The following is a 52,915-nucleotide window of genomic DNA, read 5'->3' as shown; positions in this document are numbered from 1 at the left end:
GGGGAGGACGTTCCCGAACCGCGAGATCGCGCACTTCCTGTCGCGGCTCGCCGTGCTCGCGACGAGCTGCCGGCAGCGCCGCGAGGACGACTTCGAGTCGACGTCGTGGTGGGAGTTCATCGACGCCGCGGAGATGTCGCCCGCGTACCGCAAGCACCTCGCGCGCTCCACGCAGTCGCTGGTGGCGCTGCGGCCGGAGGACGGGAGCGCTCGCACCGTCGGCTCCATCTACCTCCAGTTGCTGTTCGGGCAACTCGATCCGGACAGGCCCGCCGAGCGCGTGCTCGACGGCCCGACGAGTGACGTCTGGCTGGACCCGTGGGCGGCGTACCTGCGCGACCAGGGCGTCACGATTCACACCGACGCGCCCGTCACGGCCATCGAGAGCGACGGCGAGCGCGTGACCGCCGTGGTGGTCGACGGCGAGCGCGCGACCGCGGACTACTACGTCGCGGCGGTCCCCGTCGAGGTGATGGCGGACCTGGTGACGCCCGAACTGGAGCGCGCCGCGCCCTCGCTGTCGGGGACGCGGCGCGTGGACACCGCGTGGATGAACGGCGTCCAGTTCTACCTGGACCGCGACGTCGAACTCGCCACCGGGCACGCCGTCTTCCTCGACTCGCCGTGGGCGCTGACGGCAATCAGCCAGCGGCAGTTCTGGGCCGACCACGACCCCAGCGAGCGCTCGAACGGGGGCGTCGAGGGCGTGCTATCGGTCATCGCCTCGGACTGGGACACCCCCGGCATCGTCTACGACAAGCCCGGCCGCGAGTGCACCCGCGAGGAGGCCGTCGCGGAGATCTGGGCGCAACTCCAGGCCCACGTCGGGACCGACGTCCTGCCGGACGAGGCGCGCGTCACGCACCTCCTGGACCCCGAACTGCAGCAGGGCGAGGACGGCCTCCGGAACGGGTCGCCGCTGGTCATCAACACCGTGGGGAGCCTCCATCACCGCCCCGAAGCCGGCACGGCGGCCGACAACCTCGTGCTCGCAGCAGACTACGTCCGCGTGGAGACTGACCTCGCGACGATGGAGGCGGCCAACGAGGCCGGCCGCCACGCCGCCAACGCCGTCCTGAGCCGCTCGTCTGTTCGCGCGCGTCCCGTCCAGACGTGGGGGCTGGAGGAACCCAGCGTCTTCGACCCGCTGAAGCGCCAGGACGAACTCCGGTACAACCTCGGCCTTCCCCATCCTGGGGAAGCCAGCCACGACGCGTGGCGGCTCGCGCGCAGCATCGCACCCTGACTCGGCGCGACTCGCCCGCAGCGCCAGGCCCACCCGGCGCGATCTGCACGTACTCTCGGCTCCGGCCGTACCTGGGGTGAGCGACACGCTTTTGCCTGCGCGCGAGTATTACACCACCATGGTCGCAGAGACGATAGATCGCGTTCCGCTCTTGTACTGAGTCACACCGTCGTCTCGCGGCCCGGGGTGGTTCGTCGTGCTGAAAAGCGACAGCCACGCCGCGGTCGCGGGCGTCGACGCAGTCGCACTGAAACCCAGCGAACACGACCTCGAGTGCATCCCGGACCTCGAGGACGCCGTCGAGACGGTGGTCGTCGACTACGAGGGCCGCGAGCACCTCCCGGAGTTCGACGCGCTCACCGCGCTCGCAGGCGACCGCACCGTCCGGGTGACGGCGCCCGTTCGCGCCGACGGCTTCGACCCGCTCGGCGACGACTCGCTGGCCGACGCCATCCCGCCCGAACTCGGGCGGGTGTTCGTCGCCGGCCACAGCCAGGGCGGGATGGCCGCGCCCCGCATCGCCGACCGGCACGGCGGCGTCGCGGGCATCGTCTCCATCGACGGCCCCGCCGACCCCGGCATGGACGCGGACGACCTCGGGTTCCTCCGGTACAGCATCGAACCTGACGGCGACCTCACCGAGGAACAGGAGGCGGAACTGGAAGCCAAACGCGAGACGTTCCGCCGCGTCGCAGACGGCGACTACGACCTCGACGAGGAGATTCTCGGGAAACCCGGGCGGTGGCACGACAGCGTGGACGAAGTGACGACCGCGGAGACGGCAGCGGAACTGGACGCGGCCGTGTTCGTCGCGAAGGCAGGCCGCGCGGACCCCGAGACCCAGCCGGAAATCGCGGAGATGCACGAGCAACACTACGAAGAGTGGTGCGAACACGACCTCGGCGAGGACAGCACCGTCGAGTTCTACGAGGACGTCGACCACTACATGCAGGAGGGGTACGACCCGTCCGGGATGGCGGCGCTGTACTTCCCCGGGAACGCTGCCGAGTACGTCGTGACGGACGTCGCTGAGTGGGTTCACGACGTCGCCGACGACTGAGTGGTCTGCGAGCCGCCACCTGGCGCCGGCTGGCAATCTACCGAACCGTACCGGGCACCGGTCGGAATCTGTCGCACCGCCGAACTTATGTGCCGGTCCCCACAACTCTCGACCACGATGCCGAGTCAGAACCTGACGACTCCGGCCGCCGAGGATAGCGTAAGCCGCGGTGACGCGGCTGGTCGAGAAATTCTCCGACTCGCCTAGCCCCTCAGCGCACCGACGCGGCGACCGGGTCGCGGTCTCCGTCGGCGGCGACGAACTGCTTCTCTCCCGCGAGGACGCCGACCAGCTCCGGGAGTGTCTCGAGGACGCGCTCACTGCTCGTGAGACGTTCCTGAACACGGAGGGTGTCCACCGCGCTGACGGCAGTTACGTGGTCGAACGCCGCGGCGCCGACTCCGCGGGCAACCGGAAGGTCTTCGACTCGTTCGGCGCGCTCCGACGGCTGTTCGACCGTCTGCCCGCGGAGTTCACCGCCGAGGACCTCTCCGCGACCGGACTGACCGCCGGCCGCCGCCACATGGTCCTGTGGCACTTCGTCGAACACCCGGGGTTCGCGTGCGAACTCGCGTCCCGGCAACCGCTCACCGCGCGGAAAGCACCCGCGAACGCGGAGGTGGACCAGTAGCCGACAGCAGCCCGGGGTGACGCGAGCGAAGACGGCAACGGCCGTGGGCGAGGCGTAGGCTTTAGTCCGCGCGTCGTCACGGCTCCGCGTATGACGTTCTCCATCGTCGCGCGCGACCCGGACACCGACGCCGTCGGCGTCGCCGTGCAGTCGAAGTTCGTCGGCGTCGGGGCCGTGGTGCCGTTCGCGAGCGCCGACGCGGGTGCCGTCGCCACGCAGAGCTTCGCGAACGTCGCGTACGGCCCCGACGGACTCGACTTGCTCCGCGACGGCTACGACGCAGACGAGGTCGTCGAGCGACTCACCAGCGAGGACGACGATGCGCCCCAGCGACAGGTCGGAGTCGTCGGACAGGACGGCTCCGTCGCGGCGTTCACGGGCGAGGAGTGCTTCGACCACGCCAGCGACCGGCAGGGCGACACCTACACCGTCCAGGGGAACATCCTGGAGAACCGCGAGACCATCGACGCGATGGCCGACACCTTCGAGGAGACGCAGGGTGGGCTGCCGGAGAAACTCATCGCCGCGCTCCACGCCGGCAACGAGGCGGGCGGCGACCAGCGCGGCGAGCAGTCCGCCGCGCTCTACGTCGCAAAACCCGAGGGTGGCTACGACGGCGGGAACGACCGATGGATCGACGTGCGGGTCGACGACCACGACGCCCCGATCGACGAACTTGAGCGCGTGTTCCGCATCTACGACATCACGCTCCTGGAGCGCGAGGACCCAGACGAGTACGCCGAACTCGAGGGCGAGACCGCCGAAGCCGTCCTGGGGACGCTCGCGGACCTCGGCTTCTACGATGGCACGCCCAGCGGCGACTTCGACGAGGACGCCCGGGACGCCCTCGAGGCGTTCCGCGGCATGAACAACTTCGAGAACCACGACCTGGACGCGCTCGAAGACGCGCTCGCCCGCGGCTGGGCGCAGGCGGACGGGGACGGCGAGGAACAGGTCGTCAACGCAATCTGGCACGGCCTCTCGCGCCTCGACCGGAAGTAACGCCGCCCGGTCGATGCGCCGCGCGGCGGGGGCGGCGTGGTGCTGCTCCGGCGGTCGGTTTCGAGTTGTTCTGCATCGGGTACTTCGTCCCGCACCGCGTAGACCTCGGTATGCCCACCGCGGAGACCAACGGCGTGGAGACGTACTACGAGCGCCACGGGTCCGGTCAGGCGCTCGTGTTCGTTCACGGAGCCTTGCTGGACCACTCCCAGTGGGCGCCACAGGTTACCCAGTTGGCCGCGGACTACGACGTCATCACGTACGACGCGCGCGGGCACGGCCGGACCGGGGGATCGGCGGTGGACACGTACTCCATCGAACTGTTCGCGGACGACCTACGTGCGCTCGTCGAGGCGCTGGACCTCGAGGCGTTCGTGCTCTGCGGGCACTCGCTGGGCGGGTGTATCGCGCAGGTGTACGCCGCGTCCCACCCGGAGGCCGTCGCGGGCGTCGTGCTCGCGGACACCTTCGGGCCGACGTTACACAGCCGCAGCGAGTGGCTGCAGCGGTCGCTGTTACTCCGGATGGCGGTCTACCCGGTTCGCGTCCTCGGGTACGAGCGCGTCGAGCGCGCGCTCGTCTGGCTGCAGGTGCGTCTCCACGGTTCGGGCGTCAGCGGTGACTACGGCGCGGTACGGGCGGTCCGCGGCGACGGTCCACGGGTGACGACTGCGGAGTTCACGAAAGTCGCGCGTGCGGTCGCGTCGTTCCACGAAACGAGCGTCGACCTCACGAGGATTACGGCACCAGTGCTGGTGCTGTACGGCGAGCGCGAGCCCTCGGTGCTGCGGGCGCACGCGGACACGTTCGAGGACGAGATTCCGGACGTCCTCCGCCGGGAGGTGCCCGACGCGGGCCACGCCGCAAATCTCGACAACCCCGAATTCTTCGTCGACGTCGTCCGGTCGTTCGCAGCGACCGTTCCGGGGCAGCAGCACTGACAGCGGGCGTTCGGTTCTCTGTGTCGACCGCATCCCAAGCGGCCCAGCCGGCGGGGGCTACCGCTCGTCGACGGGCGTCCACTCGCGGTCTTCGGCGCCGACGTAGCTGGCTCGCGGCCGGATGAGGCGGTTGTCCTCGAGCTGTTCGAGGCAGTGGGCGGTCCAGCCGCCAGCGCGCGCGACGGCGAACGTCGGCGTGAACATGTCGCGGGGGACGCCGACGCCGTTCAGGAGGACGGCGGTGTAGAACTCCACGTTCGTCTCCAGACGGAGGTCGGGCTTGTGTTCGGCGAGGATGTCCACGGCGACGTCCTCGAACTCTCGGGCGGCGTCGAAGAACGCCGTCTCGTCGCGGCCCTCGTAGAACGACTCGGCGGCGTCCTGGAGGACGGCGGCACGGGGGTCGCGGACGTTGTAGACGCGGTGCCCGAACCCCATGACGCGCTCGCCGGCGTCGAGCGTCTCGCGGACGACGTCGCCGGGGTCGTCCGCGGTCGCGGCGTCCTCGAGCATGTCGAGGACGGGACCGGGGGCGCCGCCGTGCAGCGGGCCCTTGAGCGCGCCGACTGCGCCGGTGACGCCGGAGATGACGTCGGACTCCGTGGAGACGACGGTGCGGGCGGTGAACGTCGACGCGTTCAGCCCGTGGTCGACGACGGAGTTGAGGTACGTCTCCAGGCCGCGGACGCGCTCCGCGCTGGGTTCCTCGCCGTCGAGCATGTAGAGGTAGTTGGCGGCGTGGCTGAGGTCCTCCCTTGGTTCGACCGGGTCGTCGCCGTCGCGAGCGCGTTCGTATGCGGCGGCGACGGTGGGGAGCTGGGCGACGGCGAGGGCTGCGTCTGTCCGGGGGTCCTCGTCGCCGTCCCGGGTGAGCGACGCTGCTGCGGTTCCCATTCGGACGGCGTCCATGGGTGGCAGCCCGCGGTCGGCTGCCGCGACGACAGTGTCGATGGCTTCCTGGGACGCGTGGCGCTTTTCGGCGAGCTCTGTCTGGAACGCGTCGAGCTCGTCGGCGTCGGGGAGACGGTCCTCGTAGAGCGCGAACAGCGTCTCCTCGAAGGTGGCGTTGGGCGCGAGTTCGTCGAGCGGGAACCCGGCGATCGTGAGTTCGCCCGCGTCGCCGTCGACGCGCGAGAGCCGCGTTTCGGCGACAGCGACGCCTTCGAGGCCGCGTTGCAGGTCGGCAGTCATGTGGTCACGGTTTCGACGGTCAGTGCTTGAAACTACGCCTGACGGCGAGGGAGTCCGGGAGTCGAGTCGCAGACGCGAGCGGGGCGAGCTGGCTGGGCGGCGCGGCGTCAGGTCTGGCGACGGGCGGCTACGTGGTCGGTGCGGTCCACGAGCAAGCCCGGCTCTGCCGCGGGACGTGGCGGTGATTGATACGGCTGGGGTGGCAACACTGGGGCATGCGCAGCGAGGAGGAGATACGCGAGCAGTACGAGTTCCTCGTCGAGGAGCTGGACTCCGAGGACATGAACCACGAGGGCGTCCGCCAGATGTTCACCTACTACCGGCGTGCACTCGGTTGGGTGTTAGAAGAAGAACACATGTAGCGGCATGCCTTTCGCCCGGGGATAGATTTATTATCGTGCCGCGTTTTGATTCAGGTGACGCTTCGCTTTGGAGGGCCGAAGCGTCAGCGGGGACCAATTCAGGGCGGCTGCGGGGCCGGATTTTCCGGCCTCGCATCCTTTTCCGTTGCGCTACTCAGTAAAGCGACAGCGCTGCGTTCGTGCGAGACGCTGTCGGCGTCGTGCCAACGTGCTGTAGCCACTCGTATTTGTGAATGAACACTTTGAGCGAGGTGCGGTCAGCGGGCGGCGAGCCGAGCGACCTGTCATCTCCAGAGGACACGCTTTACCGGTTCGTCGAGGAGCCCCGTGGCACCGGATACGTCCCGGGCTGGATTGCCGCTCCGTGGCAGCCGCTGGCGCCGCTTTGGCCTGCGATTCTCTGGCGACCCGGTCGCGAGTGTGGGGGCCGGACTGCGCTACCAGCGGAGTTGCGGCCAGACGTTCTGGAACAGCCGGCAGATGAACAGCCTCGCCACCGGCGTCATCCGGAGACTGGGAACGACGCCCGCGGACGCTTCGGCGAGTCCGAGCATTGCCGCGTGGACGCTCCCGACCGACTCCAGCACGGGAACGATGACGGACGCGGCCGCGATGTTCGGCCCCTCCAACCGCGCGGCGCAGACGCACTGCCATCGAGGAAGTGTCCTCGAGGTCGTGGGCGCCCATGGCGGCCCTAGAGCGGGGATTTCCACCGGCGTTCGTATCTGTTCGCGGGACTCGTCGGGTTCACAGGGTGCTTCAGGAGACGTCGAGTTCGCCGTCCACGTCGTCTTCGCCCCACTCGAGTTCGACTTCGATGCTGAGTTCGTCAGCGCCGCTGGACGTCTCACGCCCGGCTATCACCTCGAAGTCCACGGTCTCCGGGGGACCGAGCGTGACTGACTTGTCGGCGGCCGACAGCGTGACGTCGTCGCCGGCGTCGAGTTTGTCCGCGATTGCGCGGGGGTAGTCCGCTGCCTCCGACCGGGAGCGACGCTGCTCGTGTTCGAAGCGGATCTCTTCGCGCATGCGAGGTAGTCGTGAGGCAATGGCGTAACGCCGCTGTCCGTTTCAATTTCAGTCCGACGACCGGACATGTCACCTTCGTAAACGAGGGCAGGCAATCCCGCAGCGGCACCTCAATCCCCCATACTTATGCTTTCAGAGACAGAAGTCGTAACGAGTGCAGGACATATGTACGACCTGACAGGCTTTCAACGCGACCTCCTCTACGTCGTCGCCGGATTAGACGAGCCACACGGCCTCGCGATCAAGGAAGAACTCGAAGAGTACTACGAGTCGGAAATCCATCACGGACGACTGTACCCCAACCTCGACACGCTCGTGGACAAGGGCCTCGTGGACAAGGGCCAGCTCGACCAGCGAACCAACTACTACACGCTCACGCGCCGCGGCCGCCGCGAAATCGCGGCCCGCCGCGAGTGGGAACGACAGTACGTCGACCTCGACTGACCGTGGTCTCATCGCGAGTCGCCACCGCCGCCGCCGGCGTACTCGCCAGCCTCCTCGTCAGCGTGGTCGTGTGGAAGGTGTTCGGCGTCGGACTGTTCTTCCTCGCCGTCCCGTTCGTCCCCCTGCTGTTCCGTGAGCGCTCGTCTGACTCCGAACCGACCGTCCACGAGTGTCCGGAGTGTGGATTCCGGACCAGAACACCCGATTTCGAGTACTGCCCCCGCGACGGTACACGGCTCCGGCGACGCTAGCTGGCGACGGTCTCTTAGTTCGTGTTGGTGGTGTCGGCGTCTTCGCTCGCGCCGTCAGTCCGGAAGTCCGAAACTCTCGTCTGCACAGTCCCGTGTCGCCCGTCCGTCCAGACGTCTCGCCCCAGTGGCTCCGGTTCGATCTGCTCGCCCGCGAGTAGTTCGGGGAGCACCAGGCGGACGAAGTGCACGACGAGCACGAGCACCATCGGTCCGAGGAAGAGGCCGTACCATCCCCACAGCAGCGGCCCGAAGACGTACGCGAGGATGACGAGTCCGAGGTGGAGGTTGCGCCCGGAGACGTACGGCCGCAACAGGAGGTCGGGAACGAAGTCCACGATGACTGCAGCGACGGCGACGAACACCGCCACGAAGCCGTAGCCGGCGTCCTGCTGGACGGCGACGACCCCGAGCCACCCCGCCAACGGCACCCAGACGAGTTTGATGCCGATGATCGGAATCAGGCTCGCGACGCCGGTGACAAGCCCGAGCAACACCGGGTACGGGATGGCGATGGACGCCGGCGAGAACGCGTTGAGCGTCCAGTAGGAGACCGCTGCGATGATGCCCGTGGCGAACGCGAACAGGATGTTCCCGAAGAAGATGTTCGAGAAGTCGTTGTCGACCGCTCGCCCATACGCGGTACTGACACCGGCGCCGTCGGTGAACCGCCTGCGGAACCACGCCGCGAGCTGGTGGTCGTCGCGCAGCAGATAGAACGCGATGATGATCACCGCGAAGATGTGGACGATGAACGACGTCAGGAACCCGATGTAGTCGAGGGCGTTGTCCGCCGTCTTCTGGAGGGCGTCCTGCACGGATGGCTGGTTCAGGAACGCCTCCGGGTCCTGGACGACGCTGGAGACGTCCAGGTACGGTTCCAGGAGCGCGCCCAGCGCACCGAGGTCCACGTCCTGTGTGGTGAGGAGTTGATCGAGCTCCTGGAGACCGACGGCTGTCGTGTACGCGGCCAGGAGCATCGCGGGGAGCGCGAGCGTCACGAGCGCGACGATGGCCGCGACCGTCGGCGGCCGAACCCACCGCTGCAGGCGCCGGTAGACGGGGCGCGTGGCGTAGTAGATGAAGACGCCGAGGACGAACGTCCCGATGAACGAGTACACGGTGAACGCGAACACGCCGGCGAGTACTACTGCCAGCGTCCACCAGACGGCGCGGGCGCGGTCGAACTCGGGAGCGTCCATTACGTGAATGGGCGACAGCAATCGACTAAAAAGGTTCCCTGGTGTCGTCCACGGGCAAGCGAACAGCGAGGGACGGGGAGCCGACGCCACACGGTACCCTGGCGCACAGAAGCCCCCACGTTTTTACACGGGGGTGGAGAATCCAGAGGGGTGCCCGGTACACTGGAACTGCTGGCGGACGCGCCCGTGGATAGCGACGTCGTCCGCATCGCGCTCTCCGTCGCGCTCGGCCTGTTCCTGGGGCTGGAGCGCGAGTGGTCCCAGAAGGCGGCGGGAATCCGGACGTTCGCGCTGGTCAGCGTCCTCGGGACGATTTTCACGCTCGTCGACACGGCGCGATGCGAAGGCGCCGCCGACGTCGTCTGCCCGCCGTACCTCTCAGGCGTCGGCGCGGCGTTCGTCATCGTCGTCGCCGGCGTCCTGATGGTCTCGGGGATGCGGAACGAAGACGAAGGCCTCCACCTGACGACCGCAGTGAGCATGCTCGTTGCGTACGGCGTCGGCGTGCTCGTGGCGGTCGGCGCGGTGCTGCCCGCGACGGTCGTCGCCGTCACGAGCAGCCTCCTGCTCGTGTTCAAGCGCGAACTGCACGGGTTCGCGTGGGGGCTCTCCCGCGAGGAACTCAGGTCGACGTTCGAGTTCGCGATTCTCGCGTTCGTCGTCTACCCGCTGCTGCCCGCGGGGAACGTCGGGTTCGGGAGCGGCGAGTACGCCGTCGAGGTCGAACCGCGCGTGGTGTGGCTGATGGTCGTGTTCGTCGCCGGCATCGGCATCCTGAACTACGTCATCGTGAAGACGTACGGCGGCCGCGGCATCGCCGTCACAGGCTTCTTCGGGGGGCTGGCGTCCTCGACGGCCGTCGTCGGGACGATGCTCGACCACGTCAGCCAGCACGCGGAAGCGTCGTCGTATGCCGTCGCGGGCGTCCTGCTGGCGAACGCCGCGATGGCGCTCCGGAACCTTCTCATCGTCGTCGTGTTCACGCTCTCGGCGGGCGTGCTCGTGGAAGCGACGATCCCACTTGCGGTCATCGTCGTGGGGTGTGTCGCGGTCGCCGCGGTGACCGCGGACTGGCGGACCCGCGTCGAGATGGAACTGGAGAGTCCGTTCTCCATGCGGAACGCGCTCGGGTTCGGTGCGATGTTCCTCGTCGTCGTGGTCGCGGGCGGCCTCGCACAGACCCAGTGGGGGTCGGCGGGCCTCTACGTCACCGCCGTGCTCTCGGGGCTGGTGTCCAGCGCCGGCGCGACGACGTCCGCTATCGTGCTCTACCGCACGGGCGCCATCTCGTCGACGTCCGCGACCATCGCCGTCCTCCTCGCGACGGCCAGTTCCATCGGCGTGAAGGTGGCGCTCACCGCGACGAGTTCGAACCGCCCGTTCGCGTACCGCGTGGCCGGCTACAGCGTCGTCCTCCTCACCGCAGGCGGTATCGCGACGGCGTTCGTCGCCGCCTGAGACCGGCAGCCACGTCTGCGAGATTTGCGGGAACCGTAACGAATCGCTTTTACCGGGCGGCCGGGCAAGTCTTTCCATGGACAGGGAGACCGCCGAGCCGAGCGTCCGGTCGATGCCGGGCGACAAGGCCGAGCAGTGGGTGTCGTATCACCACGAGCACGCTGCGCCGAGCACGTACGTCTACGAGTTCGTCTGGGACATTACCGAGGAGGCCGCAGGGCCGTTCTGCACGGACGTCGACGGCAACGTCCTCATGGACTTCACGAGCCACGTCGCCGCGGCTCCGTTCGGGTACAACAACCCGAAGATCGTGGACCGCCTCGCGGAGTTCGACCTCGTCGACCCGTCGAAGATCGCGGGCCAGGACTTCTACGCCAGCGGCGGCTGGCCGCCCGAAGACCCCGACGTGCCGACCTCCACGCAGCTGCTCGACCGGCTCACCGACCTCACCGAGTCGTACGGCCTCGACACGGTGTTCCTCTCGAACACGGGCGCGGAAGCCGTCGAGAACGCCATCAAGATCTGTTACGCGAACGGCGGCCACCGCGCGTTCACGTTCGACGGCGCGTTCCACGGGCGCACGCTCGGGGCGCTCTCGTTGAACCGCTCGAAGACGGTCCAGCGGCGTGGCTTCCCCGAGATAGGCGGCATCGTCTCCGTACCGTACTGTGCCTGCGAGGGCGACTGCGAGTGCGGGTGGAAGACCAACGGCCCGGGCGGGAACGTCGTCGCGGACAAGCTCCACCCGGACCGCGGCGTCATCGACCCCGAGGAAGTCGCGTACGTCATCCTCGAACCCCAGCAGGGCGAGGGCGGCTACCGCGTCCCGAACGAGGACTTCGTGAGCGACGTCGTCGACATCCAGCAGACTCACGACATCCCCGTTGTCGCCGACGAGATCCAGTCCGGCCTCGGCCGCACCGGCGAACTCTGGGGCGTCGACCACACGAGCCTCGACCCGGACGTCATCACGTCAGCGAAGGGCCTGCGGGTCGGCGCGACTATCGCCAGCGAGGACCTCTTCCCCGACGAGACGGGACGGTTGTCCTCGACGTGGGGCGCCGGCGACATCGTCGCCGCGGCGCAGGGCGTGGCCACCATCGACGCGATCACGAGCGACGGCCTCCTCGACAACGTGACCGAGCGCGGCCGCCAGGTGAACGAGATTCTCGCGGACGAGGCGCCCGAGTTCGTCACCGACGTGCGCGGGAACGGTCTCATGCTCGGCGTCGAGTTCGACACCAAGGACCGCCGCGAAGCCGTCGTGAAGGCCTGCCTGGAGCGCGGTCTGCTCGTGCTCGGCTGTGGCTACAAGACGGTTCGACTGCTCCCGCCGCTGGACGTCACCGAACGGGAGATCGACGTCGCGATGGACGTCTTCGGCGACGCGCTCGCGGATACGAAGGTCCGGCACGCGGCCCCGTCGACCGCGCACAGCGAAGACGTGGCCTGACTCCGGCCCGGACTCGGGCCAGACAGTTCGGTCGTCGCTCAGGCGTCCTCGACGACGACCGCGCCCTGCATCCCCTGGTTCTGGTGTGGGGTGCAGACGTACTCGTAGCGGCCCGGCGCCTCGAACGTGTACTCGAAGGAGAACCCCCGGTCCTCGATGGCCTCGTGGCCGTCCCAGTTGGCGTCGTCGGGCTGGCTCGTGACCGCGACGTTGTGCGTGCTCGACAGCCAGACGAAGCGAACCGTCGTCCCGGCGGCGGTGGTCAACTCCTCCGGGTCGAAGACGTACTCGCCGTCCGGACCGACCGCAACGACCTCCGTGCCCTCGGGGGCGTCCAGCGCGTCCACCTCGTCGTCGCTGCCACCGCCGATGCACCCGGCGAGCGCCGCTACACTGACACCTGCCGTCGAAGCGAGGACTGCTCGTCGCGTTCGGGCTTCCATGTTGCAGACTCGGGACCTGGTCCCCATAACTGGGTCGCATTCGACCCGCGAGACGAACGCAGGACCCCACGGACGGCTGACACACAGTGCGTCCGCTTCAGGTTCTCGGACCCAGGACTTGCCTTGCTGCTGCCGGCAGCGTCGTGCAACACATCGATACGGTGAGCGCGTACGGGGGACAGAGCAACGACGAGGCGCCCTACTCTCCCGTGCGGGGGAACCACCTGCTGTTCCTCGTGTTCGCGCCGGCCGCGTGGTACCTCATCCAGTCCGGCATCAACGCGACCGCCCGCGGACAGGCGTAATTCGGGCGGGCGGCCGCTTCCGCTGCCTCAGAACTGGTAGCGGCGGTCGTCGTCGCTCTGCTGGAACTCCGTTCCGCCGGCCATCTGGTCGTACGTCATCCCGGAGAGGTACTCGTCGTAGGTCACGCCGTAGGTCGACCGCAGGTGGAAGTCCAGGCGACCCGTCTCGGTCGTCGACTGGAACAGGACGTGGACGGCCCGCCGGAGCAACTCGTCGGTGTCGGCGTCCAGCGCCGCGCTCAGCATCGCCAGTTCCTGTCGGCTCTCCCGGTCGAGGAACTCGTAGTCGTCGAGGTCGTCGGAGGCCAATTCCACGTCGGTTTCGAGGTCGTCGAGGCTCATACCCGAGGCATGCCGTGGCGAGGGGATACGCCTTTCCGTTCCACAAACCCCCCGGCGACCGCGTCAGGCGATCGCGGGGACGCGCTCGGAGCCGCCGACCCTCGACGGCTGCTCGGTGGCGGCGTCGGGAATCGTAATGTCGACCGGTTCGCCGTAGTCGGAGAACGTCATCGTGACGGTCGTTTCCGCGGTCTGGCCGTTCACCGTCATCGTCAGGTCCGCTTCGACCTGCCGGACGAGGTTCGTCTCGTTGGCGACGTGCATCCGGTAGGTCGCGTTCTCGATTGTGACGCCGTCGAGCGCCTGCTGGCCCTGCTGTTGCTGCACGAGCGCTTTCATGTCCTCGGTGTCCGGGTCGACGCGGAGCACAGTCGTTGCAGTGCTGCCGACTGTTCCGCCGCCCGCGACGGAGACGTTCCCCGAGTCCAGAATCTGGCGCTGCCGGGCGAGACTCTCGCTGTCGCCCCAGACGCCCGACTCTGAGAGGTCCTGGGTCTGCCACTCGCCGTTCGACTGCAGGTACATCGTGGTGCCGTCGATGTACGTCGTCGCGTCCTGACCGAACAGGGAGACGTTCAGTCGGGCGCGCTCGGCCTCCCTGTCGAAGGCGCCGCGCTGGGTCATCGACAGCGTCTGTCCGTTCGCGGAGACGTTCATCTGCATTGTCAGCCGGTACCTCTCGACGTCGCTCATCGCAGCGACGACGTCCGCTTCGAGTTCGTCCGCTGATGGCGCTTCGTCGCCCGTCTCCCCGTCGCTCCCGGGGAGGCCTGCACACCCCGCGGTCACGACGAGGGCTGCGACTACTGCCGCCTGGAGGGCGCGTACTCGCATACGAGTCCGTTGGACGACCCTGAACTTAACGCCCTCGGGTCTTCGCCGCTGGTGCGAATCGGGGGGACCGACCAGTCCAAACCACCATTCCTATGCGCGGGACGCCCGAACTCGCGCCCATGACAGAGGGGGCAGGGGAGCAGACACTCCCCCGCGACACGGACGCTGTCCGGGAGGCGCTCGTCGCGTGGTACGAGGACGACCACCGGGATTTCCCGTGGCGGGAGACGGACGACCCCTACGAGATTCTCGTCTCCGAGGTGATGAGCCAGCAGACCCAGCTCTCCCGGGTCGAGGACGCGTTCCACGAGTTCCTCGACCGGTGGCCGACCACCGCCGCCCTCGCGGCCGCAGACCGCGCGGACGTCGTCGGATTCTGGTCCGCGAACAGCCTCGGCTACAACAACCGCGCGACGTACCTCCACGAGGCGGCCCAACAGGTGGAATCCGACTACGGCGGCGAGTTCCCGGAGGGCCCCGGTGAACTCTCCGAACTGATGGGGGTCGGGCCGTACACCGCCAACGCCGTCGCGTCGTTCGCGTTCAACAACGGCGATGCCGTGGTGGACACAAACGTGAAGCGCGTACTCTACCGCGCCTTCGACGTCCCGGACGACGACGCCGCCTTCGAGTCGGCCGCGAACGAACTCATGCCGGACGGCGAGTCGCGCGTCTGGAACAACGCGATCATGGAACTCGGCGGCGTGGCCTGTCAGAAGACCCCCTCGTGTGACGAGACCGGCTGTCCGTGGCGGGAGTGGTGTCACGCGTACCAGACCGGCGACTTCACCGCGCCGGACGTGCCCACGCAACCCGACTTCGAGGGGAGTCGGCGGCAGAAACGCGGACGGGTAGTAGCCGCACTCTCCGAGCACGACGAACTCACGCTCGACGAACTCGGGCCGCGGGTGCGAGTGGACTACGTGCCCGACGGCGAGGCCGGCCGGGACTGGCTCCGCGAGTTGGTCGACGATCTGGCTGCCGACGGCCTCGTCGACGTGGTCGAACGGGAGAGCGAGACGGTCGCACGCCTGCGGGAGTAGCCCGCTGCGGGTGGCCCGCTTCGATCTCCCAACCCCTGCAGCCGCCGCGTGCCCGACTCCCTCGATTCCGTCTGGCTCGTCTCAGGACGCGGGTTCGTACAGCGTGAACGTGTCGTCCCGACCGACGGAGCCGACCCACAACGCGCCGTCCGGGCCCGCTTCGACGACGATCGGGTTCCCGTTCGGTTCGATGACGCTCGGCTCGGGGCGGAGGAACTCCGACACGTACACGCTGTCCTCGTCGCGTCCGATGGGGACGAACGCTATCTTGCCGGCGAGACCCACGACGACGCCATCCGCCATGTCGAGTTTGTCCGTCGTCTCGACGCCCGTCGACTGGACGCCGTCAAGGATCCACAGCGGATCCGTGACGTCGTCCTCGGGGGGACTCGAGTCGAACGTGCCGTACTCCGGATAGCCGAAGTCTGCGCCGTCGGTGATGTGGAGGAGCGACTCCCAGACTTTCGACCGCATCGACATCCCGTCGTTGTTCGCACCGAACAGGTGGCCCTGCTGGTCGAACGTGAGGTCGTAGACGTTCCGGAGCCCGGTGGCCACGATTTCGACGTCCGACCCGTCGGGTTCGAAGGAAAGCACGGTCCCGAGATACTCGTGGTTGGGGTGGTCCGAACTGCTGGGCTCGTAGTGCTTCCCGTCGAACATCTCGGGGTACTTCTGCCCGCCGAGGTGTCCGATGGAGAGGTGCAGTCTCCCGTCCGGCCCGGTCTCGATCTGGTGGAGGGCGTGGTCGCCGTTCACGACTGGCAGGTCCGAAAGTATCGTGCGCCGATTGCTGAGCGAGCCGTCCGGTTCGACGTCGAAGGCCAGCACTTTCCCGTTTGATTCCTGTAACACCTCGTACCCTTCCTCCTCGCCGTACTTGCCGCTCGCCGCGGCCCCGTTGTCGACGGTGTAGAGCGTGTCGCCTGAGACCTCGACGCCCTGGGGGAACTGAATGCCTGCGGCGACCTCGGTGAAGCTGAGGGACTCCTGCTCCGGGGCGGGCTGTTCGAATCTGAATATCCGCCCTTCAATTGAGGTCACGTACCCGTCGCCCCGGTCGCTGAAGTCCAGGGCCGTCGGGAAGTAGGGTGCTTCGAACGTCGCTCGCTGTCGGAACTCCGAGATCTCGCTCGCTGCGCCGTTCGAGGATTGCAGGAAATCGTCCAACAGCGAAAACCCACCCGTGAAACCCGCCGTGGCGATTCCCAGGCTCACGCCGAGCACAGATCGTCGCGTCCTCCGGTAGTCGGTGGTCTCGATGCTCCCGTTCCGGGCCGTGAGGCGCCTGACGCCGGCCTGTACGACCGGGATGAGCCGGCGCAACAGGTAATCCGTCGTGACGACGCCCGCGACGGCTGTCAGGAGGAGGTACGATCGCCCCGCGAGCGACCCGTGAGTCAGCCCGCGGACGAGCGAATTCGTCAGTCCCTCGAACTGGAACAGGAGCAGGTACAGTCCCACGATTGCCCCGGTCCCGGCCTCGAAGATACCCGTGAGGTCGTCCGACTGGCGGCGGAGGTCGGCGGCGCCGTAGACCAACAAGGCGACTGCCACGGCCGCGACGTATGCCATAGCAATCGTATATATTCTGTAAGCGATTGGCATGTCACAATTAGATGGCGAATCGGGTGACTGTCAATTCTTCGAATCGTCGCGTCCGGTTGTCGACGTCAGATTCGACGACCACGCGAACCCGGAGAAGCGAATCCAGGTTTCTGGCAGGCTACAGTACGTTCCGCACGTACCCAGCAGTCGCCGTTCCAGACGCTGCCGTCGGTTTCGGGGTGGTCGAGAATGAGCGCACGCCGGCCGGCGAGTCGCACGTCTGGGCCACGCCATCGTGCAACTGAGCGGTATCGGACGGCGGACCTCGAGGGCAGTGCTCCCAGCTACTGACAGTCGGAGGTAGGTATAAGCGGCGGTGAAAGTACAGCGACGTACGTCAACAGCGAACAATGGTGGACCGAAACAGGCAGTTCGGGACCGTCGGTGTACCGGGGAACTCACAGCAACGGAGGACGCGGTGATCATGGCAGAGATAGACCTCCTCTTGCTCGCGTTACTCCCGTTGGTCGCCATCGCGGTCCTGATGGTCGGCCTCTACCAGCCAGCGACGAGGACCATGCCGTTCGCGTGGGTGCTCGCGGCAGCAGCGGGCTACGTCGGCTGGGAGATGACGCCGACGATCATCGCGGCAGCGTCCATTCGCGGCGCGCTCACCGCCACCCGGATCCTGGTCATCGTGTTCGGCGCGATACTCTTGTTGTACACGCTGAAGGAGTCCGGGGCGTTCGAAGTCATCAACGCAGGGTTCGCGTCTATCAGCCGGGACCGGCGCGTCCAGGTCGTCCTGCTCGTGTTCCTCATGGGGTCGTTCATCGAGGGTGCTGCGGGTTTCGGGACGCCCGCGGCGATCATCGGCCCCCTCCTGGTCGGGCTCGGGTTCCCGCCGCTGGCCGCGGTCGTGGTGGCGCTGACCGGGAACATCCTCGCGATCACGTTCGGCGCAGTCGGCACGCCGCTCGTCATCGGGCTTCGCGACGTCGTGTTCGCGGAGGGAACCGAAGCCGCACAGGAGATCGTCACCCAGGGTGGATTCGAAACTGTCGGCGCGTACGTCGCACAGGTCGGGTTCTGGGCGGCAGTCATCCACGCCGTCGTCGGTGTCGCGATCCCGTTCATCGGCGTGGCGATGATGACCCGATTCTTCGGCGCGGAACGCTCCATCCGACCCGCGCTCGAGGTCCTCCCGCTGACGGTGTTCGCGTGGGCGTCGTTCGCGATTCCCTACGTGGCGACGGCGTATCTCCTCGGGCCGACGTTCCCCGCCCTGCTCGGGTCGATGGTCGGCCTCCTCGTCGTCACGTCGACGCTCCGAGCGGGCTATTTCCTGCCGGAGGACCCGTGGGAGTTCGCTCCCCGCGGGGACTGGCCGAGCCACTGGGTCGGCAGCATCGAACCGGGACAGGGCGTCGGCGGGTCGAGTGGAACGTCGACCGTCGCCGCAGACGGTGGTCCCACCACGAGCGACTACTCCGATTTGCACGACCAGGACATGTCCCTCGGGGTCGCCTGGGCACCGTATCTCCTCGTGGCGCTGCTCCTGGTCGTCACCCGGGTCGTCGACCCGCTCCAGACGTTCCTCTCCACGACCGGCGTGCTCGCGTGGAACAACATCCTCGGAACGCCGTTCTCTGAGGGCATCGAACTGTTGTACCTCCCCGGGTCGCTGTTCGTACTCGTCGCGGTCGCGACCTACCTGCTCCACGACATGGACCGCCGGGAGATCAGCGCCTCGTGGTCGGAGGCGCTTCGCAACATCGCACCGGCAACGGTGGCCCTCTGGTTCGCAGTCGCGGCCGTCATGATCATGCAGCGGTCCGGTGACCCCGTCGTCCTCGAGGCCGCCAGCGCGTCCAGCGGGATGCTCGGGCTGCTCTCCGAACTGACCGCCGATGCTACCGGTGGTCTGTTTCCCTTCTTCTCGGGGCTCATCGGCGCGTTCGGTGCGTTCATCGCCGGGTCGAACACGGTCAGCGACATCCTCTTCGGCCTCTTCCAGTACGAGGCCGCTCAGCAGGTCAGTGTCCCGACACAGGTCATCGTCGCCGGCCAGGCCGTCGGTGGTGCAATCGGCAACCTCGTCGCCATCCACAACGTCGTCGCCGCGCTGACCGTCGTCGGACTCCTCGGTGAGGAAGGCCGGGTCATCAGACTCGAGCTCATCCCGCTGCTGTACTACAGTGTCGCCACGGGGCTGCTCACGCTGATCCTGGCGTACGTGGTAGTCCCGGGGGCGTTCTGAGTCCGGGCTCTCGTCGGTTCTGGACGTCCCGATGGCTCACGTGTTATAAGCGCCTGGGGGGCGTACCGGTCCGTAGGGAGCACGCATGTACGACACCATTCTCGTTCCGACGGACGGTAGCGAACACGCGCACCGCGCGACCGAACACGCGCTGTACTTTGCAGACGTCTTCGGGTCGTCCGTCCACGCCGTGTACGTCACAGAGCAGGAGCACGCTGACGAGGGCGAGGACCCAGCGGAGCGGGCAGAACGCCTTCTCGCCGAGGTGGAGGCGGCGGCCGGTGACCCGTCGCGCGTGCGGACGACGGTCCTCGAGGGCGACCCGGCGGACGCCATCGTCGAGTATGGCGACGAATTCGGCGCGGACCTGCTGGCGATGGGGACTCACGGCCGCACTGGCGTGAATCGGTACGTCGCGGGGAGCGTGACAGAGAGTGTGTTGCGTCGGTCGGACGCGCCGGTGCTCACGGCCCGCGCGACCGAGCGCGGGTTCCCGGAGGCCGGCTACGACGACATCCTGGTGCCGACGGACGGCAGCGAGGCGTCAGCGACCGCCCTGGAGCACGCGATAGAGATCGGCGGCGCCGTGGACGCGACGCTGCACGCCGTCAACGTCGTCGACGCGGGCGGCGCTCGCGCGTCGCCCCGGTTCACACTGCCGTCGGAGATGTTGACGGAGTTCGAATCCATCGGCGAGGCTGCGACCGAGGAGTTCGCAGACAGCGCTCGAGACGCGGGCCTCGACGCGGTCAGCGTGGTCCGGGAAGGGGCGGCGGCGTCGTCGCTGCTGTCGTACGTCGACGAGGAAGGCATCGACCTGGTGACGATGGGGACTCAGGGACGGACGGGAATCGACAGGTACCTCCTCGGGAGTACGACCGAGCGTCTGGTCCGCCACTCGCCCGCACCGGTCGTCGCGGTCAACGCGCGCGAGGAATCCGACTGAGTGGTTCGAGACCGCGCGACGCGGTTTTTCAGAGCGGCGGAGCGTTGCCGCTCCATTCGGGCTTCCGGGTGACGCACGGCGCCCGGCTCATCGTCGTTCTCAGCCGGTGGGAATTCGGGTGGATAGTTTGACGGTCCGCGACAAACCCCCATACATGTACGATCGAATACTGTTACCCACGGACGGCGAAGCGGGAGCCGAGGAAGCGACGCGCCACGCTGTCAACCTCGCGTCCGCCTGCGACGCGACGCTGCACGCGCTGTACGTCGTCGACGAGGACGTCGTCGGCTCCTACCCCGGAGACGAGTACGTCCACGAACACGAGGGCGCGGAGGCAGCGCTCGAACAGGTCGGCGAGGACGCGCTCGCGGCCATCGAGGACGCCGCCGCGAGTGCGGACATCGACGTGACGACCGCCCTCCGACACGGCTCTCCAGCCACCGCCATCGTGGAGTACGCCGACGAGGTGGACGCGGACCTGGTCGTCGTCGGGACGAAGTCGCGGCCGGGCGACTACCGACAACTCCTGGGGAGCGTCACCGAGCGCGTCGCCAGGCTGACCGAGCGGCCCGTGACCATCGTCAAAACGGAACTCCCGGTGGAGTGACCACCGGCGGCGTCACAGGAACGCCAGCGCGAGCAAGGACAGGAGAACAGTGTGCCAAACGACGACGGCCGCCGTCACGCGCCGGTCGGTCCGCGGCACGGGCGGATTCCGGAACAACCCCGCGTAGACGAACACGGTCGCGGCGACGCTCCCCGCCGCCAGCCCGGTCACGACGGCCACTGGCGTGAAGAGGCCTGCGAGACCGCCAGCGAGCAGGCTGACGGCGATTGCGGCGAGCACGCGGTCGTAGTACGTGACCGACCGACCGCTCTGGTGGGACATGTTCTCCCTACAAGGAGAGACGGTCCCGGGGCGGATAAGCGCTTGCCGCGGTGGTCTGTCGGCAGGAATCTGCGGGCGAGCGTCTGGTTCTCCAGCGGAATCGAACCCGACTACTCCTCGTTCTCTCGTACGGTCAACACGGGTACGTCCGCCGTCCGGACGACGCGCTCGGTGACGCTCCCGAGGAGCGCGCGGTCCAGGCCGCGGCGGCCGTGTGTCCCCATCACGATGACGTCGACGTCCTGGTCGTCGACGTACTCGAGGATGGTCTCGTAGGCGCCGCCCTGCTGGACGACGCCGACTGCCTCGACGGTCCGCTCTTCAGCCTTCTCCACGGCGTCGTCGACGACCGCCTCGCCCTGCTTCGTGAGGGGGTCGACGACGTCGTCCTCGAAGGTGACGGTGCTGTACTCCGTCGTGTCCGCGACGTAGAGCACGTGGAGTCTCGCGCCGTACCGGTCTGCGAGTTCGATGGCGTGCGGGACAGCGGCTGCGGCGGCGTCACTGCCGTCGGTCGGTAACAGGACGTTGGCGTACACGACCGGGGTTTGGGACTCGGGTGTCTTAAACGGGAGTGACGAGGATTTTTGGTCTCCGGCCGAAACCCACGTCCATGACCGACCCTCACGTCGTCGGCATCTGTGGCAGCCTCAGAGACGACAGCGTCTCACGAATCGCCCTCCAGCGCGCGCTCGCGGCCGCCAGCGAGCGCGGCGCCGAGACCGACCTCCTGGACCCCCGACACCTCGACCTCCCAATCTACGACCCGGACGGCGACGACCCGGAGGACGCCGTCGAACTCGCGCGACGCGTGCGCCGGGCCGACGCCGTCCTCCTCGCGACGCCGATGTACCACGGCAGCTACTCGTCGCCGCTGAAGACAGCGCTGGACTACTGCGGGTTCGACGAGTTCGAGGACAAGACCGTCGGCCTCGTCGCCGTCTCCGGCGGGAGTTTCCCCATCACCGCGCTCGAACACCTCCGGTCCGTCCTCCGCGCGCTCGACGCCTGGGTGCTCCCGTACCAGGCCGCGGTCCCGAACGCGTCCTCCCGCGTCGAGAACGGCGAGTTCATCGACTCCGACCTCGAGGACCGCGTCGCGACCCTCGGCCACCGAGTCGTCCAGTACGCGAACATCGAACCGGACCCCGGGTCGTTCGAGAGCGAGCAGAACACCGGCGCGGACTGACTCGGTCCGGGGGTTCCCGTCGCGTCCGGGCGCGGGAACGACCCCCATTCGGCGGGAGATGAGCAAGGGTTTTGCCGCCCCGCGTTCCGGTGTTCGGGCATGCACGCCATCACGAACTCCGGGTGGGTCGAGATCATCACGGGGTCGATGTTCTCCGGGAAGACGGAGGAGTTGCTCCGGCGACTCCGCCGCGCGGAAATCGCGGGCCAGTCCGTCGCGGCGTTCACGCCCGCCATCGACGACCGGTACGGCGAGGCCACGCTCGGCTCACACGCCGGCCGCACGTGGGAGGCGACCGTCATCGACACCACGGCAGAAGGCGTCGCGAAGATTCCCAGCTACCTGAACGGCGAGGACGTCGTCGCCGTCGACGAAGCGAACTTCTTCCCCGGCGAACTCGTCGAAGTCTGCCAGGAACTCGCCGACGACGACCGGCGCGTCGTCGTCTCCGGCACCGACCAGACGTACCGCGGCGAGCCTTTCGAACCGATTCCGCAACTGATGGCCGTCGCGGAGTACGTCGAGAAGTTCCAGGCCATCTGCGCGCAGTGCGGCGAACCGGCGACCCGGAACCAGCGCCTCATCGAGGGCGAACCCGCTCACTACGACGACCCCACAATCATGGTCGGCGCCGAGGAGTCCTACGAGGCGCGGTGCCGGAACTGCCACGTCGTCGAACGGGACTGATTCCGCGATGACGACCTGGATCGAACCGGACGGCGGCCGCCAGCGCGGGCCCGTCGGCCTCGCGAAGTCGTTCACGCAGGTGCTCGTGAACCCGCGGACGTTCTTCGCGGAAGCCGTCTCTCCGGGCGACCAGGCGCCCGGCCTCGCGTTCGCGATGGTCGTCGTCCTCGTCGAGGAAGTCACCCGGCTCGCCCTCTACCCAGACCGCGCCCTCGAGTTCCCCGCGCCGCGCGCCGTCGCCGCCGCGCTCACCGTCGCGATCGCTGTCCTGCTCGTGACTCCTGCCGCCCTCCACGCACTGTCCGCGGTCGAGACGCTGTTGCTCGTGGCCGTCGCACCCGAACGCGGCGGGGTCAGCGAGACGGTGCAAGTGCTGGCGTACGCAAGTGCGCCCTGCGCGTTCGTCGGCGTTTCCGTGCCCGCTGTCACCTTCATCTGCGGGCTCTGGGCGTTCACCCTGCTCGTTCTCGGCACCCGGGTCGTGCACGGACTCTCCGTTCCGCGCGCACTCGCCGCCGCAACCCCGCCCGGCGTCCTCGCGTACGGGTCCGGATTCGGGTGGTTCGTCGCCACAGCCGACCTGTTCCCGTGGACCGCCGACTACATGCCGTGGGTCGACCGGACCGTCCAGGCGCTCCCCGCGCTCGGATTCTGAACGCGTCAGCGGTGCGCGGTGTTTAACTCGTGGCCCGCGAACGCCCGAACGTGCTCAACATCAACTTCTCCGACTTCATGATCGAACTGAAGGAGGGCTCCATCAAGAACGTCGGCCCCGCGAACAAGACGGCGGAAGCGAAACTGTTCGACGTCGAATCCGCGCAGGCACGCGAGTTCGGGGACAAGCGCGTGAAGTTCGTCTTCGAGGACGACGACGGCAACGAAGTCCAGGTGTCGCTGTTCCCGGAGGACGTCCGCGACGTGATGGACGACGTCGCCGCACTCGAGGACGACAGCCGCGTCTTCGAGTGACGCCGCCGGGTTCGAAGGCCAGGTCGCGGCGCCCAACCGCCGGCCTCGACACAGGCGAGTCTGTAGCCACAGCGCGCCGTTCCCGGCCGGTCCGACCCCGGGGGACTTTCGATAATCGTTTACGGGAGCACCCGCTTTCTCGAAGCAAATGGGTACGTGTATCATCTGCGGCTCCTCCACTGACGGTCGCGTCTGCAGCACGCACGAGGAGGACGTCGCGTTCGAGTTCCGTGGCAATTCACCAGCAGAGCTGACGCCGGGCCGCTACTACCGCGGCACCGTCGACGGCTTCGCCGACTTCGGCGTGTTCGTCGACATCGGCGACTCAGTCACCGGGCTGCTCCACCGCAGCGAAGTCCCCGGTCGCCTCGAATCGCTTGACTGGGACGCCGGCGACCAGGTCTACGTCCAGGTCACCGACGTTCACGACAACGACAACGTCGACCTGGGCTGGTCGATTCGACAGGCCGACCGCGACTTCCGCGGCCACCTCGTCGACGACCCCAGCGCGGACTCCGACGCCGAACTCCCCGAAGAGTCAGCGTCCGACTCCGAGTCCGAGTCGGACGCCGAGGACGACGACGCGGCGTCGGAGACCGAACAGGGAACCGCGGACGGCGGGACGCCGGTCGCGGACGACGACTCCGACTCCGAATTCGAGTTCGAGGGCGATGACGAATCGACGGACGAGGAGACTGCTGCTCCCGAACACGCCGACGAAACCCCGTCCCAGGGCTCGGAGCAGACCGAAGTCACTGAGCGCGCAGTCCGCCAGCCCACAGCGACCGACGCGTCCGACGAACCCGAAGCCGACGAAACTGCGGAGGCCGCGGGTGAAGACGAGGACGTCGAAACGGACGCGGACGACGAATCCCGGCCGAAGCGCGTGCCCGTCGCCGACCTCGAAGACTACGTCGACGACCGCGTCACCGTCGAGGGCGAACTCGTGAGCGCACGCCAGACCAGCGGGCCGACCGTCTTCGAACTCGCCGACGAAACCGGCGCCATCGACTGCGCCGCGTTCGTCGAAGCCGGCGTCCGCGCCTACCCGGACGTCGAAGCCGGCGACGTGGTTCGCGTCGTCGGAGACGTCGAACGCCGCCGCGGCGAACTCCAGGTCGAGACCGAGGACCTCGAAGCGCTCGAGGGCACGGACGCCCAGACCGTCGAAGCCCGCATGGAGGACGCGCTCCACCAGCGCGCCACCCCCGAGACCACCGACCTGCTCGCCGAAGACTCGGCCGTCGAAGCCATCACGGACGACCTCGTCGACGCCGCGACGGCCATCCGCCGCGCCGTCGTCGAAGCACGACCGGTAATCCTCCGGCACACCGCGACCGTCGAAGGCTACGTCGCCGGGACCGCGATCGAACGCGCACTCCTCCCCCTCATCCGGGACGAGCACGCCCGCGAGGACGCCGAATACCACTACGTCGACCGCCGCCCCCTCGACGACGCGTTCTACACCATCGACGACGCCACCGGCGACGTCACGAACATGCTCGAGGCCGCCGAACGCCACGACGAGAAACACCCGCTGTTCGTGCTCGTCGGCGCCGGCTCCACGAGCGAGTCCACGGACGCGTTCGAACTGCTGGACATCTACGACGCCGACGCTGTCGCCGTCGACGGCGGCTACACCGACGACGCCGCGGGCGCCGACGTCCTCGTTAGCCCGACGAAAGCGGGCGAAGACCCCGTCAACACGGGCGCACTCGGTACGCAGCTCGCCGCACTCGTCAACACTGACGTCCGAGAAGATCTCGCGCACCTCCCGGCGGTCGCGTACTGGGCCGACGTTCCGGAGGCGTACGCTGTCCTCGCGGACCAGACGAATTACAGCGCGGACACCCTCGAGAACCTGCGGGACGCTATCGCGCTGGAAGCGTTCTACCAGTCCTACGAGGACAAGCGTGAACTCATTTCGGACCTCCTGTGGGGGGATGCCGACGACTCCCTCATCACGCACGTCTCCGACCAGTTCCGCGAGCGCCTCGAGACCGAAGTCTCGACCGCCGAACCGCACCTCTCCGTGCGCGGCGAGGACGGCGTCGCGTTCGAGATTCTCGACGTCGACGACTACACCCACCAGTACGACTTCCCACCGGTTGACCTGCTGCTGGACGAACTCTACCGCCGCCGCGACCGCGCCGACGTCCTCGTCGGCGTGAGCGGGGACGAACTCCGCGTCCGCAGCGGCGACACAGTCGACGTCCACGCCGTCGGCGAACGTCTCGCCGACGAACTCCCCGACGCCGGCGTCCAGCCGCGGGGCGCCCGCGACGGCCGCATCGAGTTCCTATCCGGCGAACAGGACGCCGTCGTCGACGCCGTCGTCGACGCCATCGCCGACCAGTTCGCCTGACCGTTCTCGCGGCCAGAGACGTCCCCGTACGTTCAAGCCACCCGTCGACAATGCTGACGTATGCGCCCAGAGAACCAGTGGTTCACGCCTGAGGAACTCGCAGCGGTCAGGAACCGCTTCGTCGCCGTGCTATTCGTCTTGGTCGCCGTCCCTCTGGTAGCGGGCGCGGTCGTGGCCGACCTGGTAGTCGGCGGCGTCGTGGCGGCGGCGGTCCTCGCTCTCACTGCGTTCCTGGTCTGGTACAACCGCGCGTTCGAGCGGTCCGCAGCGCTGCGGTTCACTGCGGACGCCATCGAGTACCGACGCGGCGTCTGGTACAAGCAACACAGCGAAGTGCCCTACAGCCGCATCACGAACGTCACGACCAGCCAGGGCCCGATCCAGCGCATGCTCGACGCCGGCTCCCTCGAGGTACAGACGGCTGGCCAGTCCGGGCAGGCCGGCGCCGAACTCGCGGTGTCCGGGCTCCCGGATTACGAGGCCCTTAAAGAGCAACTGATGGAGAACGCCCGGGCGGTCCACGGGGACGCGACCGCTGGCCGCTCGACGCAGACGGCGACGCGGTCCGACGAGTACGAACTGCTGTCGGAGGTGCGGCGCATCCGCGAACTGCTCGAGTAGCAACGACACGCTTTTTCGCGCTCGGGCGCTTTCGTCTCGTAATGAGTGCGGACGCCGACAGCGCCTTCGAGGCCGCCTGCGAGGAGCTCGTCCAGCGCATCCTCGACGGCCAGGTCGGCCGCGACGACGTCGAAGCCGCGAAGCTCGAAGTGTGCTCGGAGTACTCCGCGGCGAAAGTCCCGAAGCACTCCGAGCTACTGGACTACGCCCCCGACGGCCGCCGCGAGGACCTCGAGGACGTCCTCCAGCGCAAGCCGGTCCGGACAGCGTCGGGTGTGACGCCCGTCGCGATCATGACGAGCCCGCACATGTGCCCGCACGGCAAGTGCCTGTACTGTCCGGGCGGACCGGCGTCGGAGTTCTCCTCCAGCCAGTCCTACACTGGGCACGAGCCAGCGGCCGCCCGCGGTGTACAGAACGACTACGACCCGTACGGACAGGTGACGCTACGACTCCACCAGCTCCGGGAAATCGGGCACCCCGTGGACAAGGTCGAACTGATTCTCATGGGGGGCACGATGACCGCGCGCAGCCACGACTACCAGGAGTGGTTCGTGAAGCGCGCGCTCGAGGCGCTCAACGACTTCGACCCCGAGCAGGAGCCCGCGCCAGCCGAGGACAAGTCGTTCGCCCAAGACCCCGACGAGTACGACTTCCGGTACCTCGAGGACGTCGTCGCGGACAACGAGTTCGGCGACATCCGGAACATCGGGACGACGTTCGAGACGAAGCCGGACTGGTGTGACCCCGAGCAGGTCGACCGCATGCTCGATCTCGGCGGGACGAAAGTCGAGGTGGGCGTGCAGACGACCTACGAGCGAATCAACCGCGAGATGCACCGCGGGCACGGCGTGCAGGCGTCGATCGACGCGAACCGCCGGCTGCGGGACGCGGCGTTCAAGGTCGGCTTCCACATGATGCCGGGCCAGCCCGGGATGAGCGAGGAGATGTGTCTCGAGGACTTCCGCCGGCTCTTCGAGGACGAGAAGTGGCGGCCGGACTACCTCAAGATCTACCCGACGCTCGTAGTCCGGGACACTGTCACGTACGACATGTGGCGCAACGACGAGTTCGAGCCGCTGCACAACGAGGAGGCCGCTGAGCTCGTCGCGGAGATCAAGGACATGATTCCGCGGTACACGCGCCTCCAGCGCGTCCAGCGTGACATCCCCGCGGACCACATTGACGCCGGCGTCTGGAAGTCGAACCTCCGACAGCTTGCCTGGCAGCACATGGACGAGCACGACTACACCTGCGAGTGCATCCGCTGCCGGGAAGCCGGGATGAACGACGAGGACCCCGAGAACGTCGAACTCGACGTCATGACGTACGACGCGGCGGGCGGCACGGAGCACTTCGTCAGCTTCGAGGACTTCGACAAGGACCTCCTCGTGGGGTTCGCGCGACTGCGCTTCCCGAACGACCCCGTGCGGGACGAACTGGAGAACGCGGCCCTGCTCCGCGAGCTCCACGTCTACGGGAGCGAACTGGGAGTCGGCGATTCAGCCGAGGCCGGGAAACACCAGCACCAGGGCTACGGCCGCCGGCTGATGGCGCAGGCTGAGGAGATGGCCGCCGACGAGGGGTTCGACAAGCTCTCCGTGATTTCCGGCATCGGCGCGCGCCAGTACTACAAGCAGAAGCTCGGCTACTTCCAGGACGGCCCGTACGTCAGCAAGCACCTCTAAGCGGGTTGCAGAACCGGGTTTTGGGCTTGCAGGCGGCGACTGCTTCTCGCGGGACGTGTGCCGCGCTCACCGTACCGAACAGGAGTTCGGCTCGGAGCGTCCCGCGGCAGTATTCAGGTCACAAACCGGGTTGCTCACGGTCTAGTATTTGAACGTTCGTAACTGCAGGCTGCACAGCCCACAGTGCGAGAATCCGCGTGCGAGCGGTCCGAAGGACCCGAGCGAAGCGGTTCACCGCGCGACCGAAGGGAGCGCGGGCGCCGTGGATCCCCGGCAGGGGGTCCGACGGTGCTTTTCCCCCAAGTGTTTCCGAGTGGGGCGCGCTACGCGCGCCCCACGCAGAGCAAAAAGTGGGATTACAGTAGGCCGCCCGGGGTGGCGCCGCCAGCGACGGAGTGGGGGACGGTGAGCGGGCTGATGCTGATTTCGTTGTCGACGCAGGCGTGGCGGTCGGTGCCAGCGGGGTCGGGGACGTCGCGGTCGAGGAATTCGTGCCAGAAGCGGTCCTCGATGTTGACGCTGGATTCGGAGACGGTGGCGCGGAGTTCGTACTCTTCGGTGGGGCGGGTGACGCGTTTCACGGGGTCGTTGGCGTATTCGGTGGCGGGGGCGTTGATGGAGAGGTAGTCGGCCGTGGGGAGGACGGTGCCGTCGTGGAAGCCGGGGAGGACGTCGGCGACGGTGTCTGCGCAGGTGTGGAACTGGTCGTAGTGGGGTTCCCAGTCGCCGGCGGGGTCGAACTCCCAGTCGTACATGGAGACGGCGATGGCCGGGAGGCCGAGGAAGGAGGCTTCCATGGCGGCGCCGACGGTGCCGGAGCGCGCGAGGATGTGCGCACCGAGGTTCGGGCCGTCGTTGCAGCCGGAGACGACGATGTCGGGGGTGACGTCGAGGGCGGCGACGCCGAACGCGACGCAGTCGGCGGGCGTGCCGTGGACGGCGTACCCCTCTTCGCGTTCGTCGTACTCGATGCGTTCGAACGTGCGTGTCTGGCCGGTCCCGGACTGTTCGCGTGCAGGGGCGACGATGGTGACGTCGTGGCGGTCGGTGAGGCGGTCGTAGAGGGCTCGAATGCCGGGGGCGTCGATGCCGTCGTCGTTCGTGAGGAGGACGGACAGCGAGTCGCTCATTGTCAGCGGTAGCGACTGAGTGAGTGTATTGGTTGCGGTCGCACACCGCGACTCCGCGTGGTTCCGTCGGTCGCGACCGTGGCCTGCGGGTTTAAACCACCAGCGGGTGACAGCAGTCGTATGCTGGAGCAGTGGTTCCTCGACGTCGCAGGCGCGAACCCGGTCATGCAGGCGTTCGTGGGGGGACTGGTCATCGCGGGGTTGAATCTCCTGGGCGCCTCGCTCGTGTTGGTGTGGCGGGACCCGTCTCAGTGGTCACTGGACGGCGCGCTCGGGTTCGCGGCCGGCGTGATGCTCGCCGCGAGTTTCACGAGCCTCATCCTCCCCGGAATCGAGTTCGGTGGCGCGAACGGCCTGCTGGAAGTAATCGTGGGCATCGTTCTGGGGGTGGTGTTGCTGGACCGCGCGGACCGCTGGGTGCCCCACGTGCACGTCCTCATCACCGGTCGACAGCGTAGCGACCAGACCATCCCGCAGGCGGACCTCGCACCCATCCTGTTGTTCATCGTGGCCATCACCATCCACAACATGCCCGAGGGCCTGGCGGTCGGCGTCGGATTCGGGAGCGGGAACGTCACGGAGGGGCTCTCACTGATGCTCGCCATCGGTCTCCAGAACATCCCCGAAGGGTTGGCCGTCTCCGTCGCAGCCGTGAACGCAGGATTCGATAGGCAATCCTACGCCGCGTTGACCGGTATCCGGGCGGGACTCGTGGAGATTCCCCTGGTGTTACTGGGTGCGTGGGCGGTCTCGGTTTCCGGGGCCATCCTGCCGTACGCGATGGGGTTCGCGGCGGGCGGAATGCTGTTCGTCATCAGCGACGAGATCGTTCCGGAGACGCACTCGAACGACAACGAGCGAATCGCGACGCTCGGACTGATGGCGGGCGTCATCGTCATGCTGTACCTCGACGTCACGCTCGCAGGGTAAGTCACATTCACCGGAGAGGCCCCGGTCTGGCGTCGGCTCGGAGTAACCTGGCAGAGGCCGTTCCGCGACGTGGAGTTCGACGACGACTGCGAGCGCCGGCAGGGGGTGTAGTTGGACGTGGCGGCGGCTGGTGGTCGAACATTGCCTGGTGGATGCGCCGTCAGCCGTTCTCGGCTGCTCGCCGCATCACGAACAGCGACGTCGGGACGCTGGCCGCCACCAGACCGACCACCCCGCCGATGAGCGGTTCCGCGTCGAACGCCGGCGCCAGCAGGTAGCCGGCGACGAACCCCAGCGGGTCCAGGACGGCCGCGAGAACGACGATCTGCGCCTGGAACGACATCGAATCGAACTTCCGTGCGAGTTTGCTCGCCATGGGCGGACGGTCGCCGATTTTCGACGGGAGCACCTAACGGTACTGGCGCGCTCGCAGCCCGCGAGAATACGGTACTGGCGGCCCGGAACGCGGCTCACGCAGCTCGCTCCGAGAGACGACGGTGTCGTTTCTCGGCAGCTCGAAAGCGCGCCTTGTGTTCTTTCGGTGACTGCACTCCGCGTTCGCGCTACCGTGCCCTCCCGCTGGTCGGGCACGCGTACCGTAAGGCAGAGGGCGCCCCCACCAGTAAACGGGTGGTATGGACCAGAAGCGGGAGCTGACGAGCGTCGACCTCGTCGCCCTCACTGCCGAGCTGAACGACCTCCAGGGGGCGAAAGTCGACAAGGCCTACCTCTACGGCGACGACCTCCTGCGATTGAAGATGCGAGATTTCGACCGCGGGCGCGTCGAACTGCTCGTGGAGATCGGCGACACGAAGCGCGCGCACGTCGCCGCGCCCGAGCACGTGCCCGCGGCGCCCGGCCGGCCGCCGAACTTCGCGAAGATGCTGCGGAACCGCCTGTCGGGCGCGGACTTCCACGAGGTCCGCCAGCACGGCTTCGACCGGATTCTGGAGTTCGAGTTCCGCCGCGAGGACCAGGACACGACCATCGTCGCGGAGCTGTTCGGCGAGGGGAACGTCGCCGTCGTCGACCAGAACGGCGAAGTCGTGGACAGCCTCGACACCGTCCGCTTGCAGTCCCGGACCGTCGCGCCGGGCGCCCAGTACGGGTTCCCGAGTGCGCGCGTGAACCCTCTGGAACTGGAGTACGAGGCGTTCGCCGCGAAGATGCGGGAGTCCGACACGGACCTCGTTCGCACGCTCGCCACGCAACTGAACTACGGCGGGCTCTACGCGGAGGAACTCTGTACGCGGGCCGGCGTCGAGAAGACCATGGACATCACGGAGGCGGGCGAGGACGAGTTCCGCGCGCTGTACGACGCCAGCGGACGCCTCCTCGAACCCGTCAAGGCCGGCGAACTCGATCCCCGTGTGTACTTCGAACCGGCGGACGGCGATGGCGACGACGCGGAGCGCGGGCAGCGCGTCGACGTCACGCCGCTGGCGCTCGAGGAGCGCTCGGACCTGCCGTCGGAGGCGTTCGACACGTTCAACGACGCGCTCGACGACTACTTCACGAACCTCGACACGACCGAGGAAGAGGAGAGCGGCGAAGCGGTGTCCAGACCGGACTTCGAGAACGAGATCGAGAAGCAAAAGCGCATCATCGAGCAACAGGAGCAGGCCATCGAGGACTTCGACGAGCAGGCAGAACGCGAGCGCGAGAAGGCCGAATTACTGTACGCGCAGTACGACCTCGTCGACGACATCTTGTCGACGGTCCGTGACGCCCGGGACGCCGGCCACGGCTGGCAGGAGATCGAGGCGACGTTGGAGGAGGCCGCGGGCGACGTCCCGGGCGCGGACGCGTTCCGCGGCGTGAACGAGTCCGAGGGCACCGTCCGCGTCGAACTCGACGACCACACAGTAGAGGTGGACCCCGAGTTCGGCGTGGAGAAGAACGCCGACCGGCACTATAAGGAAGCCAAGCGCATCGAGGAGAAGAAGGAGGGCGCCCGCGCCGCCATCGAGAACACGCGCGAGGACTCGAGGCGGCAAAGCAGCGCCGCGAGGAGTGGGAGGCCGAACCCGAGGAGCGCGATGTCGATGGCGAGGAACCGGAGGACATCGACTGGCTGTCGCGGTCCTCGATTCCGATCCGCCAGCAGGAGCAGTGGTACGAGCGGTTCCGCTGGTTCCGGACGTCGGACGGCTTCCTGGTGCTTGGCGGTCGGGACGCCGACCAGAACGAGGAACTCGTGAAGAAGTACATGGACCGTTACGACCGCTTCTTCCACTCGCAGGCTCACGGCGGCCCGATCACGGTGTTGAAGACGTCGGCGCCGAGCGAGCCGTCGGCGGACATCGAGGTGCCGGAGGCGAGTAAGCGCCAGGCCGCCCAGTTCGCGGTGTGCTGTTCGTCCGTCTGGAAGGAGGGACGCGGCGCGGGCGACGCCTACATGGTGATGCCCGACCAGGTGTCGAAGACGCCCGAGAGCGGCGAGTACCTCGAGAAAGGCGGCTTCGCGATTCGCGGCGACCGCACGTACTTCCGGGATCTTCCCGCCGAGTGGGCGGTCGGTATCGCGTGCGAGCCGAACACGCGCGTGCTTGGCGGCCCGATCGAGGCCATCACCGACGACGTGGAGACGAGCATCGAAATCGAGCCCGGTCGGTTCGCGCAGGGCGACGCAGCCAAGCGCATGTACCGGGCGTTCCGCGAGCGGTTCGCCGACGAATCGTTCGTCCGGAAGGTCGCCAGCCCGGACGAAATTCAGAAGTTCATGCCGCCCGGTGGGAGTCGGATTCGGGACTAGGAGTCGTCGTTTTTCGGGGGCGTTCTGGTTGTGCCTCGGACGGCGAGGCGACCCGGAAAGCCCCGGGCCGCTCGCGTCCGCTGCCGGCTGCTCAAGTGACGACGGGTGGGTTGTACGGGTCTGATGGGGGCGCGCGTGGACTGCCTGGCGTGCATCGGTGACGGGAGTTGCCGGAATTCACCGAGCGGCAATCCGGCGAACTGAGAGTAGCAGGACACTAAAGCGTCCCCCGCCTCCGTTCGCGTATGCAACTGAAGGAGCGCCACCACGTCGAGGGCGGCGGCGAGCGCATCACGCTCGTCCCCGAGAGCCTCGACGACCTCTGGCACCTCGCGTACGTCCTGGAGCCGGGGGACCTCGTGGCGGGGGACACGCACCGCCGCATCCAGCGCAACGACGACCAGATGCGGGACACGGGCGGCGAGCGCGAGCACATGCACGTCACCATCGACGTCGAGGACGTGGAATTCCACAAGTTCTCGAACCGCCTGCGGGTCGCGGGCACCATCGCGGACTGCTCGCGGGAGGACCAGCTCGGGCTCCACCACACGCTGAACGTCGAGGAACGCGAGGAGATCGCGGTCGAGAAACACTGGAAGCCCGACCAGCTAGAGCGGCTGAACGAGGCCGTGGAGGCGACCGACCAGCCGGACGTTGCCATCGCCACCGTGGAGGAGGGCGAGGCTCACATCCACGTAGTCCAGCAGTACGGCGTGGACGAGCAGGGGTCGTTCACGGCGACCACCGGCAAGGGCGAGCAGAACGACCGCGGCCGCGACGAACTGTTCGCGACGCTCGCCGACGCGCTCGCACGCATGCAGACCGAGGCCATCATCCTCGCCGGCCCGGGGTTCACGAAACAGGACGCCTTCGACTACGTCACCGAGGAGTACCCCGACCTGGAGGACAAGATCACGATGGTGGACACGAGCGCGGTGGGCGGCCGCGGCGTCCACGAGGTGCTCAAGCGCGGCGCCGTCGAGGAGGTCCAGGAGCAGACCCGCATCGCCGAGGAGTCCGAACTCATCGACGAACTCACCACGCAGATAGCGACCGAGGGGAAGGCGGCCTACGGCGTCGATGCCGTCGCGGAGGCGGTGGAGTACGGCGCCGTCGAGACCCTCCTCATCCTCGACGAGCGCCTGCGGATGGAGCGTGCGGGCGAGGGCGACTGGGACGTCGACGTCAACGAACTCGTGACGAAGGTCGAACAGCAGGGCGGGGACGTCACGGTGTTCAGTCACGAGTTCGCGCCTGGCGAACAACTGAAGAACCTCGGGGGTATCGCGGCGGTGCTGCGCTACCGGTTGGCGCAATAATTGCTGCAAGACGGCGGGCTGAGTCTCAAATGTTGTAATCGGGGAAAAGTGGTATATGTGCAAGACTAATACGCGGGCCGCATGGCGACAAACGGACGCCCGCGCATCACCGAAGACGTTCGGCGCGGGGTTGAAGGCAGTTCACTGGCAGACAGCATCGGTTTGGACGAGGCAGAGGTGGCGTGGCGCAAGGAGTTCACTGGCATCGGCGCCGAGGAGGAGGCAGCCCTCGGTGACGAGGCCGACCTCTTCGCCTCAGTCGCGGACGAACTCGTCGGCGACTTCTACGACCACCTGCAGTCCCACGAGCGGACGACCGACATCTTCGGGCAGTCGACGAAGACCGTCGAGCAACTGAAGGAGACCCAGACGGAGTACCTGATCGGCCTCGGCCGCGGCGAGTACGACCGGGAGTACGCGGCGGAGCGTGCTCGCATCGGGAAGATCCACGACATGCTCGACCTGGGACCGGAGGTGTACCTCGGGGCGTACACGAGGTATTACGAGGGGTTGCTCGACGCCCTCGCCGAAGACGTCACCGCAGGCCGCGGCGAGGCGGCCACCGAGGCCGTCGAGGCGCTCGTCGAGCGGTTCCTGCCGATGCTGAAACTGCTGACGTTCGACCAGCAGGTCGCGATGGACACGTACATCGACTCCTACTCCCAGCGACTCCAGTCCGAGGTCGACCGGCGGGAAGAAATGGCGAACACGGTCGCGGAGGACGTCGAAGCACCGCTGTCCTCGCTCGTCTCGACGTCCCAGAACGTCGCCGACCGGACAGACGAGATGCAGGCACTCACCGACGACCAGGCCGACCGGATGAGCGACGTCGCGCGCGAGATATCGAGCGTCTCCGCGAGCATCGAGGAGGTCGCCGCGACCGCCGACGACGTCCAGGAGACGAGCCGTGACGCCGAGGAACTCGCGCGCCGGGGCGAGACCGCAGCCGACGACGCGCTGGAGATGATGGCGGACATCGACGACGCGACGGATGGCGTCACCGGCGACGTCGAGCGGTTGCGGGAGCGGGCCGCGGACGTCGAGGAGGTGACCGGCGTCATCGACGACATCGCCGAGCAGACGAACCTCCTGGCGCTGAACGCGTCCATCGAGGCGGCGCGCGCCGGCGAGGCCGGCGACGGGTTCGCCGTCGTCGCCGACGAGGTCAAGCAGCTCGCCGAGGAGTCACGCGAACAGTCCACGCGCGTCGAGGAGATGGTCGAGCGCATGCAGTCGGACACCGAGGAGACCGTCGAGCAACTGGACGAGATGAACCGCCGCATCACGGAGGGCGTCGAGCGCGTCGAGGAGGCCATGGAGACGCTCGGCGAGATCACGGAGGCCGTCGAGGACGCGGCGACCGGCGTCCAGGAGGTGTCGGAGGCGACCGACGAGCAGGCCGTCAGCACCGAGCAGGTCGCCGGGATGGTCGACGCCGTCGACGACCGCGCGGGCGAGATCGCGGACGCACTCGAGGACATCGCGGACGCGACTGACCGCCAGGTACAGACCGTCGAGGAGGTCCGGGAGACCGTCTCGCAGTTGACCTAGGTCTCGACTTCGAGGCCGTCGCGAGCGACTGTTATCTCGCCGTCGAAGTGCTCGGCGACCGACGCGCGCATCTCTTCGTGTTTGCCGTTCGTGTGCGGGTAGAGGTGGGTGAGGTAGAGTTCATCGACGGCAACGCCCGCCAGCGATTCGCCGAGCTGCGTGGGCGTCGGGTGGTTCGAGACGTCCACCTCGTCGGGGAACGAGCAGTCGTGGACGAGCACCGGACAGCCGTCCGCGAACTCGGCCATGCCCGCGAACGCCTCGGTGTCCGCGCTGAACGCGAGTTCGTCGTCGAACTTGTACGCGAGGCCGGGCATCGAGTGCCGCGTCTCGATGGCGTCCACGTCGAAGCCCGCCACTTCGAAGGCCCCGACTTCGACGTCGCGGAGCGTCAGGTCGACGCGCCCCTGGAGGTAGTCGTGGACGTCAAGCAGGTCCGTGACCAGCCCCTTCGTCCCCGTCGGTCCGACCACGGTCAGGGTCTCTTCGCCGGCGAGCCATCGGGCTTTCAGGAGCGGGAGGAGGTCGCTGACGTGGTCGAGGTGGTGGTGCGTCAGCAGGACGGTGTCCACGGCCTCGTAGCCGGCGTCGGTGCGCGCGAGCGTGTGCAGGACGCCGCTCCCGCAGTCGACGAGCAGGCGGCTGTCCGATTGTTCCAGCAGGAGGCCGGTCTGCATCCGGTCGCCTGTCGGCATCGCCGACCCCGTGCCGAGAAACGTCAGTCGCATACCGAGAACCCGGTCTGCAGGCGGGGTAACGGTTTCGGCACGTCACTCGCGCGCCGCGTCCACAGCGTGGGCGAGCAACTCGAAGTCGCTGGCCTCGACCGGGTGGGCGAGTGCGCGCTCCGGCCGTTCGAGCACCCACCCGAGGACGTGCTCGGAGACGCGTGCGACGCGGCTCGAACTCTCGTAGTAGGCCTCGTACACCTGGGCCATGCTTCCGGACTCCATGTACCACCAGAGGTCGTAGCCGTTGGGCGTGCGCTCTAGGAACAGCGTTTCTGTGTACATTCCCTCGGCCGCCATGACGTCGAGCGACGCGGCCTCGAACTTCGCCTCGAGCCAGTCCGGCGTCCGGTCGATGAGGCCGGCGCCAACGCGAGCAAACAGCGAGCCGAGCCCTGGTCTGATGGCCAGTCGCAGCGGGACTACGTCTGGAACACCTGCGTCGGCGTCGTTCCCCGAGAGGACGGTCGGGAGTTCGCCGCTCCGGTCGGCGTAGGAGTTCGGGCGGTCGGGAAGCGACGCGTGGACGACTTCGACCGCGTCGGGATCCAGGTCGGCAACGACCGTCGCCGTTCCGGGGGCGAGGTGGTCGGTGAGCGCGGGGAACAGCGGTGACGCGTCGCGGACGGCTGTGGCCGGATTCTCCCACGCGCCGCCGCCGTCGTGCTCGACGTACCAGACGAATTCCGGCCGGTGGTCGTGGTAGATGAACACGGACGTCGTCGAGACGCCGCTTTCGGGAAGGAGTTCCGCGACGCCGCTACCGTCTGCGCCGTCGAGTTCGCGAGCGACGGTGGCGCGGAGGCCGTCCACTGCGTCGACGCGGAGCGGCCACGAGACGAAGCAGGCATCGGTCACGCGCGTCCCTCCCGGATGGCTGGCTCTGCACTTCGACCGTTCCAGAGGCGACCGTTTGTCACCGCGACGACGCCGACGCGTCCTGTCAGGTCCATACTCGTACCCGAACACCGCGTTCCTCCAGTCTTGTCACGAAACAGATCGCCCATTTAAGTGAAGTCGCGTCGAACGTCACTGCGTGCCGTCCCTCGACCTCGAAATCGAGTACGACGACGCGACCATCCACCCGGTCCACGCATTCGTCTGCGAGTCCCCCGTCGTGGAACGCGAGGTCCTCCTGGAAGGAACGCGAACCGGCGACACTCGGACGCTGCTGTTCTACGTCGAGGGCGAGCGCACCGCCTACGAGTCGGTGCTCGCCGAGCGGCCCGGCGTCCGTGAGTACGACCTGACTCCGGAGGGCGACGACGCGTTCTACGTCTACACCCGGGTCGAGAACCGGGACGCCGACGTTCCGGTGTTCGAGGCGTTCGACCAGCAGACTCTGGTGGTCGTCCCGCCGATCGAGTTCCGGTCCGACCGCACCGCGCGGTTCACGGTGGTCGGTCACCCCGATGACCTCCAGGCAGCCATCGACGACATGCCGGAGGGCGCGTCGCCCACCGTCCAGCGCGTCGGTGGCTACGCTGGCGCCGTGGACGACGGCTTGACCGCCCGCCAGCGAGAGGCGCTCGCGGTCGCGTGGGAGGCCGGCTTCTACGAGGTCCCGCGCGACGGGGGAATCGAGGACGTGGCTGCCGAACTCGGCTGCGCCGTCTCGACGGCCTCGGACCTGCTCCGGCGTGCGGAGTCGCGGCTCGTCGGCGACGTGCTCGGCGAGCGGTACTGACGGCCGTGTCAGAGCGGGGCCACCGAGAGCGGTACTGATCGGTGTGTCAGACCGGCCTCCATCGAGGTGGATGCGTGTGTTCACCCAAGTATGCGGGTTCGCGACGCCACACCGGCCGACGCGATGGCGGTGGTCGCCCTCCACGTCGCCGCGTCTCGACGACTTCGCCGAACCGTGTACACCGACGAGCAGGTCCGGGACTGGGCGGACAAGCGCGGCGAGGGGCCCGAGCGCTACGAAACGGACGAACTCAGGGTCGCAGAATGGGACGGCCGCGTCGTCGGGTTCGGCGAGTGGGACCACGGTGACGAAACTGGTGTCGACACCGCTGAACTCCTCGCGTGTTACGTGCATCCCGACCGCGCGGACAGCGGCGTCGGCACGGCGCTCGTCGAGCGGATGCACGACGAAATGCGCGCAGCGGGCTTCGAACGCGCCGAAACCGCGACCTCGCTGAACGCTGTCGAGTTCTACGACCGACGCGGCTCCGACCGCGTCGAGCGCTTCGACCTCGAGCCCGCCGACGTCGCTTTTCCAGTGGTGCGGTGGCGAGGGACCTCTGACCTGGTCGCTGCGAAGTCGTCGCAGTACCGGACCGACGACGCGGTCGTCGCGGCGTCAGACACTTGCCGGCCGGGTGCAAAGCACGCACAAGATGGGACCGGAGTCGGAGGCGACGACGCCGCCGGAGGAGGCGGGCGGCGCCCGGACCGACCGCGACACTCTGGCTCTGCTCGACCCCGCCGTCAGCGAGTGGTGGGTCGACCGCTTCGGGAGCCCCGACGACGAGGACGGCTGCCTGACGCCGCCCCAGCGCGAGGCGATACCGTTGATTCACGAGGGCGAGAACGCCCTCATCGCCGCGCCGACGGGCTCTGGGAAGACGCTGGCGTCCTTCACGGCCATCCTGAACGAACTGTTCGAGCGCGAGCAGGACGGCGGCCTCGCGAACGAGGTGTACTGCCTGTACGTGTCGCCGCTGAAGTCCCTGGCCAACGACATCGAGCGCAACCTCGCGAACCCGCTGTCGGGCATCAGCGACCGACTCGCCGAACGCGGCGTGGACACGGACGTCCGGCAGGCGATCCGACACGGCGACACGTCGAGCTACGACCGACAAAAGATGCTCGAGGAGACACCGCACATTCTGAACACGACGCCGGAGACGCTCGCGATTCTGCTGAACTCCCCGAAGTTCCGGGAGAAACTAGCCAGCGTGGAGTACGTCGTCGTCGACGAGATCCACAGCCTCGCTGACTCCAAGCGCGGCACCCACCTCTCCGTGAGCCTGGAGCGCCTCCAGCGCATCGCGGGTGACTTCGCGCGTATCGGCTGTTCGGCGACGGTCGAACCGCTGTCGGACATCGCGCGGTTCCTCGTCGGGTTCGAGGGCACTGGTGACGACGCGACCAGCCGAGAACCCAGGAACTGCGAAATCGTGGACGCGCGGTTCGCACGGGACTACGACCTGCAGTTGCACTGCCCGACGCCGGACCTCGTGAACGCGTCGAAGGGCGCGGTCAACGACGCGTTCTACGACGAACTCGGGGATTTGGTCGACGATCACGAGAGCACGCTCGTGTTCACGAACACCAGGTCTGGCGCCGAGCGCGTCCTCGAGAACCTCCGCGAGCGGGGGGTGGTCGGCGACGATGCGTCGGCGTGCCACCACGGCAGCCTCTCGAAGGACCGCCGGAAGCAGGTCGAACGCCAGCTCAAGGAGGGGTCGCTGTCGGTGACCACGACGTCGACGAGCCTCGAACTCGGCATCGACATGCCGCACATCGACCTCGTGGTCCAGGTCGGGTCGCCGAAGTCGGTCGCGAGCCTCCTGCAGCGCGTCGGCCGCGCGGGCCACCGCCCGGGGCGGACGGTGACCGGGCGCGTCATCGCGCTGGACCGCGACGAACTCGTGGAGTGCGCGGTGATGCTCCGGCAGGCCGAAGCCGGATTCGTGGACCGCGTCCACATTCCCGAACGCGCCCACGACGTCGCCGTCCAGCACGTCTACGGGATGGCCATCTCGGGGCCGCTGCGGGAAGCCGACCTCCGCGACACCGTCACGTCGGCGTACCCCTACCGGGAGTACACCGACGAGGACTTCGAGGCGCTGTTCCGGTACCTCACCGCGGACTACGACGGCCTCGAGGACCGGAACGTCTACGCGAAGATCTGGCGCGACGAGAACGACCCCGTGGACGGCGAGCACCACTACCCCGAGTTCGACGTCGGCGAACCCATGATCGGGAAGCGCGGCCGCCTCGCGCGCCCGATTCTCCTCCAGAACCTCGGCACGATTCCCGATTCGTTTACGGTGAACGTCTTCGTCAGGGGCGACGACGAGTGGGTCGGTCAGCTCGACGAGGACTACCTCGACACCCTGGAGGCCGGCGACGTGTTCGTGCTCGGCGGCGAGCGGTTCGCGTACCGCTACCGGCGCGGGTCGAAGGTGTACGTCGACTACACGAGCGAGCGCGCGACGGTGCCGTCGTGGTACTCCGAGCGCCTCCCGCTCTCGTACGACCTCGGCCGGGAAATCGCGCGCTTCCAGTCGGACGTCGTGACGCGCTACGAGGACGGCGGTGCGGCCGCAGTGCGGCGGTGGCTCCGCGAGTTCCCCGTCGACGCGAACGCGGTGCGCGCGCTCGCCCGGATGTACGACGACCAGATCAAGTACGCGGGCGTCGGCAGCGTGAGCACGACGGGTCGCATCGCCATCGAGGAGGTGAAAGACCGCGACGAGTACCGGCGCCGGTACCACGTCCGCACGCCGTACGGCCGGCGGTTCAACGACGGCCTCTCGCGGTTGCTCGCGTACCGGTGCGCGAACGAGGCGAACGCGAACGTCGGCGTCTCCGTCGCGGACAACGGATTCACGCTCTCGATGCCGCTCAACCGGAAAGTCGACGTCGCCGAACTCCTCCGACAGACCGACCCCGCGTCCGCCCGCGAGACGCTGCGCGCCGCCCTGGACGGCACGGACCTCCTGAAGCGGTACTTCCGCATCAACGCCACGCGCGCGTTGCTCGTCCTCAAACGCTACAAGGGCCACGAGAAGTCCGCGAGCAAACAGCAGGTCGCCAGCGAGATGCTGCTGGGGTTCGCGGAGCGCCTGGAGGACTTCGCGGTGCTCGAGGAGACGTACCGCGAACTCGTCGAGGACAAACTCGACCTCGCGGGCGTCCGCGAGGTCCTCTCGGCGGTTCAGGACGGCGACATCGACGTCTCGGAGACGACACTGCAGTCGCCGTCGCCGCTGTCGTTCGGGCTCGCGACGCTGTCCGCGAGCGACGTGGTGCTCGCCGACGACGAGGACGCGGTCCTGCGGGCGTTCCACGAGCGCGTCCGGGAGCAGGTCGACGACTGAGCACACGCGCCTGTCGGAGGGAAGCGTGCTCAGGCGACTCGACAACTTGCTGGCGCGCGACTCCGTGGAAATCGCCTGAAATGCCCGAAAAATTCCGGCATGGCGGCAGAGCGCGGAACTGCGGACGATTCCGGTCCGCGGGCTGCCTATTCGCTCAATCTGAAATAGCGCTAAAAACCCCCTTGAGCGTTGCGGTAGGCCCGTACGCTACCCACAGGCCTTCTATTGCGGGAAATCGTGGGTATGGTGGGATTCGAATGCCATGGAGCCTCTTCCCCGACCGAATCGAAACCGACCGCCTCGTCTTCGAGCCTCTGAACCGGGAGCGCGTCGACGTCTTCGACCTCTACGAGTTCGTGCAGCGCGAGGACTGGCAGGAGGACGCGACCGAACACATGCCCTGGTTCCGGTTTCGGACTCTCGACGACGTCGCGAAGTTCGTGAAATCGGCCGAGCAGCAGCGCGCTGACAGCGAGACGGCGCGCTACCTCCTGCGGGCGAAACCCGAGGACGGCGCAATCGTCGGCCTGACCGCATTCGGGCCGGAGTGGGAGAAACGACGCGCGGGCTCGGGAATCGTCCTCGCCGAGGAGTACTGGGGTCGGGGGTACGGTCGCGAGCGTGCGTCAGTATTCGTGGAGTTGACCTTCGAGCGCTACGACCTGGGCGCCTACTACACGACGTGTGCTGCCGGGAACGACCCGTCGCGGCGCATGATCGAGGCGTACGTCGAGACGTACGGCGGCCGCCACGAGGGACTGTTGCGCCAGCACTCCACGCGGCCGAACGGCGACGTCACCGACCAGCACCGGTTCACGATCCTGCGCGACGAATACGAGACGGCGACCGAGGACCGCGAGACGCTGGCGTTCGACGCGCACTGGGGGGAGCGCCTGCCGCAGCCAGAGTACTGACAGGGCGCAAATATAACACTATCCGGTACTGGTCCTCGACCTCGAAGGTGGCCGCCTCGATGGCCGCTGCCCCGACCACTAAAATATAATTTAGCTAATACTTTTGGGTGTCGGGTCCCTACCCGGAGACGCGATGAACACCAATCAGCCGGATGCACCCACGACTCCTTCGGGGCGGCGGGAACGCCTGCCGATTCACGAGGCGAACCCGGCGCTCGAACCCACAGCCGCGAGCGGCGACGGCCACGTCACGGAAACGGGCACCACGATTGTCGGCCTCACCACCGACGACGCGGTGGTGCTGGCCGCCGACCGGCGCGCGAGCGTCGGCGGGCGGCTCGTCACGAACAAGGACACGCGGAAGGTCGAACGACTCCACCCGACGGCGGCCGCAGCGCTCTCCGGGACCGTCGGTCACCTCCAGGCACTTCACGCGACTGCTGCGAGCCGAAGCCCGCCTCTACGAGAACCGCCGCGACCAGCGACTGACGACGAACGCGCTCGCGACGCTCGCGGGGAACGTCCTCCGGAGCGCGCCGCTCGGCGTGACGCCCATCCTGGGCGGCGTCGACGACAGCGGACCGCAGGTCTACACGCTGGACGGCGGCGGGGGCGTCCTGTCGGACGACTACGCCGCCGGCGGCAGCGGCATCCAGCTCGCGTACGGCGTCCTCGAACGAGCCTACGACGCGGACATGGACCGCAGCGAGGGTCGAACGGTCGCGGCGCGCGCAGTCGAGAGCGCCAGCGAGCGCGACACCGCCAGCGGGAACGGCCTCACGGTCGCGACCATCACCAGCGAGGGCGTCGAGGCGACGGACGTCGAGGCCGCCTCGGAGGTGGCCTGATGCAGGGCTCCGACCAGCAGGCCTACGACCGCGGGACGACCATCTTTTCGCCGGACGGCCGCCTCTACCAGGTCGAGTACGCCCGCGAAGCCGTCAAGCAGGGCGCGCCAGTCGTCGGCGTCCGCGGCGCCGAATGCGTCGTCCTCGCGTCGCATACGCCCCGGCGGTCGCAGCTCGTCGAACCCGGGAGCGTCGAGAAACTGTTCGCCGTCGACGACCACGTCGCTATCGGGAGCGCTGGCCACGCCGCCGACACCCGGCGACTCGTCGACCTCGCGCGCCGACGCGCGCAGGACGAACGACTCCGGTACGACGAACCCGCGACGGTGGACGCGCTCGCGACGCACCTCGCCGACCACCTCCAGGAGTACACGCAGACCGGCGGCGCCGCCCGTACGGAACTGCGCTGCTCGTCGCCGGCTACGACGACGCGCCCCGACTCGTCGAGATCGACCCCTCGGGCGCAACCCGGCAGTGGCGCGCGGACGCCGTCGGCGCCGGTGCGAGCGACGCGCTGGACACCTTCGAAGCGGCGTACGACACCGGGCTGTCCGAGGCGGCCGCGCTCTCGCTCGCGCTCCGGGGCCTCGACACCGCCGTCGAGGAGTTCGACGTCGCAGACGCGGACGCCGGCGTCCTGACCGCCGACGGCTACGACGTCCTCACCCCGGGCCGCCTCGAATCGGTATCGCTGGACGAATAAGAGAACTCTGCGGGGAGGGAGGCGTCGCTTCTTCGGGAGCCCGCGCTAGCTCGCGCGCTGGTCGTCGCTCGTGAACGCCCCCGACAGCACTGCCCTGGCTGCGCGGCGGCCAGCGGGCGTCAAGACGTAGCCGTCGGGCGTCTTCCGGACGAAGTGGCCGGAGAGCTGGCGGAGGTGGTAGGCGAACCCCGCGGAGCTGTCGCTGCCCACGAGGTCCTGGATTTCGGCGAACGGTCGCGGGCCGGTGCCCTCCCGCTCAGCTCGCAGCAGGTGGACGAGCACGGAGACCCGGACCTCGCTCGCGAGCGCCTGGAACGCCTCGCTGGCGGCGCTCTCGTCCGGACGTTCGTCGAAAACGTCCGGCGCGTCCCGGTCCGCGGGCACGGGTGACAGCGCGTCCTCGTCGCGGGGAGCGCGCTCCCGGCTGTTCGACTTCGGCATTCACGGTCACGTGCGGGACGGCGTGCAAAAAGGACTGGGGTCTCGGCAGCCGGTCGAATCGCGATGCGGCAGTCCCGCAGTCAGCCCAGCGTCGCCCAGTCGACCATCCGGTCGTACAGCGGTTCCGAGCGGAGCGCCCGCTCGTCGCCGACGAGCACGAGGCTCTTCTTCGCGCGAGTGAGCGCGACGTTCACGCGGCGGTGGTCCTCGAAGATCGGGCCGTCCAGGCTGCCGGTCGCGACGAACGACACCGCGATGACTTCCTTCGAGGAGCCCTGGAAGCGGTCGACGGTGTCGACGGCGACCCCCTCGGGGACGTGGCGCCCGATTTCCGCAATCTGCGCGCGGAACGGCGCGATGACGCCGACGTCGGCCGGGTCGAGGCCGGCGTCGACGTACTCGCGCACGACGTCGCCGACGCGCTCGGCCTCCGCGGGGTCGACGTGGGCGTCGCCCGTGCCGGGGACGTCGTGGAAGGAGACGCCGTCCCTGACCGCGCCGCCGGTCTCGACGCCGAGGTCAGCGAGCGTCTGTCCGGCCACCTCGCCGGTGGCCGGCCGGAGCTGGCCGTCGTAGAACGACTCCGAGGAGAACGCCTGGATGCGCTGGCTCATGCGGTACTGCTGGTCGAGCATCACCGCCGCCTCCGGGTGCGTGTCGACGAGGCGCTCGAACAGCGACGTGCCGAGCCGCCCGCCCGACCGCACGACCGGCGGCAGTTGCTCGTGGTCGCCGACGAGCACGAACCGGTCGCCGTGGTTGATTGCGGCCAGCGTGTCCGGCTCCGTGAGCTGGCTGGCCTCGTCGACGAGCACCACGTCGAACTCCTGTTCGCGCATCACGCGGGAGCCACACGTCGCCGTCGTCGCGGCGACGACGTCCGCCGTCTGGAGCGCTCGCGCGCACTCCGCGGGGTTCCCGGACTGGTTCAGGCGGAGGTCCTGCATGTCCTCGCGGATGCCGTTCGACGTGCCCACGCGCACGATGTCGCTGTATCCCTGCTCGCGGAGCGCTTCGAGCGCGTTGTCGACCGCGCGGTTCGTGAACGCCGCGAGCAGCACGCGGTCGCCGCGCTCAACGAACTCGCGGATGAGCGTCGCGATGGTGTACGTCTTCCCGGTGCCGGGCGGCCCGTGCACGAGCGCGAAGTCCTCGGCGTTCAGCGAGCGGTTCACTGCGGCGTTCTGCGCGTCGTTGTTCTCGATGACGGCGTGGTCCTCGTCACGGAACTCGGGGGTCGCGCGGTCGAAGAGGACGTCCTTGCGGCGTTCGTCGCCCTTCAGCAGCGCGTCGTGTAGCGCCGTGAGCATCCGGTCGACGCTCAGCTCCGAGGGGTAGACGTCCAGGCGGCGCAGGTCGACGGGTTCGTCAGCCGTAACCACGACCCGGTCCGGTGACAGCGTCTCCACGCGCGCCATCTCCGCGGTTCCCTTCACGGGGTCGCCGTCGGAGGCCAGCACGCGGTCCCCCTGCCGAATTTTCGAGGCTGCTGCCGTCGGACGGGTCGCGGTGAGCTGCCACCGGCCGTCCGGCAGTTCTTCCCGGCCCGCCGGCTCGAGGTCGACCACAGCGCGGTCGTCGTCGGCGCGTTCCGCCGGCGTCTGCTCCCAGAGTTTTCGGTACTCGTCGTGGACCTCGCGGCGCTCGGCCTCCACGGCGTCGTACAGCTCCCGGAAGTACGCGCGCTCGCCCCCCGGGATGGGCGTGCCGAGCTGCCCGGCTTTCGACTCCTGGTCGAGTCGGCCCGAAACCACCATACAGGTGTCCTGCTCGAAGCAGTACTCGCACTTCGCGTCCGCCTCGAACCCGGTCGGGGGGTCGCCGCGCGCCTCGATGGCCGCGAGGTGGTTGCGCTCGCGCACGACGAACTCCAGAAACCCCTTCGAGATGGAGAACTCCTTGGCGGGCGAGAGGTCGCCCGACGCCTCGCTGCGGTCGACGGCTGCGTTCTTCGTGTAGAGGAGCGTGCCGGTGTCGACGTCGACCCCGCGGTCCTCGAGCATCAGCGCGTAGCACGCCGCCTGCACCTTGTCGTGGAACCGCGGGTCGCGGTTCGTGTTCTTCCCGGTCTTGAGTTCCACCGGCATCCCGCGCCGGATGGCGTCACAGCGGCCCTTGATGCCGAACGTCTCCGAAATCAGCGTGTACTCAGAGCGCCAGTCGTCGCCTGCCTGCCAGTCGTCTTCGGCGGGGTCGCTTTCGGCGTCACCGACCAGGTCGGCGTCGGGCGTGCCGCCGTCGCTGGAGAAGTGACCCTGCTTCAGCCAGCCCTCGATGGCCGCGGCGTTCGCGCGCACGTCGGCTTCGACCTCGTCGCGGTCCCGGCCCAGCAGGCCGAGTTCCAGGCCGGCGTCGTCCACGCGCTCCGCGACCGCGTCGTCCAGGCTCCGGCCGCGCAGCAGGTCGCCGAACACCTCGTGGACGATGGTCCCCTTCGTCACCGGATACTTCAGCGGCAACCCGGAGAGTTTGTTCAAGTAGTACATCCGCGGACACTGCACGAACGACCGGATGTTCGTCACGTCCACGAGGAAGTCGGGTTCCACGACGACGTACGACTGCTTCGACGTCGCGTAATTCGTCTCGCCGTTCCACTCGTCTTCGTCCGCGTCGGTCACCCACAGCTCCATGCCGGGGTCGAGGTAGTCGGCCGTCTCCGTCCACTTCCCCCACAGCGTCACGCGGACGGACGCCTCGGGGTCGCCGGGTCGAACGTCGTCGTCGCTACCCTCGTTCGGCCGGACGTGGACGTCGAGCACGTCGCGCTCACCGTACTGCGTGCTCACCGAGCGCACGTCCCCCACGTCCGTAACTTCGCCCCGTACGTTCACGAGCGACGAGACGGGAGCCCGGCGAAAAACGTTGTCGCTCGGCGCGGTCTCCACCCCCACAATTGCCAGTACTTGCACCGACGCTCGTCGACTGTGGTATCGCTTATCGAGCCGGGACGAGACTTATACGGGCCGGCGGAATCCGTTGCAGTATGACTGACGACGCGACGAGTCTCGCCGCCCTGGGCGTCGACGCGTCTGCGCTCGAATCCGTCCTCGCCGCCGAACTCGACGAGCCCGTGGTGGAGACCGAACTGCTCCACGAGGCCCTCAACCTCTCCATCGGCGTGTCGACAGCCGAACAGGGTCTCGCGTACGTGGTCCGGCGACCACACAAACTCCGCGACACCGACCTGGTCGCGGACCTCGAGTCCGAGTTCCGGGTGCTGGAGCGTCTCGCGGACACGACCGTGGACGCGCCCGAACCGGTGCTGTACTGCGACGACGAGACCATCGTGGGGGCGCCGTTCTTCGTGATGACCCACCTGGAGGGGGAGTCGACGTCCGTCGGCGACCCGCTCCCGCAGCGATTCCAGGCCGAGTCGGCGCGCCGCACGGTCGGCGAGGAGCTCGTCGACGCGCTCGCCGACGTGCATTCGGTAGACCCAGACTCGTTCGCTGGCGTCTGCGAGCGCGTGCCGCTCCGGGAGCAACTCGACCGCGACCGCGAGCGCCTGGACACGGCGACGAGCGTCACGGGTCGCGACCTCCCCGCGCTTCACGCGGCCGGCGCGTGGCTCCACGAGAACGTTCCTGAAGAACCGGACACCGCGCTCGTGCACGGCGACTTCAAGCCCGGGAACGTCTTTCTCGGTGGACCCGAGGCGCCCCGCGTCACGGGCGTCGTGGACTGGGAGACGGCGATAGTCGGGGACCCGTTGACGGAGCTCGGGTACTTCCTGCTGTACTGGCGGGACCCCGGCGACCCGACGCCGTCTGTCGACGACCTGGACGGCGAGTACGCCAGCGAGGACGAACTCGCCGGCATCCGGGAGACGGCCGAACACGGCCTCTGCCCGTTCACCAGCGAACCCGGGAGTCCCACCCGCCGGGAACTCGTCGCGAGGTACGAGGAACAGACCGGCCGCGTCTTCGAGCACTCGCGGTTCTATCGGGCGCACGCGGCGTTCTCGCTGGCGACGGTCTGGGAGGACATCCACCGACACCAGGTAGAGAGCGCGGGCACGGCAGGGGAGTGGCCGATCGTCGAGTACATGGGCCGGGTCGCAGAGCGCATCGCGGACGGCGACTTCCCGCTGTAGCCCGACTCGTCGGCGGTCGACCCGCGGAACCCGGAGGGAGATGGAGACGGCGGCGAACGTGACCGCGAACGCGACTGGGACGGCGGGGGCGGAAACGAACAGACCTAACTCGCGGGCCGCCGACGCTCCGCGTATGAGTGACGAGGACCAGCGCTTCGAGACGCGCGCCATCCACGCCGGCCAGGAACCCGACGAGGAGACGGGCGCGCTGATGACGCCGATCTACGCGAACTCGACGTACGTCCAGGACGCGCCGGGCGACCACCGCGGGTACGAGTACTCCCGCACCGGGAACCCGACCCGCACGGACCTCGAGGACAACCTGGCGAGCCTCGAGGGCGGCGAGTTCGGTCGGTGCTTCTCGTCGGGGATGGGCGCTATCAACACCGTGATGAACCTCCTGGAGTCCGGCGACCACGTCGTCGCGGGCAACGACGTCTACGGTGGCACCCACCGCATCTTCACGCAGGTCTACGAGGAGTACGACCTCGAGTTCGACTTCGTGGACACCACCGACCACGCCGCGGTCCGGGACGCCATGCGTGACTCGACGGAACTCGTCTGGGTGGAGACGCCGACGAACCCCCTGATGAACGTCAACGACATCGACGCGCTCGCGGCCGTCGCCCACGAGCACGACGCGCTCTGCGCGGTCGACAACACGTTCGCGACACCGTACCTCCAGCGCCCGCTCGAGCACGGTGCCGACGTCGTCTGTCACAGCCTCACGAAATACCTCGGCGGGCACTCCGACCTCGTCGCGGGCGCGCTCGTCACCGACGACGAAGACCTCGACGAACGCCTCGCGTTCTACCAGAACTCGGTCGGCGCGACCCCGGGTCCCTTCGACTGCTTCCTCGTGCTCCGCGGCACGAAGAGCCTCGGCGTGCGCATGGACCGCCACTGCGAGAACGCCCAGCACCTCGCGGAGTGGCTGGACGCCCACGACCGCGTCGAGCACGTCTTCTATCCGGGTCTGGAGAGCCACCCGGACCACGAACTGGCCGCCGAGCAGATGGACGACTTCGGCGGGATGCTCTCCTTCGAGCTGGACGCCAGCCTCGAGGAGGCCAGCGAGTTCGTCGGCGAGACCGAGGTGTTCACGCTCGCGGAGTCGCTGGGCGGCGTCGAGTCGCTCATCGAGCAGCCGGCCGCGATGACCCACGCAGCAATCCCGAAGGAGGAACGCGAAGCCGCGGGCCTCACCGACCCCTTGATTCGCGCGAGCATCGGCATCGAACACGTCGACGACCTGGAGGCCGACCTCCAGCAGGCGATGGACGCCGTATTTTAGGCTTGTGGCCGATATCGCCGCCGAGAGGCGCTAAAACAATTCTTTGAGTCCGGGGAATGCGTTTATGAAACCCGGCCGTACGCTCGTCCATGAAGCGCCGAACCTACCTCGGGACACTGGCCGCCGTCTCGCTCGCTGGATGCACCGGCTCCCGGGCGGGCGGCGGCGGACCCACGGACGGCCGGACGACTGAACAGACAACCGACGAACAAACGACTTCCGAAGGGACGACTGACGCAGGAACGGGATTCCCGTATCACCTGGACGACGTCCAGACCGACGACCCGCCCGTCGAAGACGTCACCATCGGCGTGACCGTCACAGAGAACTTCGGTCGCGACCGGCCCGCCCGTCTCGAAGTCGCGTTCACGAACGACGCCGACGAGGCCCGGACGTTCTCCTTCGGGTCGCTGGTCCCGTGGGACGCGATTCTCGGCAAGAACGCCGACGGGCGAGGGACGCTGTTGCTCGCGCCGGATGGCGGTGTCGTCCCCGAGGAACCCAGCGACGACTGCTGGCAGGCGACCGACGGAGTCGCGCTCCCGTCGGTGATGCGCGAGGAGACGCTGGACCCCGGCGAGACGGTGACTGGCGAGTTCCACGTGCTCGCCGCCCACGACAGCGACGAGTGCCACCCGATCGGCGCGTACCGCTTCGAGGACGAGAACTACCTCGACGAAGGCTGGGGATTCAGCGTGGACGTCGGCGCGATTGTCGAGAATTGACCCATCGATGCAGGAGCATTCGGCCGCCGAGCGGCGCGCTTCGCTACGCGCAGCGACCTGCGCGAACGGGGAGTGTAGCGACCCGTGAGCGGTTCGAAGAACCCGAGGCGGCCGCATCGCTGCGCAAGCGAGCGGAGCGAGCGCGCGCAGGCCGACGAACGACTGACGCGAGCGGAGCGGGCGGAAGTCACGTGAGCGGAGCGAACGTGACGTCGTCAGAGCTTGCTCTGACGGACGGAGCGAGGAGCGCTTTTGGCCGAGCGTTTACCGAGCGCGCCGTCGGCGCGCGCAGCGAAAAAGGTCGCTATATACGACCGACTTCTTCGACGGCGACGGATTCGACGCCGTCGACGTTCGCGAACGCGTCTTCGACGGCTTCGGTGCCGCCGGCGTCGTCGGGGACGATGACGGTGGTGAGGAGGGCGGTGAGGCCGAATGCGACTTCCTCGGTGTCGGTGCCGTTGATCTTCGCCCCCTCGGGGAGCGACTCGGAGAGGCGGCTCTCGAGGTCGTCGAGGTCGGCTTCGGGGCTGTCCGGCATGACCTTGAGGACGGCGGCGACCTTCCCCATGGTTACGGCCCCCGGAACCCGCAGTCGGGGCACTCGTAGAGGTTGCTCTGCTTGCGGCACTTCGCGCAGCGGTAGATCTGCTGCCCGCAGTCCGGACATTTGAACGCGGCTGCGGTGGTGCCGGAGATGTTGATGCCACAGGACACGCACTTGCGCGCCCGTTTGGCTTCGGTGTCGCTTTCGCTCATACGACTGTTTTGCGGCCGGACGCGTTTTAACCGTTGTCTTTCGGCGGCGTCACCCGGAATCGGGCGGCGCGTCGAGTGGCGCCGGAATCAGCCTAGCTGCCGGGGAGGATGTCGCCGAGGGCGGCGCCGATGGCCATCGGGAGCAACGCGACGGAGACGGTGGCCGCTGCGAGGCGCGGGTCGCTCCAGGAGATGAATCCCCACGCTGTCAGCAGCGCCGTCGCCGTGACGACCGACGCGCCGAGCACGCCGGCGAGTCGCCGCGGGACGAATCCGAGAATCGGGTCCCTGACGCGGACGTCCTGGAAGCGCGCGACGTAGAGGACACCGTACACGATGGCGACGGTGGCGGCGACGTTCGCGACGAGCAACAGGGGGTGGCCGGCGAGGAACTCGCCCGCTTCGAGTGTGCCGCCTTCGACGGCCATCGGGATGCCGAACAGGAGGCCGCCGAGCGTGGCTTCCGCCAGATCGTTGGCGTCGAACCCGTAGATGACGCGGCCGAACGTCCTGCTGTCGTCTTGCATGTCGGTAGCCAGGTCCTTCACTTCGCGGAGCTGTTTGCGGGCCTCGTCGTCCTCGACGTGGTCGTCGAGGTCCTCGAGTTCGTCGAAGAGGTCCGAGATTCTGCTCCGGTCCTCGGTCGGCGGGACGCTCATGGTGGGTGCCGACGCCCGCCCACGCCTTAAACGACCGGCACTATCTTTGCGCCAGGGCGCCAACTATCGCGTATGTCAGACCGAGAGCCACCAGAGTACCCGCATCCGAACGAACTCAAGAAGGGGCTCTACGTCGTCATCGAACAGGGCCACGGCAAGGACCCCATCGAGGGCGAGATCGGCGCGGTGCTCGGCGAGGCGGACCCCGAGGGGGCGCGCGTGAAACTCAAGTCCGGCGCGGTGGGCGTCGTCCGACGCATCAAACCGAGCGAGGGAGGCGGCCCGCAGCCGACGTGAGCGGTGCGAAACGCGGCACATCGTGGTCGATAGCCCGGAGGGCAGCGGCTCACACCCACCCGTTCTCCAGTGCGTCGGAGCGTCCGTTCTTGCGGCTCGCGCCGCGCGGCGACACCGAGTAGGTTTAACCCGCGTCGGACGGAATCCCTGCACATGACTGGACAGGGATGGTTCGTCGGCGTCGACCCCGACGACCCGGCCGCGATGGGCGAGGCCGTCCGGGCGGGCGAGGCGGACGCGCCCGACGACTGGCCGACGCAGGCCGTCGACGCGGGGTTCGCAGCCGACGACGACGAGTACTACGAGCGACTGCACGGCG

52 protein-coding genes and 5 pseudogenes are annotated in these 52,915 nt (G+C 68.1%); 38 read left to right on the top strand and 19 right to left on the bottom strand.

What is annotated here, in order from left to right; translation table 11 throughout:
- The 5 genes from GRX66_RS02010 to GRX66_RS01990 all read left to right on the top strand — a co-directional run.
- On the top strand, nucleotides 1-1,246 hold a 1,246-nt coding region (locus GRX66_RS02010; protein ID WP_159525022.1), incomplete at its 5' end, for a hydroxysqualene dehydroxylase.
- Between the two features lie 196 nt (nucleotides 1,247-1,442).
- Nucleotides 1,443-2,306, top strand: a complete 864-nt coding sequence (locus GRX66_RS02005) for a DUF7388 family protein (protein ID WP_159525021.1) — start codon at nucleotides 1,443-1,445, stop codon at nucleotides 2,304-2,306.
- A 169-nt stretch (nucleotides 2,307-2,475) separates the two neighbouring features.
- Complete coding sequence (locus tag GRX66_RS02000) at nucleotides 2,476-2,937, top strand: DUF7528 family protein (protein WP_325063913.1); 462 nt, start codon at nucleotides 2,476-2,478, stop codon at nucleotides 2,935-2,937.
- A gap of 90 nt (nucleotides 2,938-3,027) precedes the next feature.
- Nucleotides 3,028-3,939 carry a DUF1028 domain-containing protein gene (locus tag GRX66_RS01995; protein ID WP_159525020.1) on the top strand — a complete coding sequence of 304 codons (912 nt, stop codon included), beginning with the start codon at nucleotides 3,028-3,030 and terminating at the stop codon, nucleotides 3,937-3,939.
- A gap of 110 nt (nucleotides 3,940-4,049) precedes the next feature.
- Entirely contained in the window at nucleotides 4,050-4,880 is an 831-nt protein-coding gene (locus GRX66_RS01990; RefSeq protein WP_159525019.1) for an alpha/beta fold hydrolase, read from the top strand.
- Between the two features lie 57 nt (nucleotides 4,881-4,937).
- Here the strand turns inward: GRX66_RS01990 and GRX66_RS01985 are convergent, their stop codons facing one another.
- Nucleotides 4,938-6,071 (bottom strand): citrate synthase, encoded by a 1,134-nt coding sequence (locus GRX66_RS01985; protein WP_159525018.1) that lies wholly within the window; start codon nucleotides 6,069-6,071, stop codon nucleotides 4,938-4,940.
- Between the two features lie 215 nt (nucleotides 6,072-6,286).
- Between GRX66_RS01985 and GRX66_RS19370 the strand changes: the two genes are divergently transcribed.
- Nucleotides 6,287-6,433, top strand: coding sequence for a hypothetical protein (locus GRX66_RS19370; protein WP_201292879.1), 147 nt, complete (start codon nucleotides 6,287-6,289; stop codon nucleotides 6,431-6,433).
- A 437-nt stretch (nucleotides 6,434-6,870) separates the two neighbouring features.
- Here the strand turns inward: GRX66_RS19370 and GRX66_RS01980 are convergent, their stop codons facing one another.
- Nucleotides 6,871-7,062, bottom strand: a complete 192-nt coding sequence (locus tag GRX66_RS01980) for a hypothetical protein (RefSeq protein ID WP_159525017.1) — start codon at nucleotides 7,060-7,062, stop codon at nucleotides 6,871-6,873.
- Nucleotides 7,063-7,192: 130 nt separating this feature from the next.
- Nucleotides 7,193-7,462 carry an amphi-Trp domain-containing protein gene (locus tag GRX66_RS01975; RefSeq protein WP_159525016.1) on the bottom strand — a complete coding sequence of 90 codons (270 nt, stop codon included), beginning with the start codon at nucleotides 7,460-7,462 and terminating at the stop codon, nucleotides 7,193-7,195.
- Nucleotides 7,463-7,627: 165 nt separating this feature from the next.
- Here GRX66_RS01975 and GRX66_RS01970 point away from each other — a divergent pair, with 165 nt between their 5' ends.
- Both GRX66_RS01970 and GRX66_RS01965 read left to right on the top strand, forming a co-directional pair.
- Complete coding sequence (locus GRX66_RS01970; protein ID WP_159525015.1) at nucleotides 7,628-7,906, top strand: PadR family transcriptional regulator; 279 nt, start codon at nucleotides 7,628-7,630, stop codon at nucleotides 7,904-7,906.
- A gap of 2 nt (nucleotides 7,907-7,908) precedes the next feature.
- Nucleotides 7,909-8,157, top strand: coding sequence for a hypothetical protein (locus GRX66_RS01965; protein WP_233745243.1), 249 nt, complete (start codon nucleotides 7,909-7,911; stop codon nucleotides 8,155-8,157).
- Between the two features lie 14 nt (nucleotides 8,158-8,171).
- On the opposite strand, the gene GRX66_RS01960 is transcribed toward GRX66_RS01965, so the two are convergent.
- A complete protein-coding gene (locus tag GRX66_RS01960) occupies nucleotides 8,172-9,356 on the bottom strand; it encodes an AI-2E family transporter (RefSeq protein WP_159525014.1) in 1,185 nt (394 codons plus the stop codon).
- Between the two features lie 150 nt (nucleotides 9,357-9,506).
- Here GRX66_RS01960 and GRX66_RS01955 point away from each other — a divergent pair, with 150 nt between their 5' ends.
- Nucleotides 9,507-10,814: an MgtC/SapB family protein gene (locus tag GRX66_RS01955; RefSeq protein ID WP_325063912.1), complete on the top strand. Its 1,308-nt coding sequence runs from the start codon at nucleotides 9,507-9,509 to the stop codon at nucleotides 10,812-10,814.
- A gap of 76 nt (nucleotides 10,815-10,890) precedes the next feature.
- Nucleotides 10,891-12,267 (top strand): class-III pyridoxal-phosphate-dependent aminotransferase, encoded by a 1,377-nt coding sequence (locus tag GRX66_RS01950; protein WP_159525013.1) that lies wholly within the window; start codon nucleotides 10,891-10,893, stop codon nucleotides 12,265-12,267.
- Nucleotides 12,268-12,305: 38 nt separating this feature from the next.
- Here GRX66_RS01950 and GRX66_RS01945 read toward each other — a convergent pair whose 3' ends face one another.
- On the bottom strand, nucleotides 12,306-12,710 hold the full coding sequence (locus GRX66_RS01945; protein WP_159525012.1) for a plastocyanin/azurin family copper-binding protein: 405 nt from the start codon (nucleotides 12,708-12,710) through the stop codon (nucleotides 12,306-12,308).
- A gap of 143 nt (nucleotides 12,711-12,853) precedes the next feature.
- On the opposite strand from GRX66_RS01945, the gene GRX66_RS01940 reads away from it, so the two are divergent.
- Nucleotides 12,854-13,015 carry a hypothetical protein gene (locus tag GRX66_RS01940; protein ID WP_159525011.1) on the top strand — a complete coding sequence of 54 codons (162 nt, stop codon included), beginning with the start codon at nucleotides 12,854-12,856 and terminating at the stop codon, nucleotides 13,013-13,015.
- A gap of 27 nt (nucleotides 13,016-13,042) precedes the next feature.
- Here the strand turns inward: GRX66_RS01940 and GRX66_RS01935 are convergent, their stop codons facing one another.
- Together GRX66_RS01935 and GRX66_RS01930 are read right to left on the bottom strand one after the other, a co-directional pair.
- Entirely contained in the window at nucleotides 13,043-13,357 is a 315-nt protein-coding gene (locus tag GRX66_RS01935) for a hypothetical protein (RefSeq protein WP_159525010.1), read from the bottom strand.
- Nucleotides 13,358-13,420: 63 nt separating this feature from the next.
- Nucleotides 13,421-14,191, bottom strand: a complete 771-nt coding sequence (locus GRX66_RS01930) for a DUF6612 family protein (protein WP_159525009.1) — start codon at nucleotides 14,189-14,191, stop codon at nucleotides 13,421-13,423.
- Between the two features lie 119 nt (nucleotides 14,192-14,310).
- Between GRX66_RS01930 and GRX66_RS01925 the strand changes: the two genes are divergently transcribed.
- A complete protein-coding gene (locus tag GRX66_RS01925; protein WP_159525008.1) occupies nucleotides 14,311-15,234 on the top strand; it encodes an A/G-specific adenine glycosylase in 924 nt (307 codons plus the stop codon).
- 81 nt (nucleotides 15,235-15,315) lie between these two features.
- On the opposite strand, the gene GRX66_RS01920 is transcribed toward GRX66_RS01925, so the two are convergent.
- A complete protein-coding gene (locus GRX66_RS01920; protein WP_159525007.1) occupies nucleotides 15,316-16,791 on the bottom strand; it encodes a PQQ-dependent sugar dehydrogenase in 1,476 nt (491 codons plus the stop codon).
- A gap of 475 nt (nucleotides 16,792-17,266) precedes the next feature.
- On the opposite strand from GRX66_RS01920, the gene GRX66_RS01915 reads away from it, so the two are divergent.
- From GRX66_RS01915 to GRX66_RS01905, 3 genes are all read left to right on the top strand, one after another.
- On the top strand, nucleotides 17,267-19,042 hold the full coding sequence (locus tag GRX66_RS01915; protein ID WP_159525006.1) for an L-lactate permease: 1,776 nt from the start codon (nucleotides 17,267-17,269) through the stop codon (nucleotides 19,040-19,042).
- Between the two features lie 85 nt (nucleotides 19,043-19,127).
- Nucleotides 19,128-19,988, top strand: a complete 861-nt coding sequence (locus tag GRX66_RS01910) for a universal stress protein (protein ID WP_159525005.1) — start codon at nucleotides 19,128-19,130, stop codon at nucleotides 19,986-19,988.
- A gap of 154 nt (nucleotides 19,989-20,142) precedes the next feature.
- Nucleotides 20,143-20,595: a universal stress protein gene (locus GRX66_RS01905; protein ID WP_159525004.1), complete on the top strand. Its 453-nt coding sequence runs from the start codon at nucleotides 20,143-20,145 to the stop codon at nucleotides 20,593-20,595.
- 12 nt (nucleotides 20,596-20,607) lie between these two features.
- On the opposite strand, the gene GRX66_RS01900 is transcribed toward GRX66_RS01905, so the two are convergent.
- On the bottom strand, nucleotides 20,608-20,877 hold the full coding sequence (locus GRX66_RS01900) for a hypothetical protein (RefSeq protein WP_159525003.1): 270 nt from the start codon (nucleotides 20,875-20,877) through the stop codon (nucleotides 20,608-20,610).
- Nucleotides 20,878-20,987: 110 nt separating this feature from the next.
- Nucleotides 20,988-21,416 (bottom strand): universal stress protein, encoded by a 429-nt coding sequence (locus GRX66_RS01895; RefSeq protein ID WP_325063911.1) that lies wholly within the window; start codon nucleotides 21,414-21,416, stop codon nucleotides 20,988-20,990.
- A gap of 74 nt (nucleotides 21,417-21,490) precedes the next feature.
- On the opposite strand from GRX66_RS01895, the gene GRX66_RS01890 reads away from it, so the two are divergent.
- From GRX66_RS01890 to GRX66_RS01860, 7 genes are all read left to right on the top strand, one after another.
- The gene (locus GRX66_RS01890; RefSeq protein WP_159525002.1) at nucleotides 21,491-22,066 is read left to right on the top strand and encodes an NADPH-dependent FMN reductase; all 576 of its coding nucleotides are present in this window, start codon (nucleotides 21,491-21,493) and stop codon (nucleotides 22,064-22,066) included.
- 99 nt (nucleotides 22,067-22,165) lie between these two features.
- Nucleotides 22,166-22,753, top strand: a complete 588-nt coding sequence (locus GRX66_RS01885; protein ID WP_159525001.1) for a thymidine kinase — start codon at nucleotides 22,166-22,168, stop codon at nucleotides 22,751-22,753.
- Between the two features lie 7 nt (nucleotides 22,754-22,760).
- Nucleotides 22,761-23,408, top strand: coding sequence for a YIP1 family protein (locus GRX66_RS01880; protein ID WP_159525000.1), 648 nt, complete (start codon nucleotides 22,761-22,763; stop codon nucleotides 23,406-23,408).
- Nucleotides 23,409-23,485: 77 nt separating this feature from the next.
- A complete protein-coding gene (locus GRX66_RS01875; RefSeq protein ID WP_159525024.1) occupies nucleotides 23,486-23,722 on the top strand; it encodes a hypothetical protein in 237 nt (78 codons plus the stop codon).
- A gap of 148 nt (nucleotides 23,723-23,870) precedes the next feature.
- Nucleotides 23,871-26,087 (top strand): OB-fold nucleic acid binding domain-containing protein, encoded by a 2,217-nt coding sequence (locus GRX66_RS01870; protein ID WP_159524999.1) that lies wholly within the window; start codon nucleotides 23,871-23,873, stop codon nucleotides 26,085-26,087.
- A gap of 60 nt (nucleotides 26,088-26,147) precedes the next feature.
- Nucleotides 26,148-26,708 carry a PH domain-containing protein gene (locus tag GRX66_RS01865; protein ID WP_159524998.1) on the top strand — a complete coding sequence of 187 codons (561 nt, stop codon included), beginning with the start codon at nucleotides 26,148-26,150 and terminating at the stop codon, nucleotides 26,706-26,708.
- 41 nt (nucleotides 26,709-26,749) lie between these two features.
- Nucleotides 26,750-28,396, top strand: coding sequence for a tRNA uridine(34) 5-carboxymethylaminomethyl modification radical SAM/GNAT enzyme Elp3 (locus GRX66_RS01860; protein ID WP_159524997.1), 1,647 nt, complete (start codon nucleotides 26,750-26,752; stop codon nucleotides 28,394-28,396).
- A gap of 356 nt (nucleotides 28,397-28,752) precedes the next feature.
- Here GRX66_RS01860 and surE read toward each other — a convergent pair whose 3' ends face one another.
- Nucleotides 28,753-29,526: a 5'/3'-nucleotidase SurE gene (surE, locus tag GRX66_RS01855; protein ID WP_159524996.1), complete on the bottom strand. Its 774-nt coding sequence runs from the start codon at nucleotides 29,524-29,526 to the stop codon at nucleotides 28,753-28,755.
- Nucleotides 29,527-29,646: 120 nt separating this feature from the next.
- On the opposite strand from surE, the gene GRX66_RS01850 reads away from it, so the two are divergent.
- A complete protein-coding gene (locus GRX66_RS01850; protein ID WP_159524995.1) occupies nucleotides 29,647-30,456 on the top strand; it encodes a ZIP family metal transporter in 810 nt (269 codons plus the stop codon).
- Between the two features lie 160 nt (nucleotides 30,457-30,616).
- Here GRX66_RS01850 and GRX66_RS01845 read toward each other — a convergent pair whose 3' ends face one another.
- Complete coding sequence (locus GRX66_RS01845; RefSeq protein WP_159524994.1) at nucleotides 30,617-30,832, bottom strand: hypothetical protein; 216 nt, start codon at nucleotides 30,830-30,832, stop codon at nucleotides 30,617-30,619.
- Nucleotides 30,833-31,091: 259 nt separating this feature from the next.
- Between GRX66_RS01845 and rqcH the strand changes: the two are divergent.
- The 3 genes and pseudogenes from rqcH to GRX66_RS01830 all read left to right on the top strand — a co-directional run bounded on the left by rqcH (nucleotide 31,092) and on the right by GRX66_RS01830 (nucleotide 36,081).
- Nucleotides 31,092-33,211: pseudogene (gene rqcH / locus GRX66_RS01840) on the top strand (ribosome rescue protein RqcH).
- A 245-nt stretch (nucleotides 33,212-33,456) separates the two neighbouring features.
- Nucleotides 33,457-34,530 (top strand): mRNA surveillance protein pelota, encoded by a 1,074-nt coding sequence (locus GRX66_RS01835; protein WP_159524993.1) that lies wholly within the window; start codon nucleotides 33,457-33,459, stop codon nucleotides 34,528-34,530.
- An 81-nt stretch (nucleotides 34,531-34,611) separates the two neighbouring features.
- Nucleotides 34,612-36,081, top strand: a complete 1,470-nt coding sequence (locus GRX66_RS01830) for a globin-coupled sensor protein (protein WP_159524992.1) — start codon at nucleotides 34,612-34,614, stop codon at nucleotides 36,079-36,081.
- On the opposite strand, the gene GRX66_RS01825 is transcribed toward GRX66_RS01830, so the two are convergent.
- On the bottom strand, nucleotides 36,078-36,809 hold the full coding sequence (locus GRX66_RS01825) for an MBL fold metallo-hydrolase (RefSeq protein WP_159524991.1): 732 nt from the start codon (nucleotides 36,807-36,809) through the stop codon (nucleotides 36,078-36,080). The genes GRX66_RS01830 and GRX66_RS01825 overlap by 4 nt on opposite strands.
- Nucleotides 36,810-36,851: 42 nt before the next feature.
- Nucleotides 36,852-37,667, bottom strand: coding sequence for a DUF6176 family protein (locus GRX66_RS20460; RefSeq protein WP_159524990.1), 816 nt, complete (start codon nucleotides 37,665-37,667; stop codon nucleotides 36,852-36,854).
- A gap of 178 nt (nucleotides 37,668-37,845) precedes the next feature.
- On the opposite strand from GRX66_RS20460, the gene GRX66_RS20455 reads away from it, so the two are divergent.
- From GRX66_RS20455 to GRX66_RS20685, 7 genes and pseudogenes are all read left to right on the top strand, one after another.
- A complete protein-coding gene (locus GRX66_RS20455; RefSeq protein WP_159524989.1) occupies nucleotides 37,846-38,496 on the top strand; it encodes a helix-turn-helix domain-containing protein in 651 nt (216 codons plus the stop codon).
- A gap of 90 nt (nucleotides 38,497-38,586) precedes the next feature.
- Nucleotides 38,587-38,970, top strand: a pseudogene (locus GRX66_RS20690) (GNAT family N-acetyltransferase); the annotation flags it as partial.
- 181 nt (nucleotides 38,971-39,151) lie between these two features.
- The gene (locus GRX66_RS01805; RefSeq protein WP_159524988.1) at nucleotides 39,152-41,863 is read left to right on the top strand and encodes an ATP-dependent helicase; all 2,712 of its coding nucleotides are present in this window, start codon (nucleotides 39,152-39,154) and stop codon (nucleotides 41,861-41,863) included.
- Nucleotides 41,864-42,120: 257 nt separating this feature from the next.
- Nucleotides 42,121-42,777 (top strand): GNAT family N-acetyltransferase, encoded by a 657-nt coding sequence (locus GRX66_RS01800; RefSeq protein ID WP_159524987.1) that lies wholly within the window; start codon nucleotides 42,121-42,123, stop codon nucleotides 42,775-42,777.
- 133 nt (nucleotides 42,778-42,910) lie between these two features.
- Nucleotides 42,911-43,156: pseudogene (locus GRX66_RS19740) on the top strand (proteasome subunit beta); the annotation flags it as partial.
- The gene (locus GRX66_RS01795; protein ID WP_233745244.1) at nucleotides 43,047-43,625 is read left to right on the top strand and encodes a proteasome subunit beta; all 579 of its coding nucleotides are present in this window, start codon (nucleotides 43,047-43,049) and stop codon (nucleotides 43,623-43,625) included. The pseudogene GRX66_RS19740 and the gene GRX66_RS01795, both read left to right, overlap by 110 nt.
- Nucleotides 43,625-44,328, top strand: a pseudogene (locus GRX66_RS20685) (archaeal proteasome endopeptidase complex subunit alpha). Before GRX66_RS01795 ends, GRX66_RS20685 begins: the two are co-directional and overlap by 1 nt.
- Nucleotides 44,329-44,373: 45 nt before the next feature.
- On the opposite strand, the gene GRX66_RS01785 reads toward GRX66_RS20685, so the two are convergent.
- Nucleotides 44,374-44,769: a DUF7347 domain-containing protein gene (locus GRX66_RS01785; RefSeq protein ID WP_159524986.1), complete on the bottom strand. Its 396-nt coding sequence runs from the start codon at nucleotides 44,767-44,769 to the stop codon at nucleotides 44,374-44,376.
- Between the two features lie 80 nt (nucleotides 44,770-44,849).
- Nucleotides 44,850-47,600 (bottom strand): AAA domain-containing protein, encoded by a 2,751-nt coding sequence (locus tag GRX66_RS01780; protein ID WP_325063910.1) that lies wholly within the window; start codon nucleotides 47,598-47,600, stop codon nucleotides 44,850-44,852.
- A gap of 152 nt (nucleotides 47,601-47,752) precedes the next feature.
- Here GRX66_RS01780 and GRX66_RS01775 point away from each other — a divergent pair, with 152 nt between their 5' ends.
- The 3 genes from GRX66_RS01775 (at nucleotide 47,753) to GRX66_RS01765 (ending at nucleotide 50,881) form a co-directional block, all read left to right on the top strand.
- Nucleotides 47,753-48,862, top strand: a complete 1,110-nt coding sequence (locus GRX66_RS01775) for a phosphotransferase family protein (RefSeq protein ID WP_159524985.1) — start codon at nucleotides 47,753-47,755, stop codon at nucleotides 48,860-48,862.
- Between the two features lie 133 nt (nucleotides 48,863-48,995).
- The gene (locus tag GRX66_RS01770) at nucleotides 48,996-50,156 is read left to right on the top strand and encodes a cystathionine gamma-synthase (protein ID WP_159524984.1); all 1,161 of its coding nucleotides are present in this window, start codon (nucleotides 48,996-48,998) and stop codon (nucleotides 50,154-50,156) included.
- Nucleotides 50,157-50,245: 89 nt separating this feature from the next.
- Entirely contained in the window at nucleotides 50,246-50,881 is a 636-nt protein-coding gene (locus tag GRX66_RS01765) for a hypothetical protein (protein WP_159524983.1), read from the top strand.
- Between the two features lie 304 nt (nucleotides 50,882-51,185).
- Here the strand turns inward: GRX66_RS01765 and GRX66_RS01760 are convergent, their stop codons facing one another.
- The 3 genes from GRX66_RS01760 to GRX66_RS01750 all read right to left on the bottom strand — a co-directional run bounded on the left by GRX66_RS01760 (nucleotide 51,186) and on the right by GRX66_RS01750 (nucleotide 52,299).
- On the bottom strand, nucleotides 51,186-51,452 hold the full coding sequence (locus GRX66_RS01760; protein ID WP_159524982.1) for an elongation factor 1-beta: 267 nt from the start codon (nucleotides 51,450-51,452) through the stop codon (nucleotides 51,186-51,188).
- A 2-nt stretch (nucleotides 51,453-51,454) separates the two neighbouring features.
- Nucleotides 51,455-51,640 (bottom strand): HVO_2753 family zinc finger protein, encoded by a 186-nt coding sequence (locus GRX66_RS01755; RefSeq protein WP_159524981.1) that lies wholly within the window; start codon nucleotides 51,638-51,640, stop codon nucleotides 51,455-51,457.
- A gap of 92 nt (nucleotides 51,641-51,732) precedes the next feature.
- Nucleotides 51,733-52,299 (bottom strand): DUF2391 family protein, encoded by a 567-nt coding sequence (locus GRX66_RS01750; protein ID WP_159524980.1) that lies wholly within the window; start codon nucleotides 52,297-52,299, stop codon nucleotides 51,733-51,735.
- 72 nt (nucleotides 52,300-52,371) lie between these two features.
- Between GRX66_RS01750 and GRX66_RS01745 the strand changes: the two genes are divergently transcribed.
- Both GRX66_RS01745 and GRX66_RS20680 read left to right on the top strand, forming a co-directional pair.
- Nucleotides 52,372-52,596 carry a hypothetical protein gene (locus GRX66_RS01745; protein WP_159524979.1) on the top strand — a complete coding sequence of 75 codons (225 nt, stop codon included), beginning with the start codon at nucleotides 52,372-52,374 and terminating at the stop codon, nucleotides 52,594-52,596.
- Between the two features lie 153 nt (nucleotides 52,597-52,749).
- Nucleotides 52,750-52,915 (top strand): annotated as a pseudogene (locus GRX66_RS20680) (NOP5/NOP56 family protein); the annotation flags it as partial.

The organism is Halobacterium bonnevillei (assembly GCF_009831555.1).
Classification (GTDB): Archaea; Halobacteriota; Halobacteria; order Halobacteriales; family Halobacteriaceae; genus Halobacterium; species Halobacterium bonnevillei.
This window is presented reverse-complemented; position numbering and strand designations above follow the sequence as displayed.

What these genes read in the sequence shown, in the direction of transcription:
- GRX66_RS01860 (WP_159524997.1), top strand. Translation starts at nt 26,750, where the DNA reads ATGAGTGCGGACGCCGACAGCGCCTTCGAGGCCGCCTGCGAGGAGCTC.
- GRX66_RS01945 (WP_159525012.1), bottom strand. Translation starts at nt 12,710, where the DNA reads ATGGAAGCCCGAACGCGACGAGCAGTCCTCGCTTCGACGGCAGGTGTC.
- GRX66_RS01970 (WP_159525015.1), top strand. Translation starts at nt 7,628, where the DNA reads ATGTACGACCTGACAGGCTTTCAACGCGACCTCCTCTACGTCGTCGCC.
- GRX66_RS01925 (WP_159525008.1), top strand. Translation starts at nt 14,311, where the DNA reads ATGACAGAGGGGGCAGGGGAGCAGACACTCCCCCGCGACACGGACGCT.
- GRX66_RS01885 (WP_159525001.1), top strand. Translation starts at nt 22,166, where the DNA reads ATGCACGCCATCACGAACTCCGGGTGGGTCGAGATCATCACGGGGTCG.
- GRX66_RS01910 (WP_159525005.1), top strand. Translation starts at nt 19,128, where the DNA reads ATGTACGACACCATTCTCGTTCCGACGGACGGTAGCGAACACGCGCAC.
- GRX66_RS01950 (WP_159525013.1), top strand. Translation starts at nt 10,891, where the DNA reads ATGGACAGGGAGACCGCCGAGCCGAGCGTCCGGTCGATGCCGGGCGAC.
- GRX66_RS01775 (WP_159524985.1), top strand. Translation starts at nt 47,753, where the DNA reads ATGACTGACGACGCGACGAGTCTCGCCGCCCTGGGCGTCGACGCGTCT.
- GRX66_RS01890 (WP_159525002.1), top strand. Translation starts at nt 21,491, where the DNA reads ATGACCGACCCTCACGTCGTCGGCATCTGTGGCAGCCTCAGAGACGAC.
- GRX66_RS01975 (WP_159525016.1), bottom strand. Translation starts at nt 7,462, where the DNA reads ATGCGCGAAGAGATCCGCTTCGAACACGAGCAGCGTCGCTCCCGGTCG.
- GRX66_RS01870 (WP_159524999.1), top strand. Translation starts at nt 23,871, where the DNA reads ATGGGTACGTGTATCATCTGCGGCTCCTCCACTGACGGTCGCGTCTGC.
- GRX66_RS01865 (WP_159524998.1), top strand. Translation starts at nt 26,148, where the DNA reads ATGCGCCCAGAGAACCAGTGGTTCACGCCTGAGGAACTCGCAGCGGTC.
- GRX66_RS01800 (WP_159524987.1), top strand. Translation starts at nt 42,121, where the DNA reads ATGCCATGGAGCCTCTTCCCCGACCGAATCGAAACCGACCGCCTCGTC.
- GRX66_RS01935 (WP_159525010.1), bottom strand. Translation starts at nt 13,357, where the DNA reads ATGAGCCTCGACGACCTCGAAACCGACGTGGAATTGGCCTCCGACGAC.
- GRX66_RS01875 (WP_159525024.1), top strand. Translation starts at nt 23,486, where the DNA reads ATGATCGAACTGAAGGAGGGCTCCATCAAGAACGTCGGCCCCGCGAAC.
- GRX66_RS01745 (WP_159524979.1), top strand. Translation starts at nt 52,372, where the DNA reads ATGTCAGACCGAGAGCCACCAGAGTACCCGCATCCGAACGAACTCAAG.
- GRX66_RS01845 (WP_159524994.1), bottom strand. Translation starts at nt 30,832, where the DNA reads ATGGCGAGCAAACTCGCACGGAAGTTCGATTCGATGTCGTTCCAGGCG.
- GRX66_RS01990 (WP_159525019.1), top strand. Translation starts at nt 4,050, where the DNA reads ATGCCCACCGCGGAGACCAACGGCGTGGAGACGTACTACGAGCGCCAC.
- GRX66_RS01785 (WP_159524986.1), bottom strand. Translation starts at nt 44,769, where the DNA reads ATGCCGAAGTCGAACAGCCGGGAGCGCGCTCCCCGCGACGAGGACGCG.
- GRX66_RS01835 (WP_159524993.1), top strand. Translation starts at nt 33,457, where the DNA reads ATGCAACTGAAGGAGCGCCACCACGTCGAGGGCGGCGGCGAGCGCATC.
- GRX66_RS01825 (WP_159524991.1), bottom strand. Translation starts at nt 36,809, where the DNA reads ATGCGACTGACGTTTCTCGGCACGGGGTCGGCGATGCCGACAGGCGAC.
- GRX66_RS01880 (WP_159525000.1), top strand. Translation starts at nt 22,761, where the DNA reads ATGACGACCTGGATCGAACCGGACGGCGGCCGCCAGCGCGGGCCCGTC.
- GRX66_RS01760 (WP_159524982.1), bottom strand. Translation starts at nt 51,452, where the DNA reads ATGGGGAAGGTCGCCGCCGTCCTCAAGGTCATGCCGGACAGCCCCGAA.
- GRX66_RS01915 (WP_159525006.1), top strand. Translation starts at nt 17,267, where the DNA reads ATGGCAGAGATAGACCTCCTCTTGCTCGCGTTACTCCCGTTGGTCGCC.
- GRX66_RS01900 (WP_159525003.1), bottom strand. Translation starts at nt 20,877, where the DNA reads ATGTCCCACCAGAGCGGTCGGTCGGTCACGTACTACGACCGCGTGCTC.
- GRX66_RS01985 (WP_159525018.1), bottom strand. Translation starts at nt 6,071, where the DNA reads ATGACTGCCGACCTGCAACGCGGCCTCGAAGGCGTCGCTGTCGCCGAA.
- GRX66_RS01930 (WP_159525009.1), bottom strand. Translation starts at nt 14,191, where the DNA reads ATGCGAGTACGCGCCCTCCAGGCGGCAGTAGTCGCAGCCCTCGTCGTG.
- GRX66_RS01905 (WP_159525004.1), top strand. Translation starts at nt 20,143, where the DNA reads ATGTACGATCGAATACTGTTACCCACGGACGGCGAAGCGGGAGCCGAG.
- GRX66_RS01805 (WP_159524988.1), top strand. Translation starts at nt 39,152, where the DNA reads ATGGGACCGGAGTCGGAGGCGACGACGCCGCCGGAGGAGGCGGGCGGC.
- GRX66_RS01995 (WP_159525020.1), top strand. Translation starts at nt 3,028, where the DNA reads ATGACGTTCTCCATCGTCGCGCGCGACCCGGACACCGACGCCGTCGGC.
- GRX66_RS01960 (WP_159525014.1), bottom strand. Translation starts at nt 9,356, where the DNA reads ATGGACGCTCCCGAGTTCGACCGCGCCCGCGCCGTCTGGTGGACGCTG.
- GRX66_RS01750 (WP_159524980.1), bottom strand. Translation starts at nt 52,299, where the DNA reads ATGAGCGTCCCGCCGACCGAGGACCGGAGCAGAATCTCGGACCTCTTC.
- GRX66_RS01830 (WP_159524992.1), top strand. Translation starts at nt 34,612, where the DNA reads ATGGCGACAAACGGACGCCCGCGCATCACCGAAGACGTTCGGCGCGGG.
- GRX66_RS01755 (WP_159524981.1), bottom strand. Translation starts at nt 51,640, where the DNA reads ATGAGCGAAAGCGACACCGAAGCCAAACGGGCGCGCAAGTGCGTGTCC.
- GRX66_RS19370 (WP_201292879.1), top strand. Translation starts at nt 6,287, where the DNA reads ATGCGCAGCGAGGAGGAGATACGCGAGCAGTACGAGTTCCTCGTCGAG.
- GRX66_RS01765 (WP_159524983.1), top strand. Translation starts at nt 50,246, where the DNA reads ATGAAGCGCCGAACCTACCTCGGGACACTGGCCGCCGTCTCGCTCGCT.
- GRX66_RS01770 (WP_159524984.1), top strand. Translation starts at nt 48,996, where the DNA reads ATGAGTGACGAGGACCAGCGCTTCGAGACGCGCGCCATCCACGCCGGC.
- surE (WP_159524996.1), bottom strand. Translation starts at nt 29,526, where the DNA reads ATGAGCGACTCGCTGTCCGTCCTCCTCACGAACGACGACGGCATCGAC.
- GRX66_RS01850 (WP_159524995.1), top strand. Translation starts at nt 29,647, where the DNA reads ATGCTGGAGCAGTGGTTCCTCGACGTCGCAGGCGCGAACCCGGTCATG.